Source organism: Pseudomonas sp. PA-1-6B (assembly GCF_021609545.1).
Lineage (GTDB): Bacteria > Pseudomonadota > Gammaproteobacteria > Pseudomonadales > Pseudomonadaceae > Aquipseudomonas > Aquipseudomonas fluorescens_BV.
Genome location: NZ_WJZM01000031.1, coordinates 1 through 57,671, shown reverse-complemented (window position 1 = coordinate 57,671; position 57,671 = coordinate 1). Strand labels below are relative to the sequence as shown.

49 protein-coding genes and 1 tRNA gene (1 of these 50 running past the window's edge) are annotated in these 57,671 nt (G+C 59.8%); 18 read left to right on the top strand and 32 right to left on the bottom strand.

Going from position 1 to position 57,671, the window contains the following annotated elements; genetic code table 11:
• From arcA to GIV35_RS16100, 11 genes are all read left to right on the top strand, one after another.
• Positions 1-1,049 carry the 3' portion of an arginine deiminase gene (gene arcA, locus GIV35_RS16150; RefSeq protein WP_200648693.1) on the top strand. It extends 208 nt beyond the left edge of the window, so the window shows 1,049 of its 1,257 coding nt (coding positions 209-1,257); its start codon lies beyond the left edge, outside the window; it ends in the stop codon at positions 1,047-1,049.
• Between the two features lie 12 nt (positions 1,050-1,061).
• Complete coding sequence (locus GIV35_RS16145; protein ID WP_005790837.1) at positions 1,062-2,072, top strand: ornithine carbamoyltransferase; 1,011 nt, start codon at positions 1,062-1,064, stop codon at positions 2,070-2,072.
• A gap of 154 nt (positions 2,073-2,226) precedes the next feature.
• Positions 2,227-3,156 carry a carbamate kinase gene (arcC, locus tag GIV35_RS16140; protein ID WP_236264284.1) on the top strand — a complete coding sequence of 310 codons (930 nt, stop codon included), beginning with the start codon at positions 2,227-2,229 and terminating at the stop codon, positions 3,154-3,156.
• 18 nt (positions 3,157-3,174) lie between these two features.
• The gene (locus GIV35_RS16135) at positions 3,175-3,537 is read left to right on the top strand and encodes a DUF5064 family protein (protein ID WP_202692346.1); all 363 of its coding nucleotides are present in this window, start codon (positions 3,175-3,177) and stop codon (positions 3,535-3,537) included.
• A gap of 173 nt (positions 3,538-3,710) precedes the next feature.
• Positions 3,711-5,219: a sigma-54-dependent transcriptional regulator gene (locus GIV35_RS16130; RefSeq protein ID WP_003193823.1), complete on the top strand. Its 1,509-nt coding sequence runs from the start codon at positions 3,711-3,713 to the stop codon at positions 5,217-5,219.
• A gap of 345 nt (positions 5,220-5,564) precedes the next feature.
• Positions 5,565-5,948: a glycine cleavage system protein GcvH gene (gcvH, locus tag GIV35_RS16125; RefSeq protein WP_014719698.1), complete on the top strand. Its 384-nt coding sequence runs from the start codon at positions 5,565-5,567 to the stop codon at positions 5,946-5,948.
• A gap of 10 nt (positions 5,949-5,958) precedes the next feature.
• Positions 5,959-8,796, top strand: a complete 2,838-nt coding sequence (gene gcvP / locus GIV35_RS16120; RefSeq protein ID WP_236264285.1) for an aminomethyl-transferring glycine dehydrogenase — start codon at positions 5,959-5,961, stop codon at positions 8,794-8,796.
• A 161-nt stretch (positions 8,797-8,957) separates the two neighbouring features.
• A complete protein-coding gene (locus GIV35_RS16115) occupies positions 8,958-10,334 on the top strand; it encodes an L-serine ammonia-lyase (protein ID WP_073522961.1) in 1,377 nt (458 codons plus the stop codon).
• 39 nt (positions 10,335-10,373) lie between these two features.
• Entirely contained in the window at positions 10,374-11,498 is a 1,125-nt protein-coding gene (gene gcvT / locus GIV35_RS16110; protein ID WP_202692349.1) for a glycine cleavage system aminomethyltransferase GcvT, read from the top strand.
• A gap of 392 nt (positions 11,499-11,890) precedes the next feature.
• Positions 11,891-12,103, top strand: coding sequence for a cold-shock protein (locus GIV35_RS16105; RefSeq protein WP_105228165.1), 213 nt, complete (start codon positions 11,891-11,893; stop codon positions 12,101-12,103).
• 95 nt (positions 12,104-12,198) lie between these two features.
• Positions 12,199-12,687, top strand: coding sequence for an RDD family protein (locus tag GIV35_RS16100; RefSeq protein ID WP_105228167.1), 489 nt, complete (start codon positions 12,199-12,201; stop codon positions 12,685-12,687).
• 47 nt (positions 12,688-12,734) lie between these two features.
• Here the strand turns inward: GIV35_RS16100 and nadA are convergent, their stop codons facing one another.
• Positions 12,735-13,793 carry a quinolinate synthase NadA gene (gene nadA / locus GIV35_RS16095; RefSeq protein WP_003193840.1) on the bottom strand — a complete coding sequence of 353 codons (1,059 nt, stop codon included), beginning with the start codon at positions 13,791-13,793 and terminating at the stop codon, positions 12,735-12,737.
• Between the two features lie 474 nt (positions 13,794-14,267).
• Here nadA and GIV35_RS16090 point away from each other — a divergent pair, with 474 nt between their 5' ends.
• Positions 14,268-15,983: a ShlB/FhaC/HecB family hemolysin secretion/activation protein gene (locus tag GIV35_RS16090; protein WP_419789550.1), complete on the top strand. Its 1,716-nt coding sequence runs from the start codon at positions 14,268-14,270 to the stop codon at positions 15,981-15,983.
• Between the two features lie 120 nt (positions 15,984-16,103).
• The gene (locus GIV35_RS16085; RefSeq protein WP_236264286.1) at positions 16,104-21,059 is read left to right on the top strand and encodes a hemagglutinin repeat-containing protein; all 4,956 of its coding nucleotides are present in this window, start codon (positions 16,104-16,106) and stop codon (positions 21,057-21,059) included.
• A gap of 143 nt (positions 21,060-21,202) precedes the next feature.
• On the opposite strand, the gene GIV35_RS16080 is transcribed toward GIV35_RS16085, so the two are convergent.
• The 27 genes from GIV35_RS16080 to GIV35_RS15950 all read right to left on the bottom strand — a co-directional run bounded on the left by GIV35_RS16080 (position 21,203) and on the right by GIV35_RS15950 (position 48,342).
• Positions 21,203-21,670: an SRPBCC family protein gene (locus GIV35_RS16080; RefSeq protein ID WP_034128559.1), complete on the bottom strand. Its 468-nt coding sequence runs from the start codon at positions 21,668-21,670 to the stop codon at positions 21,203-21,205.
• A gap of 19 nt (positions 21,671-21,689) precedes the next feature.
• Positions 21,690-25,166 (bottom strand): amino acid adenylation domain-containing protein, encoded by a 3,477-nt coding sequence (locus tag GIV35_RS16075; protein ID WP_236264287.1) that lies wholly within the window; start codon positions 25,164-25,166, stop codon positions 21,690-21,692.
• Between the two features lie 12 nt (positions 25,167-25,178).
• Positions 25,179-26,108 carry a diiron oxygenase gene (locus GIV35_RS16070; RefSeq protein ID WP_105228178.1) on the bottom strand — a complete coding sequence of 310 codons (930 nt, stop codon included), beginning with the start codon at positions 26,106-26,108 and terminating at the stop codon, positions 25,179-25,181.
• Positions 26,109-26,132: 24 nt separating this feature from the next.
• Entirely contained in the window at positions 26,133-26,480 is a 348-nt protein-coding gene (locus GIV35_RS16065; RefSeq protein ID WP_034128561.1) for a DUF4437 domain-containing protein, read from the bottom strand.
• On the bottom strand, positions 26,477-27,253 hold the full coding sequence (locus GIV35_RS16060) for a DUF3050 domain-containing protein (RefSeq protein ID WP_054898387.1): 777 nt from the start codon (positions 27,251-27,253) through the stop codon (positions 26,477-26,479). The genes GIV35_RS16065 and GIV35_RS16060 overlap by 4 nt, the downstream gene beginning before the upstream one ends.
• A 461-nt stretch (positions 27,254-27,714) precedes the next feature.
• On the bottom strand, positions 27,715-29,259 hold the full coding sequence (locus GIV35_RS16055; RefSeq protein WP_034128563.1) for an MDR family MFS transporter: 1,545 nt from the start codon (positions 29,257-29,259) through the stop codon (positions 27,715-27,717).
• Positions 29,252-30,424, bottom strand: a complete 1,173-nt coding sequence (locus GIV35_RS16050; RefSeq protein ID WP_236264288.1) for an HlyD family secretion protein — start codon at positions 30,422-30,424, stop codon at positions 29,252-29,254. Before GIV35_RS16050 ends, GIV35_RS16055 begins: the two co-directional genes overlap by 8 nt.
• Entirely contained in the window at positions 30,421-31,923 is a 1,503-nt protein-coding gene (locus GIV35_RS16045; RefSeq protein WP_198715645.1) for an efflux transporter outer membrane subunit, read from the bottom strand. Before GIV35_RS16045 ends, GIV35_RS16050 begins: the two co-directional genes overlap by 4 nt.
• A gap of 210 nt (positions 31,924-32,133) precedes the next feature.
• Positions 32,134-32,874, bottom strand: a complete 741-nt coding sequence (locus tag GIV35_RS16040; RefSeq protein WP_054899116.1) for an AraC family transcriptional regulator — start codon at positions 32,872-32,874, stop codon at positions 32,134-32,136.
• A 1-nt stretch (position 32,875) separates the two neighbouring features.
• On the bottom strand, positions 32,876-34,570 hold the full coding sequence (gene leuA / locus GIV35_RS16035; protein WP_200648704.1) for a 2-isopropylmalate synthase: 1,695 nt from the start codon (positions 34,568-34,570) through the stop codon (positions 32,876-32,878).
• A 634-nt stretch (positions 34,571-35,204) separates the two neighbouring features.
• Positions 35,205-35,280 (bottom strand) — tRNA-Lys (locus GIV35_RS16030).
• 123 nt (positions 35,281-35,403) lie between these two features.
• Positions 35,404-36,051: a 7-carboxy-7-deazaguanine synthase QueE gene (gene queE, locus GIV35_RS16025; RefSeq protein WP_034128580.1), complete on the bottom strand. Its 648-nt coding sequence runs from the start codon at positions 36,049-36,051 to the stop codon at positions 35,404-35,406.
• Positions 36,052-36,215: 164 nt separating this feature from the next.
• Positions 36,216-37,046, bottom strand: coding sequence for a tol-pal system protein YbgF (gene ybgF / locus GIV35_RS16020; RefSeq protein ID WP_105228194.1), 831 nt, complete (start codon positions 37,044-37,046; stop codon positions 36,216-36,218).
• Between the two features lie 6 nt (positions 37,047-37,052).
• A complete protein-coding gene (pal, locus tag GIV35_RS16015; protein ID WP_003193861.1) occupies positions 37,053-37,553 on the bottom strand; it encodes a peptidoglycan-associated lipoprotein Pal in 501 nt (166 codons plus the stop codon).
• A 55-nt stretch (positions 37,554-37,608) separates the two neighbouring features.
• Positions 37,609-38,889, bottom strand: coding sequence for a Tol-Pal system beta propeller repeat protein TolB (tolB, locus tag GIV35_RS16010; protein WP_177430941.1), 1,281 nt, complete (start codon positions 38,887-38,889; stop codon positions 37,609-37,611).
• Between the two features lie 17 nt (positions 38,890-38,906).
• Entirely contained in the window at positions 38,907-39,980 is a 1,074-nt protein-coding gene (gene tolA / locus GIV35_RS16005) for a cell envelope integrity protein TolA (protein WP_003193863.1), read from the bottom strand.
• Positions 39,980-40,432 (bottom strand): protein TolR, encoded by a 453-nt coding sequence (gene tolR, locus GIV35_RS16000; RefSeq protein WP_161793227.1) that lies wholly within the window; start codon positions 40,430-40,432, stop codon positions 39,980-39,982. The genes tolA and tolR overlap by 1 nt, the downstream gene beginning before the upstream one ends.
• Positions 40,433-40,455: 23 nt before the next feature.
• Positions 40,456-41,151, bottom strand: coding sequence for a protein TolQ (tolQ, locus tag GIV35_RS15995; RefSeq protein ID WP_003193865.1), 696 nt, complete (start codon positions 41,149-41,151; stop codon positions 40,456-40,458).
• Position 41,152: 1 nt separating this feature from the next.
• Positions 41,153-41,608, bottom strand: a complete 456-nt coding sequence (ybgC, locus tag GIV35_RS15990; RefSeq protein ID WP_014719714.1) for a tol-pal system-associated acyl-CoA thioesterase — start codon at positions 41,606-41,608, stop codon at positions 41,153-41,155.
• Positions 41,609-41,747: 139 nt separating this feature from the next.
• Positions 41,748-42,806, bottom strand: coding sequence for a Holliday junction branch migration DNA helicase RuvB (gene ruvB, locus GIV35_RS15985; protein WP_003193867.1), 1,059 nt, complete (start codon positions 42,804-42,806; stop codon positions 41,748-41,750).
• Positions 42,807-43,418: a Holliday junction branch migration protein RuvA gene (gene ruvA / locus GIV35_RS15980; protein ID WP_003193868.1), complete on the bottom strand. Its 612-nt coding sequence runs from the start codon at positions 43,416-43,418 to the stop codon at positions 42,807-42,809.
• Between the two features lie 70 nt (positions 43,419-43,488).
• Positions 43,489-44,013, bottom strand: a complete 525-nt coding sequence (gene ruvC, locus GIV35_RS15975; RefSeq protein WP_019821257.1) for a crossover junction endodeoxyribonuclease RuvC — start codon at positions 44,011-44,013, stop codon at positions 43,489-43,491.
• Positions 44,014-44,184: 171 nt separating this feature from the next.
• Complete coding sequence (locus GIV35_RS15970; protein ID WP_105228200.1) at positions 44,185-44,931, bottom strand: YebC/PmpR family DNA-binding transcriptional regulator; 747 nt, start codon at positions 44,929-44,931, stop codon at positions 44,185-44,187.
• A 135-nt stretch (positions 44,932-45,066) separates the two neighbouring features.
• Positions 45,067-46,842 carry an aspartate--tRNA ligase gene (gene aspS / locus GIV35_RS15965; RefSeq protein WP_005790914.1) on the bottom strand — a complete coding sequence of 592 codons (1,776 nt, stop codon included), beginning with the start codon at positions 46,840-46,842 and terminating at the stop codon, positions 45,067-45,069.
• A 108-nt stretch (positions 46,843-46,950) separates the two neighbouring features.
• Positions 46,951-47,172 (bottom strand): FmdB family zinc ribbon protein, encoded by a 222-nt coding sequence (locus GIV35_RS15960; protein ID WP_003193872.1) that lies wholly within the window; start codon positions 47,170-47,172, stop codon positions 46,951-46,953.
• 162 nt (positions 47,173-47,334) lie between these two features.
• Positions 47,335-47,688 carry a ribbon-helix-helix domain-containing protein gene (locus tag GIV35_RS15955; protein ID WP_034128584.1) on the bottom strand — a complete coding sequence of 118 codons (354 nt, stop codon included), beginning with the start codon at positions 47,686-47,688 and terminating at the stop codon, positions 47,335-47,337.
• A 180-nt stretch (positions 47,689-47,868) separates the two neighbouring features.
• Entirely contained in the window at positions 47,869-48,342 is a 474-nt protein-coding gene (locus tag GIV35_RS15950) for a Dps family protein (RefSeq protein WP_003193874.1), read from the bottom strand.
• 427 nt (positions 48,343-48,769) lie between these two features.
• Between GIV35_RS15950 and GIV35_RS27345 the strand changes: the two genes are divergently transcribed.
• A complete protein-coding gene (locus tag GIV35_RS27345; protein WP_003193875.1) occupies positions 48,770-49,372 on the top strand; it encodes a cold-shock protein in 603 nt (200 codons plus the stop codon).
• A gap of 72 nt (positions 49,373-49,444) precedes the next feature.
• On the opposite strand, the gene GIV35_RS15940 is transcribed toward GIV35_RS27345, so the two are convergent.
• Positions 49,445-49,651: a SlyX family protein gene (locus GIV35_RS15940; protein ID WP_005790924.1), complete on the bottom strand. Its 207-nt coding sequence runs from the start codon at positions 49,649-49,651 to the stop codon at positions 49,445-49,447.
• Between the two features lie 3 nt (positions 49,652-49,654).
• Positions 49,655-50,080, bottom strand: a complete 426-nt coding sequence (locus tag GIV35_RS15935) for an HIT domain-containing protein (RefSeq protein ID WP_198715641.1) — start codon at positions 50,078-50,080, stop codon at positions 49,655-49,657.
• Positions 50,081-50,820: 740 nt separating this feature from the next.
• On the opposite strand from GIV35_RS15935, the gene GIV35_RS15930 reads away from it, so the two are divergent.
• Positions 50,821-52,101 carry an OprD family porin gene (locus GIV35_RS15930; protein WP_034128586.1) on the top strand — a complete coding sequence of 427 codons (1,281 nt, stop codon included), beginning with the start codon at positions 50,821-50,823 and terminating at the stop codon, positions 52,099-52,101.
• Between the two features lie 182 nt (positions 52,102-52,283).
• Here GIV35_RS15930 and GIV35_RS15925 read toward each other — a convergent pair whose 3' ends face one another.
• Both GIV35_RS15925 and GIV35_RS15920 read right to left on the bottom strand, forming a co-directional pair.
• Complete coding sequence (locus GIV35_RS15925) at positions 52,284-53,126, bottom strand: mechanosensitive ion channel family protein (protein ID WP_223022874.1); 843 nt, start codon at positions 53,124-53,126, stop codon at positions 52,284-52,286.
• Between the two features lie 137 nt (positions 53,127-53,263).
• Positions 53,264-53,749, bottom strand: coding sequence for a YajQ family cyclic di-GMP-binding protein (locus GIV35_RS15920; RefSeq protein ID WP_003193880.1), 486 nt, complete (start codon positions 53,747-53,749; stop codon positions 53,264-53,266).
• Between the two features lie 123 nt (positions 53,750-53,872).
• Here GIV35_RS15920 and GIV35_RS15915 point away from each other — a divergent pair, with 123 nt between their 5' ends.
• The 3 genes from GIV35_RS15915 to GIV35_RS15905 are packed head-to-tail and all read left to right on the top strand — an operon-like array spanning position 53,873 to position 57,454.
• Entirely contained in the window at positions 53,873-54,790 is a 918-nt protein-coding gene (locus tag GIV35_RS15915) for a putative 2-dehydropantoate 2-reductase (RefSeq protein ID WP_223022873.1), read from the top strand.
• 46 nt (positions 54,791-54,836) lie between these two features.
• Positions 54,837-56,873 (top strand): sensor histidine kinase, encoded by a 2,037-nt coding sequence (locus GIV35_RS15910; protein WP_105228204.1) that lies wholly within the window; start codon positions 54,837-54,839, stop codon positions 56,871-56,873.
• A gap of 2 nt (positions 56,874-56,875) precedes the next feature.
• Positions 56,876-57,454: a cob(I)yrinic acid a,c-diamide adenosyltransferase gene (locus GIV35_RS15905; protein WP_032895497.1), complete on the top strand. Its 579-nt coding sequence runs from the start codon at positions 56,876-56,878 to the stop codon at positions 57,452-57,454.
• The last annotated feature ends 217 nt before the right edge of the window (positions 57,455-57,671 follow it).

The window sequence follows — 57,671 nt, the reverse complement described above, 5'->3', positions numbered from 1 at the left end:
TGGAAATGCACAACCTGCTCACCGACATCGTCGCCAACCCAGAAGCGCTGGACTGGATTCTGGAACGCAAGATCACCGCCAACACCGTTGGCCTGGGCCTGGTCGATGAAGTCGGCTCGTGGCTGCGCAGCCTGGAGCCGCGCAAAATCAGCGAATACCTGATTGGCGGCGTATCGGCCGACGACCTGCCGAGCAGCTTCGGTGGCAAGACCATCGAGATGTTCCGCGATTTTCTCGGCCACGCCAGTTTCATCTTGCCGCCACTGCCCAACACCCAGTTCACCCGCGACACCACCTGCTGGATCTACGGCGGCGTGACGCTTAACCCGATGTACTGGCCGGCACGACGCCAGGAAACCCTGCTGGCCAGCGCCATCTATAAATTCCACCCCGAGTTCACCAACGCCGACTTCCAGATCTGGTACGGCGACCCCGACCAGGAACACGGCGCTGCCACGCTGGAAGGCGGCGACGTGATGCCGATTGGCAACGGCGTAGTGTTGATCGGCATGGGTGAGCGCTCGTCCCACCAGGCCATCGGCCAACTGGCGCGCAACCTGTTCAAGAACAAAGCCGTGGAAAAGGTCATCGTTGCCGGCCTGCCCAAATCCCGCGCCGCGATGCACCTGGACACCGTGTTCAGCTTCTGCGACCGCGACCTGGTCACCGTCTTCCCGGAAGTGGTCAACCAGATCGTGCCTTTCACCCTGCGCCCTGACGAGAGCAAGCCCCACGGCATCGACATCCAGCGCGAGAAAACTAACTTCCTCGAAACCGTGGCTGCAGCGCTCAATCTCAAGGCCCTGCGCGTGGTCGAGACCGGCGGCAACAGCTTCGCCGCCGAACGCGAGCAATGGGATGACGGCAACAACGTGGTGGCCGTGGAACCGGGCGTGGTGATTGGCTACGACCGCAACACCTACACCAACACCCTGCTGCGCAAGGCCGGTGTGGAAGTCATCACCATCAGCGCCGGTGAACTCGGCCGTGGCCGTGGCGGCGGCCACTGCATGACCTGCCCGATCATCCGCGACCCTATCGACTATTAAGGAGATTCCATCATGGCTTTCAATATGCGCAACCGCAGCCTGCTGTCGCTGATGCACCACACCACTCGCGAACTGAATTACCTGCTGGACCTGTCCCGCGACCTCAAACGCGCCAAATACACCGGCACCGAGCGTCCGCACCTGCAAGGCAAAAACATCGCGTTGATCTTCGAAAAAACCTCGACCCGCACCCGTTGCGCTTTCGAAGTTGCGGCCCATGATCAGGGCGCCCACGTCACCTATATCGACCCGGTGTCGTCGCAGATCGGCCACAAAGAAAGCATGAAAGACACCGCCCGCGTACTGGGCCGGATGTTCGATGCCATCGAGTACCGTGGTTTTGAGCAGGAAATCGTCGAAGAGCTGGCCAAGTTCGCCGGTGTGCCGGTGTTCAACGGCCTCACCGCCGAATTCCACCCGACCCAGATGATCGCCGACACCCTCACCATGCGCGAACACAGCGACAAGCCGCTGCATGACATCAGCTACGCCTACCTCGGGGACGCCCGCTACAACATGGGCAACTCGCTGCTGATGATCGGCGCCAAGCTCGGTATGGACGTGCGCATCGGCGCGCCGAAAGCGCTGTGGCCTCATGAAGACTTCATCAAACAGTGCCAGGCCTTTGCCGAGGAAAGCGGCGCGCGCATCACCATCACCGAAGACCCGAAAGAAGCCGTGAAGGGCGTGGACTTCATCCACACCGATATCTGGGTGTCCATGGGCGAACCGGTGGAAGCGTGGGACGAGCGCATCGAGCAACTGCTGCCGTACCAGGTCAACGCCAAGATGATGAAAGCCTCGGGCAACCCTCGGGTGAAATTCATGCATTGCCTGCCGGCGTTCCACAACAGTGAAACCAAGGTCGGCAAGGACATCGCGGCGCGCTATCCGCACCTGGCCAATGGCGTGGAAGTGACCGAAGAGGTGTTCGAGTCGCCGGCCAATATTGCCTTCGAGCAAGCGGAAAACCGCATGCATACCATCAAGGCGATTCTGGTGTCGGCGTTGGCGGACATTTAATTTCCACGGTGTGAACACCGTCAGTGTGGGAGCTGGCTTGCCTGCGATAGCGGTGGGTCTGGCAACAGCAGGTCGCCTGCCAGGCCCTCATCGCAGGCAAGCCAGCGCCCACATTGACCGAGGTGTTCATGCGTTCCCTGAAAGGATTTTCTTTATGCGCATCGTCGTAGCCCTGGGCGGCAACGCCCTCCTGCGTCGTGGTGAACCCATGACCGCAGACAATCAACGGGCCAACATCCGTATCGCCACCGAACAGATCGCCAAGATCCACCCCGGCAACGAGTTGGTGATCGCCCACGGCAATGGCCCGCAAGTCGGCCTGCTGTCATTGCAGGCGGCGGCCTACACCAGCGTCTCGCCTTACCCACTGGACGTGCTGGGCGCCGAGACCGAGGGCATGATCGGCTACATCATCGAACAGGAACTGGGCAACCTGCTGGACTTCGAAGTACCGTTCGCCACCCTGCTCACCCAGGTCGAAGTCGACGCCCAGGACCCTGCCTTCCAGAACCCCACCAAGCCCATCGGCCCGGTGTATGCCAAAGCCGAAGCCGAGAAACTCGCCGCTGAGAAAGGTTGGGCCATCGCGCCCGACGGCGACAAATACCGCCGTGTGGTCGCCAGCCCGCGCCCCAAACGCGTCTTTGAAATTCGCCCGATCAAGTGGCTGCTGGAAAAAAGCGCCATCGTGATCTGTGCTGGTGGTGGCGGCATACCGACCATGTATGGCGAAGATGGCAAGCTGCGCGGCATTGAAGCGGTGATCGACAAAGACCTGTGTTCCTCCTTGCTGGCCACGCAACTGGAGGCCGATTTGCTGGTGATCGCCACCGACGTCAACGCCGCCTTTATCGACTTCGGCAAGCCCACCCAGAAGGCCATCGGCCAGGCCCACCCCGACGATATGGAAAAACTCGGCTTCGCCGCCGGCTCCATGGGCCCCAAGGTCCAGGCCGCCTGCGAGTTCGCCCGTCAGACTGGCAAAACCGCGGTGATCGGTTCACTCTCGGACATCGAAGCCATCGTCCAGGGCAGCGCCGGCACCCGCATCAGCACGGCAAAACCTGGCATCACCTACCTGTGAAGTTGAGGAGAAACGCCTATGGCTATCTTTGAACCCGGCCACTTGCATATCGAGCGACACGCGCTGAACAAGGACGATGTCAGCTACGACCTGTGCCTGGACTACGAAGTCGTCACGGATGACCGCGAAGGCAAAGGCATGCAGTTCACCCTGCACGGCAGCATCCAGGGCAAGGACATGAAGGAAACGTTTTTCCTGCCCAAGGACCAGGCCTACAACTTCGCCAGCAATGTGACCAAGATTGTCGAAAAATACGGCATTCCCAAGACCCATAGCAGCATCGGCTCGCAACACACGCATTACGATCGGATGTTCGAAGATGTGCGCCAGCAGTTGGATATGAAATCCGGCGACCCGGTCAAACCCGAACACCTGGAATAACCTTCCCCCCAATCGAATGTGGGAGCTGGCTTGCCTGCGATAGCGACGTGTCAGACGATATTTTCGGTAACTGACCCACCGCCATCGCAGGCAAGCCAGCTCCCACATTTTGATCTCCACCGGCTCCAAGGCATACTGGCCACCCTCAGCACTCCAGAATCAAGATCCGCCCCATGCGTATCCACGTCAGCTTCATCGACCGCGTCGGCATCACCCAGGAAGTCCTGGCCTTGCTCGGTGGGCGCAATCTCAATCTGGATGCGGTGGAGATGGTGCCGCCCAATGTCTATATCGATGCGCCGACCCTCAGCGCCGAAGTGCTCGAAGAACTGCGCGACGCGTTGTTCAGCGTGCACGGCGTGCAAGCGGTAAAGGTCGTCGACATCCTTCCGGGCCAGCGTCGCCACTTGCAACTCGACGCCCTGCTGGCGGCCATGACCGACCCGGTGCTGGCCCTGGACAGTGCAGGCAAGATCCTGCTGGCCAATCCGGCGCTGATCGCCTTGTACGGGCGTGAACCGGCTGGTGAGAGCATCGCCGAGCTGTTCGATGATCCGGCATTGCTGGAAACCTTGCTGGACCAGGGCTTTCGATTGCCGTTGCGCGAGATCAGCGTGAACGGCCAGACCTTGCTGCTGGGCGCCACGCCGATCACCGACGCCGGCGCCCTGCTCACCCTCTACCAGCCCAACCGCATCGGCGAACAACTGTCAGCGCTGCACCATGACCATGCCGAAGGATTTGATGCGCTGCTGGGCGAATCCCCGGCGATCCGCACGCTCAAGGCGCGGGCGCAACGGGTGGCGGCGCTGGATGCACCGCTGCTGATCCAGGGCGAAACCGGTACCGGCAAAGAGCTGGTGGCACGCGCCTGCCACGCCATCAGTGCGCGTCACAGTGCGCCGTTTCTGGCATTGAACTGCGCGGCACTGCCGGAAAATCTCGCCGAAAGTGAATTGTTTGGCTATGCCCCTGGCGCCTTTACCGGCGCGCAACGCGGTGGCAAACCAGGGCTGATGGAGCTGGCCAACCAGGGCACGGTGTTCCTTGATGAGATCGGTGAGATGTCGCCGTACCTGCAAGCCAAACTGCTGCGTTTTCTCAATGACGGCAGCTTTCGCCGCGTGGGCGGTGACCGCGAGGTGAAGGTCAATGTGCGCATCCTCAGCGCCACCCACCGCGACCTGGAAAAGATGGTCAGCGAAGGCACCTTTCGCGAAGACTTGTTCTACCGCCTCAACGTGCTCAATGTCGCCGTACCGCCCTTGCGTGAACGCGGCCAGGACATCCTGCTACTGGCGCGCTACTTCATGCAGCAAGCCTGCGCGCAGATCCAGCGCCCGGTCTGCCGCCTGGCGCCGGGTACCTATCCAGCCCTGCTGGGCAACCACTGGCCGGGCAACGTGCGGCAGTTGCAAAACGTGATCTTCCGCGCTGCCGCCATCTGCGAAAGCAGCCTGGTGGACATCGGCGACCTGGACATCGCCGGCACCTCCGTGGCGCGCCAGAGCGATGGTGAAGTCGACAGCCTGGAACAGGCCGTGGAAGATTTCGAGCGCAGCCTGCTGGAAAGCCTCTACAGCCGCTACCCCTCGACCCGCCAACTGGCCAGCCGGCTACAAACCTCCCACACGGCTATCGCCCATCGCCTGCGCAAATACGGCATTCCCAACAAACCCTGACGGAATAAACGCGGTTCAACTGTGGGAGCTGGCTTGCCTGCTCCCACAGAGACCGCATTACAGATTTGGTCTGAGAACGACATCCAGTGTACTGAAAGCGCTACAGCGTAACGATATCGCTACAACCCTGTTTTTTGCGCGCCATGCAAGGCTTTGATCCACATAGGCTTTTTTTCACGCACCGGACTGTAGCGAAATCGCTACAGCTCACCCCTCGAACTTTATAGCTGAATTTATTAACTCTTTGATCTATAACGATTTAACAACGTTGGCCGCGATATTGCTAAGCAACTCCTCATTATTCCAATCCCGTCCACCAGACGATTCTGGCCCTGAGGAGTTTCCATGAGCGAGTTGCGTTTCACTGAAGATCACGAATGGCTGCGCGCCGAAGCCGATGGCAGCGTCACCGTGGGTATCACCGCTTTTGCGCAGAATGCGCTGGGTGATGTGGTTTTCGTGCAACTGCCAGAGTTGCAGGCTTACACCAAGGGCGCCGAAGCCTCCACCGTGGAGTCGGTCAAGGCCGCCAGTGGTGTGTACATGCCGTTGGACGGTGAAGTCCTCGAAGTCAACGATAAGCTCGATGGCAGCCCGGAACTGGTCAACGAAGACCCGATGGGCGAAGGCTGGTTCTTCCGTTTTAAACCCGCCGATGCCGATGCAGTGGCTAAGCTGTTGGATCAGGATGCGTACGACCGCCTGATCAAAGCCAACGCTGAAGCTTGAGGAGCGCGCCATGACCGTTAATCTGACCACCGCCAACGAATTCATCGCCCGCCACATCGGCCCGCGCCAGGAAGATGAGCAGCAAATGCTCGCCAGCCTGGGGTTTGATTCCCTCGAAGCCCTGAGCGCCAGCGTGATCCCGGAAAGCATCAAGGGCACCAGCGTGCTCGGCCTGGAAGACGGCCTGAGCGAAGCCCAGGCCCTGGCCAAGATCAAGGCCATTGCCGGCCAGAACCAACTGTTCAAGACCTACATCGGCCAGGGCTACTACAACTGCCATACGCCGTCGCCGATCCTGCGCAACCTGCTGGAAAACCCGGCCTGGTACACCGCCTACACGCCGTATCAACCCGAGATTTCCCAAGGCCGCCTGGAAGCCCTGCTGAATTTCCAGACCCTGATCAGCGACCTCACCGGCCTGCCGATTGCCAACGCCTCCCTGCTCGACGAAGCCACGGCCGCCGCCGAAGCCATGACCTTCTGCAAGCGCCTGAGCAAGAACAAAAGCAGCAACGCGTTCTTCGCTTCGGTGCACAGCCACCCACAAACCCTCGACGTCCTGCGTACCCGTGCCGAGCCACTGGGCATCGATGTAGTGGTGGGCGATGAGCGCGAACTGACCGACGTCAGCCCGTTCTTCGGCGCCCTGCTGCAATACCCGGCCAGCAACGGCGATGTGTTCGACTATCGCGAACTGACCGAACGTTTCCACGCCGCCAACGCACTGGTCGCCGTGGCCGCCGACTTGCTGGCCCTGACCCTGCTGACGCCGCCGGGTGAATTCGGCGCCGACGTCGCCATTGGCAGCGCACAACGCTTTGGCGTACCACTGGGCTTCGGTGGCCCGCACGCGGCGTACTTCTCCACCAAGGATGCGTTCAAGCGCGACATGCCAGGCCGTCTGGTCGGCGTTTCCGTCGACCGCTTCGGCAAGCCGGCCCTGCGCCTGGCCATGCAAACCCGCGAGCAACATATCCGCCGCGAGAAAGCCACCAGCAACATCTGCACCGCGCAAGTGCTGCTGGCCAATATCGCCAGCATGTACGCCGTTTACCACGGCCCCAAGGGCCTGACGCAGATCGCCCAGCGCATTCACCAACTGACCGCGATCCTGGCCAAGGGTTTGACTGCCCTGGGCCAGAAAGTCGAGCAGGCACACTTCTTCGACACCCTGACAATCCACACCGGCGCCCACACCGCAGCCCTGCACGACAAGGCCCGCGCCCAGCGCATCAACTTGCGCGTGGTGGATGGCGAACGCGTTGGCCTGTCGGTCGACGAAACCACCACCCAGGCCGATATCCAAGCCTTGTGGGCCATCTTCGCCGACGGCAAAACCCTGCCAGCCTTTGCTGCAACCGAAAGCACCCTGCCAAGCGCATTGCTGCGTCAGTCGCCGATCCTCAGCCACCCGGTGTTCAACCGTTATCACTCGGAAACCGAGCTGATGCGCTACCTGCGCAAGCTGGCCGACAAGGACCTGGCCCTGGACCGCACCATGATCCCGCTGGGCTCGTGCACCATGAAGCTCAACGCCGCCAGCGAAATGATCCCGGTGACCTGGGCCGAATTCGGTGCCCTGCACCCGTTCGCCCCCGCCGCGCAAAGCGCCGGCTACCTGCAACTGACCACCGAACTGGAAGCCATGCTCTGCGCGGCCACCGGTTACGACGCGATCTCCCTGCAACCCAACGCCGGCTCCCAAGGTGAGTACGCCGGCCTCTTGGCCATCCGTGCCTATCACCAGAGCCGTGGCGAAGAACGTCGCGACATCTGCCTGATCCCGTCGTCAGCCCATGGTACCAACCCTGCGACCGCCAACATGGCCGGCATGCGCGTGGTGGTGACCGCTTGCGATGCACGCGGCAACGTCGACATCGAAGACCTGCGCGCCAAGGCCATCGAGCACCGCGAGCACCTCGCAGCACTGATGATCACCTACCCCTCTACCCACGGCGTGTTCGAGGAAGGTATTCGCGAAATCTGCGGGATCATTCATGACAACGGCGGCCAGGTGTACATCGACGGCGCCAACATGAACGCCATGGTCGGCCTGTGCGCACCGGGCAAGTTCGGCGGCGATGTGTCCCACCTGAACCTGCACAAAACCTTCTGCATTCCCCACGGCGGTGGCGGCCCGGGCGTTGGCCCGATTGGCGTCAAGTCGCACCTCACGCCATTCCTGCCCGGCCACGCAGCCATGGAACGCAAGGAAGGCGCGGTGTGCGCTGCGCCGTTCGGCAGCGCGAGCATTCTGCCGATCACCTGGATGTACATCAGCATGATGGGCGGCGCCGGCCTCAAGCGTGCGTCGCAGTTGGCGATCCTGAATGCCAATTACATTTCCCGTCGCCTGGAAGAGCACTACCCGGTGCTGTACACCGGCAGCAATGGCCTGGTGGCCCACGAATGCATCCTGGACCTGCGCCCATTGAAAGACAGCAGCGGCATCAGCGTGGACGACGTGGCCAAGCGCCTGATCGATTTTGGTTTCCATGCGCCGACCATGTCGTTCCCAGTGGCCGGCACCTTGATGATCGAGCCCACCGAAAGTGAATCCAAGGAAGAGCTGGACCGCTTCTGCGACGCCATGATCGCCATCCGCGAAGAGATTCGCGCAGTGGAAAACGGCACCCTCGACAAAGACGACAACCCCCTCAAGAACGCGCCGCACACGGCAGCGGAACTGGTAGGCGAATGGAGCCACCCATACACTCGTGAACAAGCGGTGTACCCGGTAGCGTCGTTGATCGAAGGCAAGTACTGGCCGCCGGTTGGCCGGGTCGACAACGTGTTTGGCGATCGCAACCTGGTGTGTGCGTGCCCGTCGATCGAGAGCTACGCCTGATCTGACGGGAGATACGCGGCCAGTGTGGGAGCTGGCTTGCCTGCGATAGCGGTGTATCAGCCGACAGTGATGTTGCCTGACCCACCGTTATCGCGGGCAAGCCCGGCTCCCACATTGACCGAGTCGGCTTTCAGAAAATAATAAGAAACCGGAGAACAACCATGTCCCTTAGCGTGTTCGACCTGTTCAAGATTGGCATCGGCCCCTCCAGCTCCCACACCGTCGGCCCGATGCGTGCCGCCGCTCGATTCGTCGAGGGGCTCAAGCGTGACAACCTGCTGGCGGCCACCACCGGCATCAAGGTGGAACTCTACGGATCGCTGGGTGCCACCGGCAAAGGCCACGGCAGCGACAAGGCTGTGTTGCTGGGCCTGGAAGGCGAACACCCGGACACCGTGAATACCGAAACCGTGGCTGCACGCCTGGCACAGATGCGCAGTGACGGGCGCCTCAACCTGCTCGGCGAACACAGCATTGCGTTCAACGAGAAAGAACACCTGGCGATGATCCGCAAGCCCCTTGCCTATCATCCCAACGGCATGATCTTTCGTGCCTTTGACGCCGCCGGCATCCAGACCCGCAGCCGCGAGTACTACTCGGTCGGTGGCGGTTTCGTGGTGGATGAAGACGCGGCGGGCGCCGACCGTATCGTCGAAGACGCTACACCCCTGACCTTCCCGTTCAAACACGCCAAGGACTTGCTCGGCCACTGCACCACCTATGGCCTGTCTATCAGCCAGGTGATGCTGACCAATGAAAGTGCCTGGCGCCCGGAAGCGGAAACCCGCAGCGGTTTGTTGAAGATCTGGCAGGTCATGCAGGATTGCGTCGATGCCGGCTGTCGCAACGAAGGCATCTTGCCCGGAGGCTTGAAGGTCAAGCGCCGGGCAGCGGCCTTGCACAGGCAGTTGTGCAAGAACCCGGAGTCGGCGCTGCGCGACCCGCTGTCGGTGCTCGATTGGGTCAACCTGTATGCGCTGGCGGTCAACGAAGAAAACGCCAATGGCGGGCGCGTGGTCACCGCGCCCACCAACGGCGCGGCCGGGATCATTCCTGCCGTGCTGCATTACTACATGCGTTTTATCCCCGGTGCGAACGAAGACGGCGTGGTGCGCTTTTTGCTCACAGCCGCCGCCATCGGCATTTTGTACAAGGAAAACGCTTCGATCTCAGGCGCCGAAGTCGGTTGCCAGGGCGAAGTCGGCGTGGCCTGTTCCATGGCCGCAGGCGCACTCTGCGAAGTGCTGGGCGGCAGCGTGTCCCAAGTGGAAAACGCCGCCGAGATCGGCATGGAACACAACCTCGGCCTGACCTGCGACCCAATTGGCGGGCTGGTGCAGGTGCCCTGCATCGAGCGCAATGCCATGGGCTCGGTGAAGGCGATCAATGCGGTGCGCATGGCCCTGCGTGGCGACGGGCAGCACTTTGTGTCCCTCGACAAGGTCATCCGCACCATGCGCCAGACGGGCGCCGACATGAAAAGCAAATACAAGGAAACCGCCCGTGGCGGTTTGGCGGTCAACATTATCGAGTGCTGACGCCCACAAGCGCGTCGGCACGTTTTTCAGGAGCTGAATATGTCCACCGAAACCCTGTTGCAAACCCCATTGCATGCCCTGCACCTGGAACTGGGCGCACGCATGGTGCCCTTCGCCGGCTACGACATGCCGGTGCAGTATCCATTGGGCGTGATGAAGGAACACCTGCATACCCGTGAACAGGCCGGGTTGTTCGACGTCTCCCACATGGGCCAGATTCGTCTCACTGGCGCGAATGCCGCCAAGGCTCTGGAAACCCTGGTGCCTGTCGATATCATCGACCTGCCAGTAGGCATGCAGCGCTATGCGATGTTCACCAATGAGCAAGGCGGCATCCTCGACGACCTGATGGTCGCCAACCTGGGCAACGACGAATTGTTCCTGGTGGTCAACGCCGCCTGCAAGGACCAGGACCTGGCGCACCTGCGCACACATATCGGCGACCAATGCACCATCGAACCGCTGTTCGAAGAACGCGCCCTGCTGGCCCTGCAAGGCCCGGCGGCAGTGAAAGTATTGGCGCGCCTGGCCCCTGAAGTCACCCAGATGACCTTCATGCAATTTGCCACCCTGCGTTTGCTGGGCGTGGACTGCTACGTCAGCCGCTCCGGCTACACCGGTGAAGATGGCTTTGAAATCTCCGTACCGGCGGCCAATGCCGAGAGCCTGGCCCGCAGCCTGCTGGCCGAAACCGAAGTGCAGGCCATCGGCCTCGGTGCCCGCGATTCGCTACGCCTGGAAGCCGGCCTGTGCCTGTACGGCCACGACATGAACACCGACACCACACCAATCGAAGCCAGCCTGCTGTGGGCGATTTCCAAGGCTCGGCGTGCCGATGGCGCACGGGCCGGCGGCTTCCCTGGCGCCGACCGCATCTTCACTCAGCAGCAAACCGGTGTGGCGCGCAAACGCGTAGGCCTGCTGCCGCAGGAGCGTACCCCGGTGCGTGAAGGCGCTGAAATTGTCGATGCACAAGGTACGGTTATCGGCAGCGTCTGCAGCGGGGGCTTTGGTCCAACCTTGGGTGGCCCGCTGGCGATGGGTTACCTGGACAGCGCATTTGTCGCACTGAATACCGAAGTTTGCGCAATGGTACGTGGGAAAAAGGTGCCACTGCGTGTAAGTAAAATGCCATTTGTTCCGCAACGTTACTACCGTGGCTGATTGACTGTTTCTATAAGTAACGCGGTTGCGTTAATGTGCACTAAACTGTAACGCAACCGCCATAAAACAGTGCATTCACGATAGGCTTTTTATAGCTGACGCTTTATAACAAGTGAATAACTCTATCGAATAAGCGGGTATCAGGACATTCAACAAAGTGTCATGAGCCCCAGTAAAATCAGGGCCTGCACAAGGGCTTGTTTTTTTCATATTAGTTGGCGTAGAGTTTGCCCACTGTGTTTGCATGGGTCGCTTGGAACCTGGACCTGGGCAGTAGCTCAAGTAGTTTGCTACAACCCGTTCGACGTCTCTTACTTTCCTGCAACCCAGCCCAGTACTCTTTCGCGTGAAAGGGGCTGTCATTAATTTTTAGCGTCAAAGGAAAGAAGAAAATGGCTGAGCGTCAGAGCGGTACCGTCAAGTGGTTCAACGACGAAAAAGGCTTTGGTTTTATCACTCCTGAAAGCGGTCCGGATCTGTTCGTGCATTTCCGCGCAATTCAGGGCAATGGTTTCAAGAGCCTGAAGGAAGGCCAGAAAGTGACTTTCGTTGCCGTGCAAGGCCAGAAAGGCATGCAGGCTGACGAAGTCCTAGCAGAAGCCTGATCCATACCTGCGACAAAAAGCCCCTGATATGACATCAGGGGCTTTTTTATGGGCGCCATTGCGTAAACTGCGTGCTTTCTCCAGAGAGCCCTGCCATGTCCAAACCCCTGTTGAGCCCCCAGGGCGAATTCCCCGCCGTTGGCCTGGGCCGCCGCCTGGCAGCGATGTTCTACGATTTCCTGTTGTGCACTGCCCTGCTGATCGTCACCGCGTTTATCTACAAGCTGGTGTGGATCGCCTTCGTGGGCGAAGCGAAGATGCGCACGCTCACCGAATCCGGCGCGCTGGACGGTGACCCGTTGCTGTCCACGATCCTGCTGTTCGTGCTGTTCGGGTTCTTCGCCAAGTTCTGGACCCATTCGGGGCAAACCCTGGGCATGCAGGTGTGGGGCGTGCGCGTGCAAAACGCCGACGGGTCGCGGATCAGCCTGTGGCAGGCACTGCTGCGTTTTGTGGTGTCGATTGCGTCATGGCTGTGCGTGGGGTTGGGATTTATCTGGTCGTTGTTCGATAAACACAAACGCAGCTGGCATGACATCTATTCGGATACGCAGTTGGTGCGGATCCCGAAGCAAAATAAGTAACTCGAGTGTGGGAGCTGGCTTGCCTGCTCCCACATTTTGATTTGTGTTCAGGCGTTGCCGGCCAGTTTCAACCGTGCTGCCTGGGTAAAGTCGAGCATACGCTTGAGCGGTCGTACCGCCTGCGGAATCACCGCCGGCTCCACGAAGATCTCATTACTGCCCTCACGCAAACACTGCAACGTACGCTCCAGTGTGTTCATTGCCATCCACGGGCAGTGCGCGCAACTGCGGCAGGCTGCACCGTTACCGGCGGTAGGCGCTTCGACAAAGACTTTGTCCGGGCACAACTGCTGCATCTTGTAGAAGATGCCGCGGTCGGTAGCGACGATAAAGGTCTTGTTCGGCAAGCGTTGCGCCGCAGCGATCAGTTGGCTGGTGGAACCCACCGCGTCCGCCAATTCGATCACCGAAGTCGGTGACTCCGGGTGCACCAGGATTGCCGCATCCGGGTACAGCGCCTTCATGTCTTCGAGCTGCTTGGACTTGAATTCTTCGTGGACGATGCAGGCACCGTCCCACAGCAGCATATCGGCACCGGTCTGGCGCTGGATGTAGGTGCCCAGGTGTTTGTCCGGCCCCCAGATAATGGTCTCGCCGTTATCCATCAGGCTTTCGACGATTTCCAGCGCGCAGCTGGAAGTCACCACCCAATCCGCCCGAGCTTTGACCGCCGCCGAGGTGTTGGCATAGACCACCACGGTGCGCTCGGGGTGCTGATCGCAGAACGCGGAAAACTCATCCACCGGGCAACCCAGGTCCAGGGAGCACGTGGCTTCCAGGGTAGGCATCAGGATGCGTTTTTCAGGCGTAAGGATCTTGGCGGTCTCGCCCATGAAGCGCACGCCAGCCACCAGTACGGTTTTGGCCGGGTGAGCGGCGCCGAAGCGCGCCATCTCCAGGGAATCGGAAACACAGCCACCAGTTTCTTCGGCCAGGGCCTGAATCACCGGGTCGCAATAAAAGTGGGCAACCAGCACCGCGTCCTGAGCCTTGAGCTCGGCGGCGATGGCGGTTCGCAGGCTCGCCTCTTCGGCAGCGCTGAGGACCTTGGGCTGCTTGGCGTCGAGGTGAGCTTGAACCAGTAGGCGTTCGGAAATGTGCGTCATGTTCGCAAGACCTGCAGGCGCAGTAGCGCGAAAGTCGAGTGTACCACCGGCTCAGGAGCCCTTCGGGCGCCGCCGGACGAAGTGTTTTTGTTCATCAAGCACGGGTACAGCTTAAAGCTGCGCAAGGCTACAGAATATCCAATGGATTCAAAAGCCTAATCTGGCAACCGGGCAAGGTGTTCAGTTCCTCGCCGCGGCACGCCGATTAGGTGAAGCCCAAACAACAATCAAAACCGCGCCGCCCCCTCCCGCCTCCTGAAAAATCAGGATTTTTTGGGCTGAGATGCCCATTCGCGCACTGAATTTGTGCATTTGAGCACTGCATCACACGATTTTTCTTACAGAATATGCAATAAATCCTACGGCGATGTAACAAACCGTTCAGCACTCACTCAAGTGGGGCAAGTCTGCGCTGAGTTCAAGGTTTAGCTCGTGCGGTGTGGATCGTGTGTATTTCTACGTTAAGGATGTCGAGTGCCAAATCAGCTCTCAACCGGACACTTGAGTTGTACCCGGAACCTGGGCATCGCCCTGCTCTGCCTGTGGGCGCTGCCCGTGGCTGGCGCCGAGGCGCCGCAGCCAGGCCAGGAAGCCCTGCGCTTGCAGCAGCAACAGCAACGCGACCTGCAGCAATTACAATTGGAGCAACGCCAACGCCAGATGCAACGTGGCAGTTTCGGTACGCCAGCGGCCACACCGGCCTTGCCAACAGACATCGCCAAGGACGAACGCTGCTGGCCCTTGAGCGGTACGCGCCTGGCCGGGGTCACGCTGTTCAGCCGTGCCGAGTTGGATAAACACATCGAGCCCTACGTGGCGCCTTGCATGGGCGTCACCCAGATCAACCGCCTGCTGGCCGAGATTACGCGGCTGTATGTCGAGGCCGGTTATATCGCCAGCCGCCCCTACCTGATCAGCGCGCCCGCCGCCGGGCAACCGCTGGATATTCACGTCGAAGAAGGCTACCTGGAGGCTATCGAACTGGCCGACCAGAGCCTGCCGGTGTCATTGGGCGGGGCATTCCCCGGGATGCTCGGCAAACCACTGAACCTGCGAGACCTGGAGCAGGGCCTGGACCAGCTCAACCGCCTGCGCTCGGTGGACCTCACCGCCGACGTCGCCCCAGGCAGCACAGCGGGCGCGTCGCGCATCATTCTGCGCTCGCGCAGCAGTGCCTCGCGCTGGGCCCTGGGCCTGGGGGTGGATAACCTCGGCAGCGCCGGCACCGGGCGTGATCGCAATGCGATCAACTTGAGCCTGGACAGCCCGCTGCAAATCAACGACTCGCTCAACCTGAGCTTCAGCGACACGCTCAACCATGGGCCGCGCTACAGCCGCAGCCACAGCCTGTTCTACTCGATCCCCTACGGTTACTGGACCTACAGCCTGTTCGCCAGCCATGCCGAATACCGCTCGCCGTTCAAACTCAGCCGCACCACGTTTTACAACAGTGGCCGCACCGATCAGGTCAGCCTGCGTAGCGACCGTGTGTTGTGGCGCGACCAGGGCCACCAACTCAGCGCCAACCTGCAACTGGCCTACAAAGACGTCGACAGCTACCTACAGAAGGTACACCTGGACATCCAGAGCCCGACGCTGACCGTAGCCGAAGCGGGCCTGAACCTGTTCTGGCTCAACAGCGCGGTGTGGAACCTGGACGTCAATTACGCCCAGGGCCTGACCTGGTTCGGCGCCGATCGCGATGCCGACCAGGTGCAGAAAAACCGGCCCAAGGCGCAGTTTCAAAAGTACCGCGCCAACCTCACCCAATGGCGCAACGGCCAATGGGCAGCGCAGCCATGGCAGTGGCAGAGCCAGTTGTCGGTGCAGTACAGCCCGGATGCATTGCCCGCCATCGAACAGCTGCTGATCACCGACGACTCGGCCGTGCGCGGCTACCGCGAAAACAGTAGTTCCGGTGCCATTGGCGCGGTATGGCGCAATACCTTGCGCCTGCCGCTCAACACGGACTTGCCGGTGAAGCTCACCCCGCGCCTGGGCCTGGACAACGGCTGGGTCAAGCACGAACACGGCGCCCAGAGCCAACGCCTGAGCGGCGCCAGCGCGGGGCTCAACCTGAGCTGGAAGAACGTACAGCTCGACATCGACTACCAACGCAACCTCAACACCCCCACAGGTTTTCGCCAGGAGCCGGAGGTCTGGCTGACGCGCCTTAGCTTGCAAATATGAGTGTGCACCGATGAGCCAATACCTGTTTTTAGCCTGAGTCACCGCCGTACCTGACCACCCCAGCAGCGTTGCAACGAACAACGCGCGTCGTGGATCAGCCAACACAGAGCGAGATTATTTATGCCGACTACTTCACCTAGCTTCCACCTTTCACCTCAGGGCAAACTGCGCTGGGCCATCGCCAGCCTGTTCCTGCTGCCGCAGCTCGCGCTCGCCGCAGGCTTGACCGTCGTTGAAGGACCTGGCGGCACGCCGCAACTGCAAAACCAGGGCGGCGTACCCATCGTCAACATCGTCGCGCCGAACGCCGGTGGCCTGTCCCATAACCAGTTCCTGGATTACAACGTCGACCGCCAGGGCCTGGTGTTGAACAACGCCTTGCAGGCCGGCCAGTCCCAACTTGCCGGGCAGCTGGCGGCCAACCCGCAGTTCCAGGGCCAGGCGGCGAGCGTGATCCTCAACGAAGTGATCAGCCGCAACGCCTCGACCCTCAACGGCGCCCAGGAGATTTTTGGCCAGGCGGCCGATTACGTGCTGGCCAACCCTAACGGCATTTCGGTAAATGGCGGCAGCTTCATCAACACGCCCAATGCCAACCTGGTGGTGGGCCGCCCTGAACTCAACGACGGCAAACTGCAAGCCTTGAGCACCCGCGATGCCAACGGCCAACTGACGATCCAGGGCCAAGGCCTGCAAAACCGTGAAGGCTCCATCAACCTGATCGCGCCACGCATCGACAGCGACGGGCGCCTCAGTGCTCGCGATCAATTGAACCTCACCGTCGGCCGCAACCAGGTCGACTTCGCCAGTGGCCAAGTGCGCCAGGTGGACCCGGCCAGCAAGACCCAGGACCAACGCATCGACGCGCGCCTGTTCGGCGCAATGCAGGCCGGGCGCATCAATATCATCAGCACCGCCGAAGGCGCCGGTGTACGCGTGGGCGGCGTAGAGGTGCAAGGCACTGACGGGGTGAAGATCAGTTCGGCCGGCGACCTTGATATCAGCGGCCAGGTGCGCGCCGACAGCCTCGACGCCACTCGCGCTGGCGTGCACAGCCGCCAGGGCGATGTCGACTTGCACAGCGCCAAGGACCTGAACCTGGCCGCCACCGACGTGAGCGGGCGCAACGTCAAACTCGACGCCAGCCGCAACCTGACCCTCAGCAGCCTGGAAAGCCGCAAGCTCCAGGAAAAGCGTGAACAGTGGGACAACAGCAACTTCCTGTTCACCTACGAAACCTACGACCGCATCACCACCGACAAAGACTCGCGCCAGCACGGCAACAAGGTTGTGGCGCAACAGGATGCGGCGCTGTCTTCCGGCGCCAACACCGAGATCAAAGCCAGCCATGTGGAAGCGGGCAACACTCTGCGCATCGACAGCGGTGCCGACCTGCACGTTAACGCCGCCACCGAAACCCATGAAACCCGCGACCAGGGCAACCATCGCAAGCACCTGTGGAAAGCCAACTGGGATAAATCCAGCAGCGAACAACGCAGCATCACCAGCAGCCTCAAGGCCGGAAAGACACTGGAACTGACCAGCCAACAGAAGCTGCAATTGCAAGGCGCCGAGCTGAAAACCCCCGGCGATATTCAACTGGCCGCCCGGCACGTGGAAATCGCCAGCGCCAGCCGTACCCAAAGCAGCCGCGACAATGCCTACTCCGGCGACCTCACCGGTGGCAGCTTCTTCGGCAAGCAAGGTGACGGTAACCAGGGCAAGACGTCGAACACCGGTAGCAAGGTCAACGCCGACGGCAAGCTGATCGTCAAGGCCGACGACGTGCGCATCAGCGGCAGCCAGGCCCGTGGCGGCAAAGAGGCGAGCGTCATCAGCGACAAAGGCTCGCTGGTGATCGACGGCGTCCAGGACACCTCCCACGACAACCGCTACAGCAATGACAGCAAGTTCTTCGGTATCTCCAAGGACGAAAGCCGCAAGAACCTCAAGGACAGCACTGTGGTTGCCAGCAACCTGCGCTCGGATAGCAACCTCAAGCTGCAAAGTGCCAAGGACATCACCGTCAGTGGCTCCCAGGTGTCCGCCGCGGGTGAACTGCAAGCGGATGCCAAGGGCGATATCAAGGTCGTTGCCGCCGAGAACACCACTCACGACACCACCCGCACCCATACCCGTGGCTTCGATAGCTACGCCAAGGAAACCGAGGGTGTCAGCCGCCAGTACCGTGCGGGGTTGAGCTATGAAGACCAGCAGCAAACCCGCCAGACCGACACCACGCAACAACAGGCTTCCAGCCTTAAAGGCGCCAGTGTGGCGGTTAACGCCGCAGGCGATGTCAGCATCACCGGATCCAACCTCCAGGCCACCGAAGGCGATGCCAGCCTGAGCGGCAAAAACGTCGAGCTGTTGGCCGCTCACGACAAGCGCACCGAAGCCGTCGACAAAACCGCCACCGGCGGCAGTTTCTACTACACCGGCGGCATTGATCGGGCAGGCAGTGGCGCTCAGTTCAGCCACCAAAGCAGCCAAGACACCGCTGAAAAAACCACCGCGCAAACCAGCACCGTGGCCGCGGCCGGCAAGCTGACCATCAACGCTGGCAACACCTTCACCAGCGAGGGAGCACAGGCCAAGGCCGGCGCCGGGCTGCAGGTCAACGCTGGCCAGATCGACAACCAGGCTGCCCATTCCACCGAGACCAGCACCCACAAGGAAAACGGCTGGACCGCCGATGTCGGCGCCAATGTGGAATACAAAGGCATTACCCGCCCGATCGAAAAAGCCGTCGAGGGCGTGGCCCAGGCCAAGTTCCATCAACCCGGTTTGCTGGACGCGTTCGAGCAACCCAATGTCGGCCTGGACGTGGAAGTCGGGCATACGAACAAAACCGGCACAACACAGGACAGCACCGCCGTGGTCAGCCAGTTCAGCGGCGCCACGGTGCAGATCAATGCGGCCGGCACCTTGCAGGACGAGGGCACCCAGTACCGCGCCACCGAGGGCGGGCTGAACATCAAGGCGGGCGAGCACGTTGCCACCGCAGCGGCCAACACCCACAGCAGCAGCGAGCAAGGCGTGGACGCCAAGGCTGGCGTACGGGTCTATACCACCACCGGTGAAGACCTGAACGTGCGCGGGAGTGGCCTGGGCGGCAGCAGCGATGTGCGCGAATCCACCAGCACGGCGGTGGTCGGCAGCTATATGGCCAGCCAAGGCGTGAGCATCGAGGCCAAGGGCGATGCCCGTTATGAAGGCAGCCAGTTCGACGGCGGCCAGGCCGGGGTCAACCTCAAGACCGGCGGTGAGCTGGCGCTCAACCAGGCCACCAACACCCAGAGCAAAAACAGCAGCACGCTGCGCGGCAACGGCTCACTGACGGTGGGCACCGCACCCGGCGCCAATGGCAGCAACGTCAACCTCGGTGCCGGCGTGCAGTTGGATAACAAACGCTTGGACACCCAGGACAGCCAGGCCCAGGTCGCGACCATCCAGGGCAGCGGCCCCGTGCAGCTCAGCAGCGGCGCTGACATGACCCTGCAAGGCACGCAGATCGGCAGTACGGGCGCGAAGGCTGGCGATATCAGCCTCAATGCCGGCGGCAAGCTAAACCTGCAAGCCGCCACCGATAGCCACGTCAGCAACGGCAGCAACCTGGGCGGCGGCCTGACCCTCGGTGCCGGCAAGACCAGCAGCGCCGAAAGCAGCAGCAAGACCGGCAGCCTCAGCGCCAACTTCAACATTGGCAAAGTAGCGGAAAACGACCAGAGCGCCGTCGTCGGGCAGTTGCACAGCACGGGCAAGGTCAGCCTCGCCAGCGGCGCTGAGGCAACCGATGCCATCCACTTGCAGGGCACTCAGGTCAGCGCAGCCAGCGTTAGCCTCGATGCGCAAAACGGCGGCATCCTGCAAGAGTCTGCGCAATCGAGCCAGGCCCGTGGCAACTGGGGCGTCACCCTGGGCGCAGGGGGCAGCGTCGGCAAAACCACCTTGGCCGACGCCGGTGAACATGAGACACCCAAGACCCAGCGCGGCATCAATGCGCGGGTCAAGGTCGATGTGGATCACTTGCAAGGCACCACCCAGCACAACAGCGTGATCACGGCGGGCGACGTCACCCTCAACAGTGCCGGCGATACCCATCTGGCCGGAGCGCGTATCGATGCCGACAAGGTGCATGGCACGGTGGGCGGCGACCTCGTCGTCGAAAGCCGCAAGGACCAGGTCAACAGCACCCAGGTGAATGTCGACGCCAGGCTGGATGTCGAGAAAAACCAGCCGGGGGTGGTGGATAAGCTGGCCAAAGCCAGCGGCCCATTGAAGGACAAGGTACAAGCCAAGGCTGAAGGCGCGTTCGACAAGCATCGCGACAAGCTGGAGAACGTCGTCGATAAAGGCACCGGGCAGCTGGCTTCGGCCAAGGACAGCGTGGTCAACAGCGTGGTCAATGCCAAGGAGCGGCTGGGCGAAAAACTCACCCGCAGTGGCAGCTACGACGTGAACCCGCAACCCCGTGGCGCCTTCGGTACTCGCGTGGACAAGGCCAAGGCTTACCTGGCAGACAAGACCGATGCCCTGGGCACGCGCTTGTCTGGCTTCAAGGATAAGGTCTGGCCAAAAACCAGCGACAGCTACACCGTCAGTGGCAAAGACACCACCGGCAGCAAGGTGGCCAATACCGCCGAAAGCGTGTTGTTCGGCGACAAGAGCGGCAACACCAGCTACACCCCGACTCTGTATCTGGATGTCAGCCATGTGGCCAAGGACAGCGTCACCCAGGCGTCAGGCATTCGCGCGAGCCACGGTGTCAACGTGCAGGTGAAGGGGGATACGCAGCTCACGGGCGCGCGGATCAGTGCAACCAATGGCAAGGTTGAGCTGGGTGGCTCCAAGGTGACTGCAACCACACTGGCCGGCAGCGACTACCGCGCCGATGTCGGGCTGAACGTTTCGAAGTCGCCGGTCAACCTGGTCCTGGGTGCCAAGGACGAACTGACCCAGAAACACGACGAAGCCACGCGCAAGGACCAAGCCTTCAACCTGGGCCTGCTGCGAGCGGGTGGGCACAGTAAAAGCCAGGCCTTGCAGGCGGGGATTGATCAGGCCATCAACTAACGCTTAAAACAGCAGAATGCTTCTGTGGCGAGGGAGCTTGCTCCCGCTGGACTGCGCAGCAGTCCTATTCTCAGGGTCGCTTCGCGCCCCAACGGGAGCAAGCTCCCTCGCCACGGAATCAGCCTCCGCCTGCTCTTTCTATGTCAGTTGAAGAGCGCCTGTACGTTCTTCATCGCGTCATCGGCAAAGCCTTGCAGGAAAGCTTCAAACGCCGGTACGTCTTCCTTGCCGCCCGTGTAGGGCTGGCCAATGATGGTCCAGGTCGCCAGGCTCTGGTTCGGGCCTTGTGGCACCACCTCCATCAGCGCCCACAGGTTACCGATGTTCAGCGAGGTGTAGATCAGCGACCAGGTCATGGTCATGGCTTGATCGTCATGGCTGTTGAGTTGCTCAATCACCACATTGCCGTCCTTGAACAGCTTCTTGCGTACCGAACGCACGCCCTCGCCCGTCATCTCGATATGGGACAAGGCCGGAATAAACTTCGCGAAACCGGCGAAATCTCCGACGACATTCCACACACTGCGAGCATCGCCATTCACGCTGACGCTGGCGACGACAGGGTTGCCGACTGGATTACGGACCAGGGTATCGGGTTCAAAATGTTGCATGGGTAAGCTCCTTTTTTGTTCAGATGAAATCGATTTGCTTGAGGTAGTCACAGCCTTTTTGCAGCAACTCACTGTTCTTGGCTGGGTAGTCTTCGCCCATGCTCTGGATGCCTGAGAGTGCATTGCGGTACTCGATCATCGAGATATCGCCAATATCTTCTTCAAACCCATTGAGGTAAAAACCGACCACGCCGAACAACGCGTTATCACTGTCGATGGCCGACAGGCGTTGCTGCCATTGTGTCACCGGGACCATCTGGAAATCGTGACCGGCCGCGCGGAACGCCTCCAGATAGTGAGCCCATGTCAAAGGCAGCGGGTTGTGCAAGTTGAACACCGCTTTGGTGCGGTTATGACGGCTGGCGTGAAACGCAATGAAGCGTGCGAGGAAGTCCACCGGCATCAGGTCGAAGTTGAGCGCCAGTTCGGGCACTTGCTTAAGCTGCAAGGAGCCTTTGAGCATCAGCATCAAACGGTTCTGATGAGGCTGGCACACGCCGGTTCGCGTATTGAACGCGATGTTTCCAGGGCGATAGAGATTGACCCACACCCCCGACTCACTGGCGTTCCACAAGATGCGCTCAGCCACCCATTTGGAGAGGTTGTAACCATTGCGGATGTAGATGGGCGGCGTGAAGGCAGGCGGTTCTTCCAATACCCGGCCCTGCTCGTCCACCGTGCTGGAGGCCGACAGGGTGGAAATGAAGTTGAAAATTTTCTTGCTGCGCCCTTCACACAATTGCAGGCATTCCAGCACCGGCGTGACGTTGTCCTTGACCAGCGACTCGTAGTCGAGCACGTGGTTGACGTTGGCCGCGTTGTAGATCAACACGCCGTATTCACGATCCAGCCATTCATAGTCCTGCTCGGACAACCCCAGGCGCGGCTTACTGATATCCGCCGCCAGGACCTTGACCCGGCTCAGGTCCAGATGTTCGAGGCGGTTCTGGATCAGCGCATCCTCGAAGCGCTGTTGCGCGCTCATGCCGCCGGACTCGCGCACCAGGCACGCCACTTCGGTGCTGCCCAGTTCCAGCAGGGCCTCGACGATATGCACACCCAGGAACCCGTTGGAGCCGGTCACGATGACTTTATGTATGTTGCCCAATCGACTGATGGGCAGTACCTCCAGCTCAGGCCGGATCATGGCGTCTTGCAGCGCCTGCGGACTGACCGTAGCAGTGGCCTCGACGTCCTGGTCAATCAGGTTGGCGAGGTTGACCAAGGTGGGTTGCTCAATAAAGCGGTTGATCGAGACTCCTTTGCCGAACGCCTCGCGAATCCCCATGAGCATCTGCGACAACAGGATCGAATGGCCACCCAGATTGAAGAAACTGTCATCTACGGAAATGTCCGGCCCTGGCAAGTCGAGCAGCCTGGACCACAGCTCCAGCAACTGCGCCTGGGTGGCGTTCTGGGGCGCCAGGCGCGGCCCTTGCGTCTTGTAGTTGACCGGCAGGTCTCTCAGGGCCTTGCGGTCGACCTTGCCATTGGCCGTGGCCGGCAACCGGTCCAGCAGGCAATAGGCGCTGGGGCGCATGTAGTCGGGCAAATGCTTGAGCGCATAGGCCTGCAACTGCTCGCTGGCCGCCTGGCCCTCGCCCTCTTGAGGCTGAGAGAAAAACGCCAGGATGCGGCGCTGGTGATCGATGACCACCGCCAGTTGCCGGAACAACTGGCTCGATTGCAGCAGATGTTCGATCTCTTCCGGCTCCACCCGAAAACCGCGGATCTTCACCTGGTTATCCAGGCGCCCGATGATCTGGATGCCCTCCTCGGTCCAACGCGCCAGGTCACCGGTACGGTAGAGGCGCACCCACTGGCCATCGGGCAACTCGTGCAGCCGATAGCGTTCGGCCGTCATTTGCAAGGCGCCCAGGTAACCGGCGCCCACCCCTGGCCCGGCGATGTGGATTTCACCGCTGTCATTTTCGCCTACCGGTTGGCCGTGCTCATCCAGCAGGTAAATCGCGGTATTGGCAATCGGTACGCCCAGGTTGCGATTGTTGTCCCCCCGTTGGAAGGTACGGCAGGTGGCGAGCACCGTGGTCTCGGTGGGGCCATAGATGTTGTGCAGTGCACAATGGCCAACCAGTTGTTCGATCACGTGGGGTTCGCACACATCGCCGCCCGTCACCAAGTGCTGCATGCCGTACAGCGATTCAAGCTGGATGATGCTGAGCAAAGCCGGCGGCAAAAAGGCGTGGGTGACCTGCTCCTGTTGGATCAATTCAGCAAGCGCCACCGGGTCGCGGCGCTGGTCTTCGGTGGGCACGATCAACTCGCCACCCTGGATCAGCGTCGGGAAGATATCCAGCAGCGATGCATCGAAATTGATGGTCGAGAACTGCAGGGCACGGCTATGGCGGTCCAGTTCCACATAACGGGCATACCACGCACAGAAGTGGCTCAAGTTGTCGACTGTGAGCAACACGCCTTTGGGTTGGCCGGTGGTACCGGACGTGTAGATCGCCACGCAGGGTGCCGAACCGTCCAGCGCTACGCGCAACAGGCTCTGATCCGGGGCCAGGGCGACACGGCTGTAGCCCTTGGCGCCGTGGTGGAAGAAGTCCAGATGGCCAATATCCAGGGTAGCCAGGCCCGGTAGCGGGTTGTCTGCCTCGGTGTCCTGGATCAGCAGGCTGGCACCGGCATGCTTGAGGATGGCCGCACGGCGCTCGACAGGATGGTTCGGGTCCAACGGCAGGTACACCGCACCGCAACCAATCACCGCCAGGATCGCTGCATAGAGCGCAGTGCCTTTGGGCAACGAGATGCCGACCACCGTCAACCCTGGGGTCGGGGTTTCAAGCAAGGGTTGCAAGCGTTCCTGGATCGCAACGCTATAAGCGTGCAGTTGCGCATAGGACATACCCCGCCCTTGCACTTTCAGGGCGTTGCGCTCGGCGTTGGCCAACAGGCTATCGGCCAAGCGCTGCACAAAGGGGCGCCTGGCCTCCTCCAGAATGCCGATATTAGCGCTCGCATTGTGGCGATGGCGCCAGGCCAGGCCATCCAGCAGGGTCAGGCTCGACAAGCGGTCAATCGCCTGCACCGGCTCACGGGGCGCCTCAAGATAGTCAGCACTGCGTGAGAAACGCCCGATGTGCACACTGGCCATCTCTACCACTTGCGCGATCGCTTCACGTGCCCGGTCGGCACCGTTGCCGGCGAGGCAGGCGCTGACTTCACGACGCCCCAGCAGCATCCAGTCGCCATCGCCAGGACGCCACAGGCAGTCCACCCGCAGTGGCGCGAGAACATCACTGTCATCGTCAGCCTGCGCCCGCAAAGACAGGCGATGACACGACGGATAGTGCGGGAGTTGCGCCGTGCTGGCGTCGTCTATCAGCACGTCCGGCGCCGACAACTGGCAAAGCTCAACGGCGTTATCGCTGGTCAACAAGCAGGCGGTGTGCCCCATCTGTTCCAACTCTTGCGTAAGGCAGGCGAGCGCATGGCTGCGCCCGCACAAAACGATATCAAGATGTCTCATCGAAGTTGTCCTCTAGCGCAGATAATCGGCGAGCGCTTCCTGCATGCAGGGAGCGTCGAGCAGGCCGCTGTGTTTGAAGAATCGGACGATGTTGCCTACCAGCGGGTGAGACGGCGTGATCGGAAAACTCATGCCTTCGACCTCTTCACGCAACGCCGCCTTGACGCTGGGGCTCACCGGCAGTTGCTCGATCAGCGCGAAATCAAACCCCTGCTGGATCTCGTTGGTCAGGTACTCACCCAGGAACACCGGCATGATCGAGGCCAGCACACGCTTGTCCTCTTCGCTCGCGGTATTCCAGTAAATGCGCGTCAACTTGGCCCAAAAGCCCGAATGTCGACCCTCATCCGCCAAGTGGTCGGCCATCAACCCCTTGACCGATGCCTTGACCGAGTCGTCGCGGGCGAACGCGGCAACATCGTTGGTCAGGGTGTTTTCCGCAATGGCCACGCAGATCAGCTCGACAGCAGCCTTGAGGTGCGCGGGCGCCATGGCCAATGCCTTGGGGATTGAACGGCTGAGCTCGATTTCCGCTGGCAAGGTGATGGGTTCGATGCCCGTCAACTCGATGGTCTGTTGCATGTAGTCCATCGCCACTAGCGCGTGATAGTCCTCATCGACGACCACGGTCATCGCGTCGTAACGGCACGCAAACGGAAAGCGGATAGCGAAGTTATCTTTCGCAATGCTCCTGGCGGTCTTGTCGACAATTTCGGTTTCGAAAATCACCACATCATTAATGAACTTATACAAGCTCTGAACGAGAACAAAATGCTGTAAGTGACTACACTCCTGCATAAAGGTAGCGCTCATGACCAATGGTTGACGACTGGCCGGAAATATTAACTTTTCGTCATCTTCCAAGCGTCGTCTCGGGCGCGTCCGAATGGTCGCCCTTTCCTCCCACGACTCGGAAAACGATTGATATGCTTCAGCTCTCATGACTACTTCCTTTATTCATGATACTCAGTAGTAGTGCACTTCAAACAACAGGCATCCGTCTTTCGAATTAAACGGCCCGTGCTCCGTGTGTGCGGCCCTGAAGAAGTAACTACCGTCGCGGTAAGTTTTCTCCGGGCGCCCCTCACTGGCCTGCTCTGTCTGGTCGCCTTCAATCAAATACACTTCTTCGTGATAATCATGGGTATAGATTTCACGGGTGCCGCCCCCAGGGTGAAAACGTACCAGACGTGTACGCACTCCGGTTTTCGTAACAGGGTCCAATGTGTCTTTGAAGACGGTCAGCGTGATACCGCGTTCAGAGGTCACCTCAAACCATTGGGCCTGGTCGGCCTCGATCACTTCGAAGTTCATGCCACGCACTCACTGACCGTTTCGCCCATGGCCACGCGCAGGTTGTCCCACAACGCCAGGCGGCTTTGTACCGCCGCGATAGCCGATACGTAGACCTCTTCCTGACGCTGCGCATCGCCATTGACCAGGCGCGCCAACAGGCTTTCTGCCGCCGGGCCGTGGTCTTCCGAGTCGACTTCGATGTGGCGCTGCAGGTAATAGCGAAAGGTTGGCGCGTCGTCTGCGGTGATATCCCAATCGTCCAGAATGCGCTGGAACATCTGCGGGATGACACTTTCACGGCCATGCAAAAACGCAGCAGCCACACTGTGGGTGGAAGCGTTGATGGCGGTTTCGATGGTGTCAGTGACGAAAGCCGACGCTGCCAGGCCTGCACCGCAACGGCTCAAGGCCGTTTTCAGATCGACGCCTTCGCGCATCAATTTGACAAAGTGTTCGATCTTGTCGGTGCTGGCGCCGACTTCGCGCATGGCATGCAGGTAGAGTTCGAAGTGGCTGTAGTGACCGCCTTGCAAGTTCTGGTCGGACTCTTCGCCCAGGATGATTTCGTTGATCAGGTGCGCGGCCGCCGGGTCCACGGGGGGCAGCCAAGGCAGGCGAGTACAGGTGAGGTCCTGTTGCAGGCGCTTGGCCAGGGACATGAAATCCCACACCGCAAACACATGGGTTTCCATAAAGGCGCGCAGGACCGGCAGCGAATTGATTTCAGCAAAGATCCGATGATTGCCCAGCTCTACTTTCTTGGCGTTCAACAGCGTCTTTTTATCTTCCATGTTGCGCTCCTTATCAGGCTTTAGTTAACGCTGACCACTCGAGAGATACCCGCTTACCTTTTTTTAAGGCATAAGCAGGCCTGCCTCGCCGTTCTTGGCCAGTGCTAGAGTCTTATTCAATTAAGTTGTACGGTTATGCTTCCGTGACCCGAAGGTCAGCCGTCGAAGCAAGACGAAACTTAGAGGAAGTTCATGATGATCAGCAAGTGTTTTTTGGAAAATTAATACAATTTATTTCCAAGTTATAAAACCTACAACAACAGAAGCCCGACCGAAGTTAATAAGATCAACTTCGCCAGGCAATAGTTGGCTAACACCCCTCAAGGGAGTGCAAACAAACTGTACGGAATTGCTAAGTTAGCAATTAACTAGTCTATGAACGCGGCCATTCGCCTTTTTACCATTCAAGTTCCCTCTAGCGCTGATAAGCGCCCGCGTATTACCTGCGGGCAGTAACGAGTTCAGTTCTTTGCTGATTGGCGCAATGCCAGGGCCGCCACACCGCACAAGATCAAAGCAATACAGGACACATAGAACGCATCGCTGTAGGCCATCAGGTACGCCTCACGACGCACGGTGTGGATCAAGCCCTCAAGGACCTGCTGTTGAGCGGGTAATAGCTGGTTGAAGATAAAAGCCTCGCTGTCGGCCATGCTGGCGCGCAGGCGCTCCTGAAAGGACGGGGAAAACAGGGTGATCGACTCCCCTACCCGCTCAGAGTGAAAGCGCTCGCGCATGGCCACGATCTGCGTCAGGCCCGCAGTGCCCACGGCACCACCCAGGTTGCGCAGCATGGAGAACAAGGCCGAGGCCGAGCCGGCTTCATCTTTGGCCAGGCCAGACACCGCCAGCACGGAAAGCGCCACCATGATCAGCGGCTGCCCGATGCCCCGTACCACGGTGGACGGAATAATCACGTTGGCGGCGCTGTCCACGTCCAGGTGCGCGCCGAGATAGCACCCCAGGGCCATGATGAAAAAGCCACTGGCGACCATCAGTTTCGGGTTGAGCCACTTCATCAGGCGCGGCATGAACGGCGCCAGTACCAGTTGCACCATGCCGTAGGCGATCAGGCTGATGCCAATCTCCCGGGCGTTGTAGCCCTGCAACTGAGACAGGTAATTAGGCACCAGGAACACCAGGCCGAAGGTGGCCGCGCCAAAGATGAACATCGCTGCGCTGGCCACGCCGAAGTTGTAGCTCTTGAGCAGGCGCAGGTTGATGAAGGAGCGACTGCCATACAACTGCGACAGCACGAAGTACACCAAGGCAACGCCGGCAATCAATGACATCCATACAATGAAATCGGAGCCGAACCAGTCCTTGCGGCCACCTTCTTCGAGCACGATCTGCAAGCCACCCAGGCCGACGATCATGGCGATGATCCCGCCCCAGTCGCCGCGCTTGAGCAGGCTTAGCTGCATGGGCTTGGCATCGATCGACCATGCTACCGCCAGCAGCAAGAGAATGCCGGGGGCCAGTTGCAGGTAGAAGATCCAGCGCCAGGAATAGGCATCGGTCAGCCAGCCGCCAATGGACGGCCCGGCGGCCTGGGCGACGCTGTTAGACAACGCGAACAGGGCCATGCCCATCGCGATCTTGCTGGGCGGCAGTTCAGTGATGATCAGCTGGAATGACAAGGGAATCAGCACTGCGCCGGCAGCGCCCTGGATTACCCGAATGATGATCATCACTTCCAGGTTGGGCGCCCAGGAGCAGGCAATGGACGCCACCAAAAATACAAACGAGCCCACGAGCATCACACGTCGCAGAGAGAACACCTGCACCAACCAGGCGGTCAGCGGGATCATCACGATTTCCGCGACCAGGTAGGCGGTGGAAATCCACGAGCCTTCTTCGAACGTCGCCCCCAGGGAGCCTTCGATCTCCGGCAGCGCGGCGCTGGTCACGTGCACGTTCATGCCGGCCATGAAACAGCCGAACAGCCCCCCGATCACCGCCACCCAGGCGCGAAAGGAGACGCTCTTTTCAGCCGCTTCAGTCATGTGCAGCGCCCTGCTCAGCCGGGCGGGTGTCCACCGTGGTGATCACCGACATGCCCGGCAGGATGGGCCCGCCTTCGTCATGCTCATCAATGACGATCTTGACTGGAAAGCGTTGCACGATCTTGGTGAAGTTGCCGGTGGCGTTGTCCGACGGCAACAGTGCGAACACCGCCCCGGAGCCTGGCGAGAAGCTCACCACATGGCCTTTGAGCTTGCGCCCCGAATAACTGTCGACGCTGATATCCACCGGTTGGCCGGCACGCATATCGCGCAATTGGGTTTCTTTGTAGTTGGCCACGACGTAAGCCTGCTGCAAAGGCACCACCGCCAGCAGTGGCAACCCTGGCGCGACGTATTGGCGGGTACGGACTTTGCGCTGCCCCACCACGCCGTCGATGGGTGAGCGGATCAAGGTGTCCTCCAACGCATGCGTCGCCAGGTTCAACTGCGCCTCGGCCTGGCTGCGCCGGGCTATCTGCTGCTGGAGCGAAGCCTGGGCCAGTTGACGGCGGGTGACGGCCACGGTCAAGCGGGTTTCCTGCTGGCGTTGCATCGCCTTGGCAATTTCCACCGCAGCATTGGCCTGGGTGTAACTGGCGGCGGCCGTTTCCAGACGCTGCGCGCTGGCAGCATGTTCGCGCACCAAGCCTTCGTAGCGACGCTGGTCGAGGCTTGCGCGGCGTAACTCAGCGGCCACACTGCGAGCATGGGCCTCAGCCTGGGCAACCCCGGCCTTTTGCTGGGCGATCAGGCTGTCAGTGACTGTCAAGTTGGCCTCTTGCGCTGCCACCGAGGCCTGGGTCTCGGCCAGTTCTGCGCGGGCTTGTGCCAAGCGGGCCTGGTAGTCACGGTCCTCGATGCGTACCAGCACGTCCCCCGCCTTGACCGGCTGATCGTCCTCTACCATCACCTGGGCCACGTAGCCTGAGACTTTCGGGCTGATGGGGATCCAGTCGGCCCGCACATACGCATCATCGGTCTGCTCCAGATAGCGGCCGACGGTCATCCAGTACACGCCGAACACCACCGCCGCGATCAACAACCCGGCGCCGCCCAGCAGGATCAGGTTTCTTTTGCGCCGTTGCTTACGCGCATGCATAAGTTGCTCGAGCACATTCTCCTGCTCGTCCTGGACAACAGTTTTTTCATCAACGGCGATATTCATGGCTGGGTACCGGAAGAAGGGATAGACGCGTGGGTGGGCGCAGCGGCCGGGGTATCGACGGCGCCGGACTGCCAACCGCCGCCAAGGGCACGGAATAGGCCGATCTGGCGTTGCAGTAACTGGCCATCGGCGTCGGCGCGCGTGGCCTGCAAGCGGATCAGTTCACGCTCACTGTCCAGCACGTCGAGAAAGTCGATAGAACCGGCGTCGTAGTTGAATTGGGCCAACTTGTAGGCTTGGCGGCTGCTGTCCAGCGCCCGGCTCAAGGCCGCGTGGCGCTGCCGTTCGCCGTCGTACAACGCCAGGGCCTGGCGCACCTCCTTGAGGGCCTTGAGGACGCTGGCCTCGAACTGCGCGACCTCCACCTGCTCGAGTGCCCGTGCCTGCTTGACCCGCGCGCGGTTGGCCTGCCAATTAGGGAACTGCCAGGTAATCAGTGGGCCGATGCCGAACATCACCGCACTGCTGTCCCCCAGCTCATGAGGTTTGTTGGCCGAGGAGGACACTGAAGCGCCGAAGGTCACCTTGGGGTACAGGTCGGCCTGGACGATATCCACTTGCAGCGTGGCCGCCTGCAACGCGCGCTCGGCCTGACGTATGTCGGGGCGGCGCGCCAATAGTTGCCAGCCATCACCCACCGGCAACTCGGCATTGAGTTGGGGCACCACTTCACAGGTTGCGGCGCCAGAGCCTTGGTCCAGTTCAGCGACGCCGGTCAGCATGGCCAATTCGTAGAGCGCGGCTTGTCGACGCGCCTCCAACATCGGCAGCAACGCCTGGGTTTCGCCTTGCAGGGCTTGCATGCGGCTGTATTCAAGGTCTGTCACCACACCGGCCTGGCGCTGGCGATCGGTCAACGCCAGGCTATGCCCGACCACGTCCAACGAATGGCGCTGTACCTTGGCACGCGCCCCCAGGGCGCAGGCATTCACATAGGCGCGAGTGGTTTGCGCCACGACCGTGATGCGCAGCAAGTCCTCGGCATCCTGCGCCGCTGCGGTTTGCACTTGGGCACGTTCAATGGTGCGCTGAACCTGGCCCCACACATCCACTTGATAAGCCAGCTCGAAGCCTGGGTTGAATGCCCACTCTGACGGCGCATGGCTATCGGTGGCCTTGGCCAGCGTCTGGTCATCGGCGGTCTTGCCATAAGCGGCCCCCAGCGACGCCTGGGTGGACGGCCAGCGCTCGGCATCGGCCTGCTGGATCCCGGCCAGCATCGCTTGCACATGGGCCTGGGCCGCCGCCAGGTCGCGGTTGTGCAGCAACGCCTGTTGCACCAGCGCATCGAGTTGCGGATCGTTATACAACTGCCACCAGCGCTCAGGTAACGCTTGGTCCGAGACACCTTGGGGCAGGTGGCTCAGGGCATTGATGCGTTCCGGATGTGGCTGTGCCGGTGTATGGGCGACCCAGGACGAACAACCCGCCAACAACGCCACCGCCATGCCAAGCAGCGAAAGACGGCAATGCCGTGGGAAAAGAGAAGGCGAACCCATCGAAGAAATCCAGAATGCCAAGTAGAGACGCAGGGTAAGAGAGCAACGGGTTGCGCATCTCCCGCGTTCCAGACAACCATCGTTTCGATTGGGACAATGTGCCGGCGCGCCCTCTGCGCCGCAGGCTCCATACACCAGGCACAGGTAAACATGGCCCTGCCTGAAGGCGGGGCCATGTTCAAAAGGAGGTGGTGCTATCGCCAGTCAGATTCAGACCAAGCGACAGTTACTCGGGGTGTAGCCCATGGTGCGTTTGAACATCGCGGTAAATGCACTCGGACTCTGATAACCATGCTCCAATGCCACTTCAAGGATGGAGGCACCACTGGCCAGCCGCTGCATGCTGAGCAGCAGCCGCGTGCGCTTGCGCCACTCGCCGTAACTCATGCCCAACTCTTTCTGGAACAGCCGAGCCAGGGTGCGTGAACTCATATTGAGTTGCACCGCCCAACTCTCCAGTTTCGACTCCTGAGAAGGGTTGTCGATAAAGTCCGCACACAGTGACTTGAGCCTCGGCTCGTCCGGTATCGGCACGTGAGCCAGCACCCTTTGCGCACGGTCAAGTTCCGAGAAAATCAGCTCGACAATCTGTACATGACGCAACGACGCCGGGTGGCTGTCAGGCTCATCGCCGGCCGCCACAATCAGCTCGCGCAGCAAGGGTGAAACCCTGATGACCTCGCACTCCTCGGTCAAACGACGGTGCGCTCCCGGCGAGATCAACAAAGTGCGCATGCGCACTTCGCCGGTCATGCGGATCTGATGTTCCAAACCTGAAGGCACCCACAGGGCATGCCCGGAAGGTACCACCCAGGTGGTCTCCTCCACCGACACAAGCATCACACCGTTGATGGCGTAGACCAGTTGGCCTTCGTCATGTCGATGCGAGGCCACGATGTCACCGTGGCCATAATTACCGGCAAGTGCCGCCAATGCGGTATGCGCGTTCATCTCAGGACGGCACCGCAGCATTCACCACGCTGAGCAGGCCCAGGCGCGATGCACGATTGACCGCACTGGTGACCGCTTTGAGGGAAGCGAGCAGGCTACTGCCATCGCGAGCGGCGCCGAACAGCAACTGGTTACCCACGCGAATTTCCACATAGGCCAACGCCTCAGCCTGGGCACCGTCACGGGTGGCATGTTCGTGGTAATCGGCGATATCAAAATGAATGCCACGCTGGGCAAACGCATCGACCAGCGCCGCCAGCGGGCCGTTGCCCTCGCCACTCAAGTCGATGCGCTGTGTACCTTGTTCAAGGGTGGCCTCCAGGTAAGTCACATCGCCCTCGCTCACCAGTTTGGGGGCTCGTAACGCGTAAGGCTTGCCCTGCTCCAGGTAATGCCGGGTGAAGCAGGCAAGGATCATCTCGCCACTGATTTCCTGGCCGGAGCCATCTGCTTCCTGTTGTACCAGGCTGCTGAACTCCATCTGCAAGCGACGCGGCATCACAATGCCGTGCTGCTCCAACAGATAGGCCACGCCCCCCTTGCCCGACTGGCTGTTCACGCGAATCACCGCTTCATAGCTACGGCCCATATCGGCAGGATCGATAGGCAGGTACGGCACTTCCCACATGCCCTGCGGATTGGCCTGGCGCGCCGCAAAGCCTTTTTTGATCGCGTCCTGGTGCGAGCCGGAGAACGCGGTAAACACCAACTCACCGGCGTAAGGGTGACGAGGATGGGTCGGCAACTGATTGCAGAACTCCACCTCACGCTGGACGTGCAGGATGTCGGAGAAATCCAACTGCGGATCGATGCCGCTGGTGTAGAGGTTCATCGCCAACGTGAGGATATCGACGTTGCCGGTACGCTCACCGTTACCGAACAACGTGCCCTCGACACGCTCGGCACCGGCCAGGCACGCCTGCTCCGCGGTGGAAACTCCAGTGCCCCGATCATTGTGCGGATGCACGCTGATGACCACACTGTCACGGCGACTGAAGTGCCGGCAGAACCATTCGATCTGGTCGGCGAAGACATTGGCGGTAGACACCTCCACGGTGGTGGGCAGATTCAGGATCATCTTGTTGCTCGGGGTCGGCCCGAACGTATCCGTCACCGCTTCACACACCTGCAATGCAAAATCCAGCTCGGTGAAGCAAAAGGTTTCCGGGGAATACTGGAACGTCCACTGCGTATCGGGGTTCGCGTCCATGTGCTGCTTGATCTCTCGTGTTGCCTGGGTAGCAATCTCGATGCAGCCCGCCTTGTCCACATTGAAGACAACGTCCCGAAACACCGGCGCCGTCGCATTGTAAACATGCACGATGGCGCGAGGCGCGCCCTTCAACGCCTCAAACGTGCGCGCGATGAGGTGGCTGCGCGCCTGGGTCATGACCTGAATCGTCACATCATCAGGAATCGAACCGCTTTCAATCAGCTCACGGACATAGTCAAAGTCGGTCTGCGAAGCGGCAGGAAAGCCCACCTCGATCTGCTTGAAACCGACCTTCACCAGCAAATCGAAGAAACGCCGCTTGCGCTCGGCATTCATCGGCTCGATCAAAGCCTGGTTGCCATCACGCATATCCACACTGCACCAGGTGGGAGCGGCAGCCTGGACAGTGCTGGGCCAGGTGCGATCCGGCAGGTTGACCGTGGTGAAGTGGCGATATTTGCGGGAAGGGTCCTTGAGCATCATGGCGTTTCTCCTTTTTCAGCAGTTTGTTTGTGTCAGACACACCACCGGCAATGCCGACTGATTGGATCCAATACTAAACGAACATAGTTTGATACAAATTGCGTTGTTGAGTTTTCGGAATGAAAAAAACCAAAGAAAAATCCAAAATGTTCAAAAAAATCGAAAAAATATTGCGCAAAGGAATAAAAACCAACAATCAAAGACCGTAAGCCAGGATTTACCGGCAAAATCAGTAAAAAAGAACCTATTGCTTGGATGAACGGGCTGAGGGAGCCAGGGAAAACATTTCTGACGGGCAAAAAAAACCCGAGAACCTTACCTGTGTAAGGCTCTCGGGTTTTCTGAACACACTTGATTCGATGCCTGTAGGTTACGTTCAGGACGGGACAGGATTAGCAACTATCACCGTGGATCAAGACGTTCTTTTTTATTTTTCTTTATTCGTATCAGCGGATTAGCTCCGCCTCTTTTCTCTTGTTCTCTCTTTCAAAGGTACTGACAGGACTTTTTTTCGAGAGCGGGATCTGAGCAAGGGACGTCTCAGCGTCAAGTCGGTGATGCCAAATCACAGGCAAAAAAAAACCCGGAAATCCTCACTTGCGTGGGCCTTCCGGATTTTCTAAACCGCCAAAAATGGTGGGTCGTGTGGGATTCGAACCTACGACCAATTGGTTAAAAGCCAACTGCTCTACCAACTGAGCTAACGACCCGCTGTGTGGTGGCGCGTATAATACTGATTTCTAAGGATTATTCAACACCTTATTTTAAATAAATCAGAAAAAACGCATTTGAACGGTAATTCGGTGGGTAGAACGCCTATCGCAGCCGCCGGATTAGCGCCCCGGCTCGTCGTTCCACAGGTACTTATGCAGCTGCAATTGCAGGCGTACCGGCAGGTTGTCCGCCACGACCCAATCCGCCAGGTCACGGGCATTCAGGTCGTGATGGCTTGGCGAGAACAGCACCTCACCCGCTCGACGCTCCAGGCCATACTGGATCAGCTTGGAGGTGGCCCAGTCATAATCGTCACGGGAACAGATGACGAACTTGACCTGATCGTTGGCCGTCAGCAAGTCCATGTTCTCGTAGCGGTTGCGGTGGGCTTCCTTGGAGTCCGGGGTCTTGAGGTCAACCACTCGGCTGACGCGCGGGTCGACCGCAGAGATGTCCAGGGCGCCGCTGGTTTCCAGTGAGACCTCGTAGCCGGCATCACACAGCTGTTTGAGCAACGGAATGGCGTTGGGTTGCGCCAGAGGCTCACCGCCCGTCACGCAGACGTAGCGCGGCCGGTAACCGGCAACCTGTTCCAGGATGTCGTCGAGGGTGCGCACGGTGCCGCCGCTGAAGGCGTAGGCGCTGTCACAGTATTGGCAGCGCAACGGGCAGCCGGTGAGCCGTACAAATACGGTGGGCAGGCCAGCAGTGCGCGTTTCACCCTGCAACGAGTAAAAGACTTCGGTAATACGTAATGTGTCTTGCATAGTCGCCACGGGCGTAACAGCTAAACAGGCTGTCCGCCTCCGTCAGGCACTTCAAGGGATTGCGCCAACGCGTCAACCCCAGAAAGCGTGTTTCATAAAAGGGCGTGGATTCTAACGAAAAAACCCGCGACAAGCGCGGGTTTCTTCTAAACGGGCTGCACTGCTTACAAGCGTTGCAGGTCCCGCTGGGCCAACTGCGCCGCGGAGGTACCCGGATACTGGGCGACCACCTGTTGCAGAATGCCTTTGACCTTGTCGGTATGACCCAGGCGGCGTTCTACGTCAGCGAGTTTATAAAGCGAATCCGGCACCTTGGCGTGCTTGGGATACAGCTGGCTGACCTTGGCAAAAGCCTGGCCCGCCCCCTGCAAATCACCCTTTGCCAGGTTGACCTCACCCAACCAGTACTGGGCATTGCCCGCGTACTGGCTGTTGGGGTATTTACGCAGGAAAGCGGTAAACGCCTGGCTGGCTTTATCGAAATCCTTGGCCTTGATCAGGTCGAAGGCTGCATCGTAATACAGTTTTTCCTTCGCAGGATCGCCCGGTTCGCTGCTGGCGGCAGGAGCTGCAGCGGCGGCCCCCGCTGCTGCGCCACCGGCAGCGGCACTGGGTGCGCCACCGGTAGAAGAATTATCAGGAGTAGCGGCAGGTGCAACACCGGCTCCAATACGACGGTCAAGATCCTGGTAACGCTCCAGGCCTTCTTGCTTCAGCTGGTTCACTTGGTTCTGCAGAACTTCAATGGCGCCTTGTTGCTGGGACAATTGATCCTGCATGCGTTGCAGCTGGTTGAACAGTTCGCCCTGTGCCGAGGGAGCGGACGTAGCCGCTCCCCCCGCATAGGCGCCGTTCGTGCCATAACCCGCTGGCGGATAACTGCTCCCGCTATTGTTATAGCCTGAGTTGCTATCCGTTACAGGAACCGCAGCCCACACCGCAAGCGGTGCGAAGCTGAGAGCCAATACAGTTAGAGCACGACGGCACGTTCGCATGACGAATTACTTACGCAGTTCGACGCGACGGTTCTGAGCCCACGACTGTTCGTCGTTGCCAGTTGCAACTGGACGCTCTTTACCGTAGGAAACCAGTTCCAGTTGGCCTGGAGCAACACCTTGCAGTACCAGGTAGCGCTGAACGGCTTTCGCACGACGCTCGCCCAGTGCCATGTTGTACTCACGAGTACCACGGGCGTCAGTGTTACCTTCCAGAACAACGCGAGCGCCGTTAGCTTTCAGGTCCTTGGCGTGAACGTCCAGAGCGCGCATGGCTTCTGGCTTCAGGTCCGAACTGTCGTATTCGAAGTAGAAAGTGGTGATAGCGCGCAGAGCAGCTTCTTCGCTCAGGGAGCCGTCAACCGCACCAGTGTTGGCGCCGTAACCAGCGTTTGGATCAACAGCTGCGCCTTCACCGGCATTGTCGCCGCCTTTAGAGGAGCAACCAACGGCTACGGACAGAGCCAGAGCCAGAGCAGCAAACTTACCAAACTTCAGCATTTCCATCGTGAAACTCCTAATGAACCCCAGTGTGTTAAGTACTTCTTTTTGTAGCGCCGCGTCAGTTCAGGTAAGGGGACCAGGATGGTTCTCTGACTTCGCCTTGTGCGGTAGGAAGTGGGAGCCTTACGCGTCCATTGATGGACACGAGCATCAAGACTCCCCGGCCCTGCTGGCGGGTGGCGTAGATTACCATGGTGCCGTTGGGCGCAACAGTGGCTGACTCATCAAGGTTGGTATCTGTAAGGATTTTTACGGTTCCGCGCTGCAAATCCTGGGCCGCAACCCGGAAATTAGTGAAACCATCCTGACGGTGAATCATCACCAACGTCTTTTCATCGGCCGAAAGCTTGGGGTTGGCGTTGTAGTTACCAATAAAGGTCACACGTTCCGCACCGCCACCGTTCACATTTGCCTTGTAGACCTGAGGCTTGCCGCCACGGTCGGAGGTGAAGTAGATGGTCGAGCCATCCTTGCCCCAGAACGGTTCGGTGTTGATGCCCGGGCCGCTGGTCACACGCGAGAGCTGACGCGAGGCCATGTTCATCACGTAGATATCCGGGTTGCCGTCCTTGGACAGCACGAAAGCCAGGCGCGAACCGTCCGGCGACCAGGCTGGCGCACCGTTGAGGCCTTCGAAGTTGGTGATCTGCTCACGACGGCCAGTATCGATGTGCTGCACAAAGATACGCGGGCGACGCTGTTCGAACGATACGTAGGCAATACGCTTGCCGTCCGGCGCGAAGCGCGGCGACAGGATTGGCTCACGGGACTGCAGCAAGGTCACTGCACGAGCACCGTCGTAGTCCGAACGCTGCAGGGTGTAGCGGGTATTGTCTACAGAGAAACGCTCGGCCGTGACATACAGCAGGCGCGTCGAGAACGCCCCCTTGATACCGGTGAGTTTTTCAAACGACTGGTCCGAGATGTAGTGAGCCATGTCACGCAGCTGTTCGGCGGTACCCGATACGCTGCCGGTCAGGACCTGCTGCTCGGTGGCCACGTTGAACAACGCGTACTGGATCTGCAGGCGACCGCCGGCCGGCGTGATGCTGCCGACCATCAGGTACTGGGCACCGACCGCCTTCCAGTCACGGAAGATGACTTCGCTGGCCTGGGTTGGCTGGCTGATCATGTTGCCTTTCGGAATCGGCGCGTAGTAACCGGAGTTACGCAGGTCGTCACTGACGATCTGGGCCATGTCGTCCGGCAGCACGCTGCCGCCCTGCCAACCGAACGGCACGACTGCAATCGGGGTGGCCCGATCACTGCCGCTGGTTACCAGGATGTTCTTTTCATCCGCCGCCGCTATCCCTGCCATACAGCAAATAACGACAAGCATTCCTCGAAGAAGGTTTCTCACAAGGCTAGATCCTCAGGTGTGAATGTCATCTTGAATGAACGATAGGGAGCGAAGTCACTTGGTTTCATTCCCTGCATCTCGGTCAACCGGCCAATATTCTTGACCGCGGCAACCGCCGAACTGTCGAACGAACCGTCACCACTGGACTTGGCCACGCTGACCGAAGTCACCGTACCGTCCGGCAACATGCCGATCTGCAGCACTACTGTCATGCCTTTACGCGCCGAAGGTGGACGTGTCCAACCTTCCGCTGCCCGCGCCCGAATCAGGTCGTCGAAACTGCCCGCGACTTCATCGCCACGCTCATCGGCCAAGGCTTGCTGACGCTGCGGCGTGTCGGAAAGCAAATCTGCCAGGGCCTGGGCCTTTTTCTCTTCGGCGGACTTGCGTGCTGCTTCCTGGGCCTTTTTCTTGGAGGCGTCGGCGGCAGCTTTCTTCTTCGCTTCGTCGGCGACTTTCTTCTTCGCCTCGTCTGCTTCAGCTTTTTTCTTGGCGTCTTCGGCGGCTTTCTTCTTCGCGTCTTCGACTATCTTTTTCTTGGCTTCTTCAGCGGCCTTTTTCTTGGCCTCTTCTTCGGCAGCCTTCTTGGCTTCTTCTTCCGATTTCTTCTTGGCTATATCAGCCAATTGTTTCTCTTCGGCCTTTTTCGCTTCGGCAGCTTTCTCGGCTTTCTTGGCTTCATCAGCCTTTTTAGCCTCGTCGGCCTTCTTGGCTTCGTCAGCCTTTTTCGATTCCTCGGCCTTTTGAGCCGCCTCTTCTTTCTTTTGTTCCGCAGCAGCCTTCACCGCTTCCTGCTCGACCTTCTTCTGTTCCATCTGCTCGACTTCAGTCTGGCGCGCGGCCGACTTCTGGGCCTCACCCGCAATCTTCTGATTGGTCTGGGTGGTGGCCTGACTTTTCGATTTCAGCTGATACAGGGTCGCCTGCACGATCGGCTTGGCTGGCGGCAGGTCCGGGGTCATGGCAAAGCTGACGAACAGCATGCCGAACACCAGGACGTGCAGGGCAATTGCCCACACGCCAGGCCAGAAGTAGCTTTCCGAGGCGGACGGCTCTCGCTGTTGCTGCATCAGGGCGCCTCGGTAATCAAGCCAACGTTACCGACGCCGGCCTTCTGCAGCCCGCCCATGGCGCCCATGACGGAGCCGTAGTCGACCGATTTGTCACCCCGGATAAACACCTGGGTGTGCTTGCCGCCTTCGTTGCCGGAGCGAATGATCTTGGTCACCGCATCGGTCATGGCAGGCAAGGTCAGGGCCTTGTCCTGCTGCTTTTGCGTATCGACTTCGCTGCCAAGGTTCCAGTAATAGGTCTTGTCAGCCTTGATCGAAATGGTCAGGACCTGAGTGTTGTTGTCCTGCGGCAAGGCTTCACTGGAAACCTTGGGCAGATCAACTTTCACGCCCTGGTTGAGCATCGGCGCGGTCACCATGAAGATCACCAGCAGCACCAGCATCACGTCGATGTAGGGCACTACGTTCATCTCGGCGACCGGCTTGCGCTTTTTGCGAGCTCGAGCGATTAAAGCCATTGGGAATTACCTGCTTATTCTTCGCTGGTGTGCACTTTACGGTGCAGGATCGCCTGGAATTCATCGGCGAAGGTGTAGTAACGGCCGATCAAGGTTTCGCTGGTTGCGGCAAAACGGTTGTAGGCGATTACTGCGGGGATAGCGGCGAACAGGCCGATCGCGGTGGCGATCAGGGCTTCGGCAATACCCGGGGCCACGGTGGCCAGTGTGGCTTGTTGCGCCTGGGCCAGGCCGCGGAAGGAGTTCATGATGCCCCATACGGTACCGAACAGGCCGATGTACGGGCTGACAGAACCCACGGTGGCAAGGAACGGCAGGCCCTGCTCGAGTTTCTCTTCTTCGCGAGAGATGGCCACGCGCATGGCACGGGCCACACCTTCCATCACCGCTTCAGGATCGACACCCGGCTGCTGGCGCAGGCGCGAGAACTCCTTGAAACCGGCACGGAAGATCTGCTCGACGCCTGAGTCCGGGTCCGGGTTGCTACCGGCCTGGCGGTACAGTTTGGACAGGTCGATACCCGACCAGAAGCGCTCTTCAAAGCTCTCCAGGGCACGTCGACCGGCGCGCAACATGTTGCTGCGCTGAAAAATCATGACCCAAGAGGTAACCGATGCGGCTACCAGGGTCAGCATGACCAGTTGAACCACGACACTGGCATTGCTGACCAGGCTCCACATGGAGGAATGGTCGACGACGGTAGGTTCCACGCTAAATCTCCTGCTTTGATTGTTGACCCGCGCCGCTCACGGCGGCAAAGGCCGCGCGTAGAGTTTCGGGAATGGCCCGAGGTTTCAAGCTGTTGGTGCGCACACACGCCACCAGGAACTGCCCCTCACAGAGCAGCGTTGCATCCGTGGCCCGCCTGACCTGCTGTTTGAAACGCAGGCTGGCACGGTTCAATTCGATGACTTCAGCACTGACCAGCAACTCATCGTCCAGTCGCGCCGGCGCGTAATACCGCGCCTCGCTGGAGTGCACGACGAATAACAGGTCCTCGCCTACCAGCTCGGACTGGGCAAAACCCAACTCCCGCAGCCGCTCGGTTCGAGCCCGTTCCATGAATTTCAGGTAATTGACGTAATAAACGATGCCGCCGGCATCGGTGTCCTCGTAATAAACGCGACAGCGATGTGCGAACGACTGATCCCCGTTTTGCGCGCGCATACTCTAGTGCTTACTCCTCAGGTTGCCAATTGGCTGGGCAACTGTTTTTTCATTCCTGAACGCTTTTGCAGTGACTCAAATGACGACGCCAGACACTGGGACAGCACAAAGCTCAGATAAATCGTCCGGCGTAAGCTTTTTAATCGTCTACCGCATCGAGGAATTCGTCTACCACGGGCATCTCTCCCAATCGTGACGGAATGTTTAGCCCGAAGTGCAAATAGGCATGACGCGTCACCACCCTGCCCCGCGGGGTACGCATGATGTAGCCCTGCTGGATCAGGTACGGTTCCAGTACATCCTCAATGGTATGGCGCTCTTCACTGATGGCTGCGGCCAGGCTGTCCACGCCGACCGGGCCACCGTCGAATTTCTCGATCATGGTCAAGAGCAGACGTCGATCCTGATGATCAAAGCCATGCTCGTCCACATCCAGCAGGTTCAAGGCCAGGTCCGCGACCGCCTTGGTGATGTGGCCCTTGGCACGCACCTCGGCAAAGTCGCGCACGCGGCGCAGCAGGCGGTTGGCGATTCGCGGCGTGCCACGAGCACGTCGAGCGATTTCAAAGGCGCCTTCCGGGTCCAGGGGCAAGCCGAGGATACTCGCCGACCGGCTGACAATGGTCGCCAGATCGGCGGTGCTATAGAACTCTAGACGTTGAACAATGCCGAAACGGTCTCGCAGCGGGTTGGTCAACATGCCCGCGCGGGTGGTCGCGCCCACCAGGGTGAAGGGCGGCAAGTCGAGCTTGATCGAACGGGCCGCCGGGCCTTCACCGATCATGATGTCGAGCTGGAAGTCTTCCATGGCTGGGTACAGCACTTCTTCGACAATCGGCGACAAGCGATGGATTTCGTCGATAAACAGCACGTCATGCGGTTCAAGATTGGTCAGCAGCGCGGCCAAGTCGCCAGGACGCTCAAGCACCGGGCCGGAGGTGGACTTGATCGACACGCCCATTTCCTGGGCGATGATATTGGCCAGGGTGGTCTTGCCCAAACCCGGCGGGCCGAAGATCAGGGTGTGGTCCAGGGACTCACTGCGCCCGCGAGCGGCCTGGATAAACAGCTCCATCTGCTCGCGCACGGTGGGCTGGCCGATGTATTCGGCCAGGCTCAACGGGCGGATGGCCCGGTCCTGGACTTCTTCACGGTCACGCGGGCCGGTGGCCGCGATCAGACGATCGGCTTCAATCACTTAAATCATTCCCTTCAGGGCACGGCGAATCATGTCTTCAGCGCTCAGGTTCTTGTCCTTGATGGCCGATACGGCCTTGCTGGCTTCCTGGGGCTTGTAGCCCAGGGAGATCAGCGCATTGACGGCATCGCTCTCGGCGCTGGCGACCTGGGCCGCCGGCATATCCGGCTGGTTCGGTACCAGGGCGAACATGCTCGGCACCACCTCCCAGGCTTTGAAGCGGTCCTTGAGCTCGACCAACAAGCGCTCGGCGGTCTTCTTGCCCACCCCCGGCACCTTGGTCAGGGCTGAGGTATCCTGGGCCGATACAGCACGTACCAATTCATCCACTTCCAGGCTCGACATCAAGGCCAGGGCCAATTTGGGCCCCACGCCATTGAGACGAATCAGCTCGCGGAAGAAATCGCGGTCACGCTTGCCGATGAAACCATAGAGTAGTTGCGCGTCTTCGCGCACCACTAAATGAGTGTGCAAGGTTATCGGCTCGCCGACCGACGGCAGGCGATACAGGGTGGTCATGGGCACTTCCAGCTCATAACCCAACCCATTCACATCCAGAATCAGGTGCGGCGGCTGTTTCTCAGCCAGGGTGCCGCGCAAGCGTCCAATCACGGTTCAGATCCTTAAAGCTTGGGGGTCAGATCGGAGCCTGACCGCAAAAATAACGATTGCGCTGATGCTATCAGAGACGCAGGCGCCCGCCACGACTACGTGCTGCGCCCAAGCCGTGAGGCAACAGGCTGGAGCGGGTATGGGCATGGCAAATGGCGATGGCCAGGGCATCCGAGGCGTCGATCTGCGGCTTTGAAGTGAGCTTGAGCATGTGCATGACCATCATTTGCACCTGCTCCTTGTTGGCGCCCCCGGTGCCGACCACGGCCTGCTTGACCTGGGTCGCGGTGTATTCAGCGATCTCCATGCCCTCCTCGGCACCTGCCACGATGGCAGCGCCACGGGCCTGGCCGAGCTTCAACGCCGAGTCGGCATTCTTGGCCATGAAGACTTTCTCTATGCCCATGGTGACCGGGCCGTAGGTCTGGATGACTTCACGTACGCCGCGATAGACGATCTGCAGCCGCTCGGCCAATTCCCCTGCGCCAGTGCGGATGCAGCCCGAGGCGACGTACACACAGCCGCGTGGGGTCTGCTGCACCACGCCAAAACCGGTGATGCGCGAACCGGGGTCGATACCTAGGATTAAAGTCATAACGCCTGCGGGTTGGATTTACAACGGTATGTGCCAGGCACACATTTGTGTAACAGCATAGAACCCCTGTGGGCGCTGGCTTGCCTGCGATGCGGGCACCTCGGTGCTTCTGTCAAATCGAGGTGATGCTATCGCAGGCAAGCCAGCTCCCACAGTGAATACTCATCGTTCTTAAGCGAGCTGTTCGGCCACAGACTCAGGGATGTCGGCATTCGAATACACATTCTGCACATCATCCAGGTCTTCAAGCATGTCCAGCAGCTTCAGCACCTTCTGCGCACCGTCCAGGTCCAGTTCGGCACTGGTGGTCGGCAGCATCACGATCTCCGCATCGGTGCCGTTGAAACCGGCGGCTTCCAGGGCATTACGCACGGCATAGAAGCTGGCGAACGAGGTGAACACATCGATGGAGCCGTCTTCGTTGGTGACCACGTCATCGGCATCCGCTTCCATCGCGGCTTCCATCAGCGCGTCTTCATCGGTGCCCGGTGCGAAGGTGATCTGCCCCTTGCGCTCGAACAGGTAGGCCACCGAACCATCCGTGCCGAGGTTACCACCGCACTTGCTGAACGCATGACGCACGGCTGCCGCGGTACGGTTGCGGTTGTCGGTCATGCATTCGACCATCACCGCGACGCCGCCCGGGCCGTAGCCTTCATAGGTCAGCTCGACCATGTCGTCGGTATCGGCCGCACCGGCGCCACGGGCCACGGCGCGGTCAATGATGTCGCGGCTCATGTTGGCGCCCAGCGCCTTGTCCAGCGCCAGGCGCAGACGCGGGTTGGAGCCCGGGTCACCGCCCCCCTGCCGGGCCGCGACGGTCAGTTCGCGAATCCACTTGGTGAAGATCTTGCCTTTCTTGGCATCCTGACGCTCTTTGCGGTGCTTGATGTTCGCCCACTTGGAATGGCCAGCCATAACACAACTCCGAATTCTCTAGAAACCTTATCAATCCCGCACCCGGCGAGATTTCCCTCTTTTAAACGCAAAGGCGCATCCGAAGATGCGCCTTTTTGACTGCCTGCTACCTTATCGCGCTTTCACGCAGCAGCCTTACTCAGCCTTCGGCGTCTCGCGCAGGCGGATGTGCAGCTCGCGCAGTGCCTTGGCATCCACCACACCCGGAGCCTGGGTCATGACGTCCGCAGCGCTCTGGGTTTTCGGGAAGGCGATCACTTCACGGATCGACTGGGCGCCGGTCATCAGCATCACCAGACGGTCCAGGCCGAACGCCAGGCCACCGTGCGGCGGCGCGCCGTACTTCAGGGCGTCGAGCAGGAAGCCGAATTTCTCTTCCTGTTCCGCTTCGTTGATGCCCAGCAGGCGGAATACCGCTTGTTGCATCTCTTTGCGGTGGATACGGATCGAACCGCCACCCAGTTCAGTACCGTTCAACACCATGTCGTAGGCACGGGACAGCGCGCCTGCAGGGTTGGCTTCCAGCTCTTGCGGGGAGCACTTCGGTGCGGTGAACGGGTGGTGCAAGGCGCTGAAGCTGCCGTCGTCGTTCTCTTCGAACATCGGGAAGTCCACAACCCACATCGGCGCCCATTCGCAGGTCAGCAGGTTCAGGTCGTGACCGAGCTTGATACGCAGCGCGCCCAGGGCCTCGCTGACGATCTTGGCCTTGTCGGCACCGAAGAACACGATGTCGCCGTCAACCGCACCGACGCGATCGAGGATCGTGTTCAGGTTGGCTTCAGGGATGTTTTTCACGATCGGCGATTGCAGGCCGTCGACACCGTTGGCGCGCTCGTTGACCTTGATGTACGCCAGGCCCTTGGCACCGTAGATGCCGACGAACTTGGTGTAGTCGTCGATCTGCTTGCGCGGCATGCTCGCGCCGCCAGGCACGCGCAGGGCGGCGATGCGGCACTTAGGATCGTTGGCCGGGCCGCTGAACACCTTGAAGTCGACGTCCTTGAGCTGGTCGGCCACATCCACCAGTTCCAGCGGGTTACGCAGGTCTGGCTTGTCGGAACCGTAGCGGCGCATGGCTTCTTCGAAGGTCATGTGCGGGAATTCGCCGAACTCCAGGTCCAGCACTTCCTTGAACAGGTTGCGGATCATCTGCTCGGTCAGGCCCATGATCTCTTTTTCATCGAGGAAGCTGGTCTCGATGTCGATCTGGGTGAATTCCGGCTGGCGGTCAGCGCGCAGGTCTTCGTCACGGAAGCACTTGGCGATCTGATAGTAGCGGTCGAAACCGGCCACCATCAGCAGTTGCTTGAACAGCTGCGGCGATTGCGGCAAGGCGAAGAAGCTGCCGGCATGGGTACGGCTCGGTACCAGGTAGTCGCGCGCGCCTTCCGGGGTGGCCCGGGTGAGGATCGGCGTTTCGACGTCGAGGAAGCCGTTTTCATCCAGGAAGCGGCGGATGCTGGTGGTCATGCGCGAGCGCAGGCGCAGCTTCTCGGCCATTTCCGGACGACGCAAGTCCAGGAAGCGGTAGCGCAGGCGGGTTTCTTCGCCCACGTCGGAGTATTCATTGAGTGGGAACGGCGGGGTTTCCGACTCGTTCAGCACTTCCAGCTCATAGCCCAGCACTTCGATGCCGCCGGACGCCATGTTCTTGTTCACGGCACCGGCCGGACGCAGGCGTACCTTGCCGGTGATCTTCACTACGTATTCGCTGCGCACGCGGTCGGCGGCGGCGAAGCTTTCGGCGCGGTCCGGGTCGAACACTACCTGGGCCAGACCATCACGGTCACGGATATCGAGGAAGATCACCCCGCCGTGGTCTCGGCGACGGTGAACCCATCCGCAAAGGGTGATTTCCTGACCTTCCAGGGTCTCGTTCAGTTGGCCGCAATAGTGGCTGCGCATCATGGTCGTGGTTTCACTTCTCGTAATTCGAAATTCGGTGGCAGGCCCGCCTCGTCACCGCACATTAAAGCAGGGGACGGATAATGCAGGAGCCTGCGCGTAGAGTTCAACTCAGTCTGCTTTGTCGCCGCCGGCCAGGTTCTTCTTGGCACCGGTCTTGAAATCAGTCTCGTACCAGCCGCTGCCGCTCAGGCGGAAGCCCGGCATGGACAACATCTTCTTCAACTCAGGTGCCTGGCAGGCAGGGCAATCGACCAGCGGCGCGGCGCTGATCTTCTGAATGGCTTCCAACTGATGACCACAGGAAGCGCATTGATAGTCGTACATGGGCATGGAGATGTCTCGGCGATCAGATCGTTACAGCGCCACGCCCTGCCCTGTGCATAAAGCCCGGCATGCGCAGCAAAGCGCGGGATTATATCTGGTAAATCAACACAGCGCAGCCGGCTTTGTGCCCAGGACCGGGCCCGTCGGGCTGAAGGGCCGGCCATCGGACTACTGCGCGAGCGTATCCCCGGACGTGAGAGCGCCCCGGCCTTTGAGGACGTGAACCACGCACACCACCCTCACCAGCCCACTGAAGTTCTTCACGCCTCCGTAACGCAAATGCACTTCCCGATCGACATAGGACAACAGCGCACTGACCGAACAGGTATTGAGCCTGGCGATTTCCGTCAGGATATTCCAATAGATCTGTTCAAGCCGCAGGCAGGTAGAAAACCCATTGAGCCTGACCGAACGGGACAGTGGCTTGGCCAGCCCCATATCAAAACCCTTGGTAAAAGGGTCGACCTTTATCTTGTGAAAACCACAGGCTTCCATCATTCCCTTACCCACTCCACGTGACATACACCTGACACTCCATTGCCAAACAGCAGCCAATGGGCTTCTCCCATTGGACGATGGCCTATAAAACAGCAGCCAGCGCAGCGCAGCCAGAAGACGGGGAGTTGTTAGTTGTAGGACAACGCCAGGAAGCGCAGGGAAACCAGCAGGCGGCGCCGAAAAGGCGCCGCCTGGGTTCGACAATTACTGGTTTTCGAGCAGGGAGCGCAGCATCCACGCGGTTTTCTCATGAACCTGCATACGCTGGGTCAACAGGTCCGCCGTCGGCTCATCACTGACTTTGTCGAGCAATGGGAAGATGCCTCGCGCGGTACGCGTGACCGCTTCCTGGCCGGCCACCAACTGCTTGATCATCTCTTCGGCGCTCGGCACACCCTCTTCTTCCTTGATGGAAGACAGGCGGGCGTAAATCGAATAGGCACCCGGCGCCGGGAAGCCCAGGGCACGGATACGCTCGGCAATGGAGTCCACTGCCAGCGCAAGCTCGTTGTACTGCTCTTCGAACATCAGATGCAGCGTACGAAACATGGGGCCTGTGACGTTCCAATGGAAATTGTGGGTCTTCAGATACAGAACATAGGTATCGGAGAGCAGGCGGGAAAGTCCGTCGACGATGGATTTACGGTCTTCTTCACTGATACCAATATCGATTGCCATGTGTTTCCCCTTCAATTGACGAGCATTCATTGATCAGGTGCAGCTCCACTCTAGCAAGAGAGTGCGCCACGTGCAGCCCGACACACTCGGGCGGCATGCGGCAAATCGCCCCGCACCGCCTGCGGGATCTGACTTGGCAAGCCTGTTTACCTGTAGGAAGGGTCTAGGCCACCACTTAAAAAATCCCGCACCTGTCTAGGACAAGCGTTTGACGCAGAAATGCCGTGGCCGTGGCAACACCCCGAAATGCTTGATTTGAGTAGGCACAGCCTTTGCTGTTAAATAGACGCGGTGTGGCTGCCGTTTATTCCTGCGGCACGTCACATAGGCTGATACCCGCGCACGTGCTCAACGCCTCCCATTGTTCAGAAGCGAACCGTGCCAGTCAGCTCTTCCTTGTGATCCGTCTTAACGTGAGTTAACCAAAATGTTGAAAATCGTCCACCTGCTAACGGGCGTTGCAGCCTTGCTGCTGTCCTTTATTCCGAGCCTGCAGCCTGAAAGCCTGCCCTACCTGGAACAACACGACGCCCTGTACCTGGCCTTGTTCGGCCTTCTTAACCTGACGCTCGCACCGGTAATCCCTTACTGGAACAAAGGCACGCGTCATCAACTGCAAAACCTGGTCAGTGCGCTGCTGGTGCTGACTGTTGTCGTACAAACCCTCACCCTCCTGGCGCCCATGCCTGAAGTCGGGGGCCATCCGGCCATCCTGCTCAGCCTGGTGATCGCTGTGGTCGCCATCGTTCTTCACCTGGCCATCAGCTTCTACCGCTCGTCTCCAGCGGCCGCGTCGCAAAACTATGACATGACCAACCGGGATACCGGGACCGTCAAGTGGTTCAACACCTCCAAGGGCTTCGGCTTCATTTCCCGCGACTCGGGCGACGATATCTTCGTCCACTTCCGAGCCATTCGTGGCGAAGGCCATCGCGTCCTGGTCGAAGGCCAGCGCGTAGAGTTCTCGGTAATGAACCGTGACAAGGGCCTGCAAGCCGAAGATGTCATCGCTGCCCTGCCGCGTCGCTGATCCCAGCCCTCGCAGCAAAAAAAACCGCGATCCAGCCTTGGCTGGGTCGCGGTTTTTTTATTGCTTGCGCACTCAATAGTGTGGCGGCGGCGCTTCCTCTTCGGATGACTCGAACTGCCCGCCCATTTCTTCCTGGCGCTTGAGCAATGCAGTCATTTGCAATTGCAGACGTTCGACGGCCCGCTGCTGGGTGACCAGGATGTCGTTGAGGGTCTCAATGGTGTCGTCCTGGAAGGCCAGGCGGCTTTCCAGGTCGGTGACGCGTTCTTGCAGGTCCATGGTTCAGTCCTGGGTAAAGATGAAGTCGGCAGGCAATAGCTCACGCAATCGGCTGCGAATCGCGGCCACCTGCTCTTCGGTGTAGGGCCGGGCTGGATGCTTGCCCCAAACGGGGGCTGGCCAGGCGGCGTCGTCGCGCTTGCGCACAATCACATGCACATGCAACTGGCTGACCACGTTACCCAGCGCGCCGATGTTCATCTTGTCGGCCGCCAGCCCGTCGTTAAGCAGCTGCGCCAGGGCCGTCGTTTCTTGCCACAAGGTTTGTTGATCTGCGACATCCAGTTGAAACACTTCGCTGATACCTTCGATGCGCGGCACCAGGATGAACCAGGGGTAATTGGCGTCATTGGACAGCAGCAGGCGACAGAGCGGGAAGTCCCCAATGGCCAAGGTATCTTGTTGCAGGCGTTGATCTAAGGCGAACACGTGGCACTCCGTTCGGCAGTTCGGTAACAGGTGCCCAGCATACCTTCGAATGCCCAAGGCTTCACGGGCAATGCTGGCGGCCTTGAGGCAACCAGGCAAAAAAATGCACCCTTTAGAGGCAATAGCCCAGGTGAGCAACGCTAGGCCGGGCCTCAACGGGATGCACCAAAATGACCCACCTGTGCCTCAAAGGGATCCGCCGATTACCCACTGATAAGGGTCAACCGGTAACGTTTTACCCAGGTACAGGATTCAGGTACCACCGAACCGGGGTAACACCCTGGCGTCAAGCCCAACCGAAATGGCGTAAACCCCCCGTGCTTATGCGGTTTTTACAGGTTCATCACACTTTTCACGAAAAAATGACATTCGGTAAGTGGTTTGAGCACGCTTGTTGCATTCACCCCCATATCGTCGGCAACGACACCCGTTTGGACACAGGTGTTTCGCGATAAAAATAGTGGCGTTTCAATGTGTATCAGGGATGCGTTCAAACTTTGAAAGAAGTCTGAAAACAGCATTGAAGTTGTCAGCCTGGATACATTTCTGGCTGTGAATTTGCGACATGGATCTAGCGATTTACGACAGCCTCGTAAAGAAGCTGAAAGGATAATTGAGTAAGTATCGTCAATAGGGTCTGCGTGAGATAACTTTGCGCCGACACAAAAAGAAAGAGCCGCCCAGATAAAAATACAGGTGGGACGGCAGTACTCTTCCTAAAACCAAAGGAGCAAATCACGATGCGCGTGATGAAGTGGAGCATGATCGCCCTGGCTGTTTCAGCAGGCACCTCGCAGTTCGCAATGGCGTCCGCCCAGGACGATTCCAAGGGCTTTGTTGAAGACAGCACGTTCAGCATCAATACTCGCGCGCTGTACTTCAGCCGTGACTTCCGTAACAACCCGTCGGGCCCAGGCTCCAAGAGCCGTGCTGAAGAAACCGGCCTGGGCTTCAATGCCCTGTACGAATCGGGCTTCACCCAAGGCACCATTGGTGTCGGTGTCGACGTGATCGGCCTGATGGGCGTCAAGCTCGACAGCGGCAAGGGCCGCGCCGGCACCGGCCTGTTCCCAACCGGTTCCGACGGTCGCTCGCAAGATGACTATTCCAAAGGCGGCGGCGCGGTCAAGTTCCGCATCTCCAACACTGTGCTGAAAGTCGGTGACCAATACACCACAGCCCCAGTGTTTGCCTCCGACGACAGCCGCCTGCTGCCGGAGCTGCCACAAGGTATCTCCATCACCAGCAACGAAATCAAAGGCCTGAAGCTTGAAGGCGGTCACTTCACTTCCAGCGTCGCGCAGAACCAGACCTACCACGACAGCCTGGGCCTGACCAAAACCGACTTTGTCGGCGGTGTGTATGCCTTCACTCCAGAAGTCACCGGCAGCCTGTACTACGCGAAAACCGAAGATTACTTCCGCAAGTACTACAGCAACCTGAACTGGACCCACGCCCTGAGCGATGATCAGTCGTTCGCCCTGGACTTCAACATCTACGACACCAAGAGCGACGGCGCCGGCCTGCAACGCGCAGAGAAAGATGGCGTGACCAAGCTCGACAACCGCGCCTTCAGCTTGCAGGGCGCGTACACCATCGGTGCTCACACCTTCACCCTGGCAGCCCAGAAAGTCACCGGTGACGGCGACTACGGTTACGGCGTAGACGGCGGCGGCACGGTGTTCCTGGCCAACTCCATCGCCCGTTCCGACTTCAACGCCGAAGGCGAAAAGTCCTACCAGGCGCGTTATGACATCAACATGGCAACCTTCGGCATTCCGGGCCTGAGCTTCATGACCCGTTATGTAACCGGTAGCGGCGCCAATACGGGCACCACCTCGAATGGCAAAGAGTGGGAACGCGACATCGAAGCCAAGTACGTGATCCAGAGCGGCCCGGCAAAAGACCTGAGCCTGCGCCTGCGTCAAGCGACTTACCGTTCCGGTGATGGCGTGTACTACGGTTCGCCGTCGATCGACGAGCTGCGTCTGATCGCCAACTACCCGCTGAACATCTTGTAATTGCCGGTTCAATTACAACGATGACTTGAGGCCTCGGCCTTAAACAAAAAGCCGCTCCTCTGTTTAAACAGGGAGCGGCTTTTTTATTGCAGTTTTATTTCAATCAACAAAACAACTAGCAAGCTAAGTAACTAGTTTTTCAAAGCTGACCTTTCGGCCAACTTCGATAGCATCACGCCAAGTTACTTCGGCGCACTTTCCTGCATCACCCGAATAACCCGTTGCGGAAACGGAATATCAATCCCGGCTGCTTTCAAACGGTCACGCGCCAGTTCATTGAGCATAAACACCACATCCCAATAATCCGGGGTGTTGGTCCAGCAACGCAGGGAGACAGTGATGGAACTGTCGCCCAAGGTCGACACCACCGCCACGGCGGCAGGGTCCTTCAGTACACGCGGGTCTTCAGCCAAAGCCAGCAGCACTTCACGGGCCTTCTGCAGGTCCGCCTCATAGTCCACACCCACGTCAAACACAACCTTGCGGGTCGGCTGGCGGTTGGTGTTGGTGATAAGGCCGTTGGACAGGCTGCCGTTGGGAATAATCACCGTCTTGTTGTCGCCGGTACGCAGTACCGTGTGGAAGATCTGGATGCTGTCGACGGTACCCGAGGTCCCCTGGGCTTCGATCCAGTCACCGATACGGAACGGTCGGAACAACAGAATCAGCACGCCGCCGGCAAAGTTCGCCAGGCTGCCTTGCAAGGCCAGGCCGATAGCCAGGGTAGCGGCACCGATCGCCGCCACGAACGAGGTGGTAGCCACACCGATCATCGAGGCCACGTTGACCACCAGCATGACTTTGAGCGCGATGTTCGCAAGGTTGGTGATGAAGTGCTGCAGTGCCAAGTCCGCATTACGCATCGCCAGCAGACGGCCCACGCGGTGAGTCAAAACATTGATCAGCCACCAGCCAATGGCCAGGGTGACCAACGCCAGCAATACCCGGCTGCCGTATTCCATGATCATGGGAAGCCAAGACTGGGAGGTCTTGATCAGGTGATCCATTTCAGCGTTCAAATCCATCTACTTTCTCCTATTGTGCGGCGATAAGGCTGTATTGACTGCCTGACAACGCAATTGAGCCCCGAAGGGCTCAATTGTAGGCAATGATGCTTGGGGCGTCGGACGTCAAAAGTGCCCACAGGTTCCCCAAAGTGCCATCAGTCGCGGAAGTTATTGAACTGCAGCGGCATGTCGAAGGTCTTGGCGCGCAGGGCTGCGATAGCCTCTTGCAGGTCATCACGCTTCTTGCCGGTGACGCGAACCTGCTCGCCCTGGATGGCGGCCTGGACCTTGAGCTTGGCGTCCTTGATGTGCGCCACGATCTTCTTGGCCAGCTCTTTGTCGATGCCTTCCTTGAGCACGGCTTCCTGCTTCATCAGTTTGCCTGAGGCGTAGGCGTCCTTGACCTCCAGGCACTGCACGTCGATCTTGCGCTTGACCAGGGCCAGCTTGAGGATCTCGATCATCGCTTCCAGCTGGAAATCGGCTTCAGCGGTCAGGTTGACGGTCAGTTCCTTTTCCTTGAATTCGAAGCTGCCCTTGCCTTTCAAGTCATAGCGACGGTCCAGTTCCTTGACGGCGTTCTCGACGGCGTTGGTGACTTCGTGTTTGTCCAGTTCAGATACCACGTCGAACGAAGGCATGTGATTTCTCCAATATAAGGGGCGGGCTCAGTAAAGATGGAGCGCGCCCGAGCTAAAATGCCGGGGCATTATAGCGGTTCTTTCGCGCCGTTCACCGCTGGCGACCTTATGGAGTACACACTGATGTCGACCCCCTGGCATATTCTTGGCGCCGGCAGCCTGGGCACCCTCTGGGCCACGCGTCTGGCGCGCGCAGGCGTGCCCGTCAGGCTGATCCTGCGCAATGAGGCGCGCCTGGCCGACTATCGAGCCGGCCAAGGGCTGACCCTGGTCGAGCAGGGTGTGGAACAGACTTACCCGGTAGTCGGTGAAACGCCTGACAGCCCGGAGCCGATTCATCGCCTGCTGGTCGCGTGCAAAGCCTACGATGCTCAAAGCGCTATCGCCCAGTTGCATCATCGACTGGCGCCCGACGCCGAACTGATCCTGCTGCAAAACGGCCTTGGCAGCCAGGACGCAGTGGCTGCACAAGTGCCGTTGGCCCGTTGCATCTATGCCTCAAGTACCGAAGGCGCGTTTCGCGAAGGCGACTGGCGGGTGGTATTTGCCGGCCATGGTTACACCTGGCTGGGGGATGCGGGCCACCCCACGCCACCGCTGTGGCTGGACGACCTGCAAGCGGCCGGCATTCCCCACGATTGGGCCAGTGATATCCTGACGCGCCTGTGGCGCAAGCTGGCGCTCAATTGCGCCATCAACCCGCTGACCGTGCTTTACCAGTGCCGCAACGGCGGTTTGCAAGCCCACGCGTGTGAAGTGGCAACCTTGTGCGCTGAATTGGCCGAGCTGCTGGAATGCTGCGGCCAGCCTGCTGCCGCACAGGACCTGCACAGCGAAGTGCAGCGGGTGATCCAGGCCACGGCGGCCAATTACTCGTCCATGCACCAGGACGTGGCCAACCACCGACGTACCGAGATCAGCTACCTGCTGGGCTATGCCTGCCAAGCGGCGGCCCGCCATCAATTGGTGTTGCCGCACCTGCAACAGTTGCAAGCGCGCCTGGTCGAATATCTGCGCGCACGCGGATTGGCCAGCGACTGAGGCACGCGCTACCCTGCCTACCTGTCTATCACCTGGGAAACCCCTGATGCCACTGCGCCAGCGTCTTGAAAATCTACCGGTAGGGCAGAAACTGCTGGCGGCCCTGCTGGTGTTGTTGACCACCGTATTGCTGGTGGCCAACCTGACGTTTATCAGCGCCGCCTACTGGATCTCCCAGGAAAGCATGGCCCCCCAGGCCTTGCAGTCCATTGGTCGACTGGTGTCCAACCCCGCGCTTGCCGCCGAGGCCCTTGAGTCTCCGACCAAGGCCGAGGCGCTGCTCAATGAACTGACCAGCTATTCACCGTTGCGCGCCGCCGCTTTGTACGATGGCGAAGGCAACCGCCTGGCGCAGATGCAGCACGGCGACCGCCTGCACCTGCCGGACCACTACCGGCATATCGAAGCGTGGCGCCTCACTGAATTTCGCAGCAACCAGGTCATCACCCTGCCCCGTGGCACTCAGCCTTCGGGGCATTTGTTGCTGGTGGCCAGCAGTGAGCTGCCGATGGCGTTCTATACCGGCACGCTGACCGCCAGCCTGGGCATCCTGATTTTCAGTGTGTTGTTGTGGCTGGTCATCGCCCGGCAGATCAAACGCCTGATCACACGGCCGATTCATGAACTTGAAGAACTGTCCCGCCAGGTGACCCGCGAGGAGAACTACGCTTTACGCGCCGGGCGTGGCAACCGTGATGAAATCGGCAGCCTGGCCGAAGCGTTCAACACCATGTTGTCGCGCATCGAAGCCCGTGAGCAGCAGCTCAAACGCGCGCGCGACGACTCCCAGGCTGCGTATGACCAGGCTCAGGGCCTAGCCGAAGAAACCCGGCATACCAACCGCAAGCTGGAACTGGAAGTCCAGGTACGCAGCAAGATCGAGAAAAAGCTCACGGGCTTCCAGAACTACCTGAACAGCATTATCGACTCGATGCCCTCGGCGCTGATCGCCCTGGATGAACAACTCTACGTTACCCAGTGGAACCAGGAAGCCACCGCCCTATCCGGCACTCGCCTGGACGAAGCCCTGAACCAGCCGGTTTTCCTGGCCTTCCAGCCGCTCAAGCCGTACCTGCCACAGATCAAGGCCACCGTGGAGCAACACACGGTGGAGCGGATTGAGCGGGTCACCTGGATCAAGGACGACGAGCCCAAGCATTACGCGCTGACGTTCTACCCGTTGATGGGCGGCGCCGGGCGCGGAGTGGTAATCCGAATCGACGACATCACCCAGCGCCTGTCCCTGGAAGAAATGATGGTGCAATCGGAAAAAATGCTCTCCGTGGGCGGCCTGGCTGCAGGTATGGCCCATGAGATCAACAACCCGCTGGGCGCGATCCTGCATAACGTGCAGAACATTCGCCGGCGCCTGTCCCCCGAGCTGCCCAAGAACCTGGAACTTGCCGAACAGGTGGGCATCGAGCTGGAGACGGTCAACCGATACCTGCAAGGCCGCGAAGTCCCGCAATTGCTCGACGGCATTCAGCAGGCCGGGGCGCGTGCCGCGAAAATCGTTACCCACATGCTCAGCTTCAGCCGCCGCAGCAATCGCCAGATGGCGCCCTGCGATTTGCCGGCGCTGATCGACCAGGCCGTGGAAATCGCTGGCAACGACTTCGACCTGACCATTGGTTTCGACTTCAAAGGCCAGGCGATCATCCGCCAGTTCGATCCGCAACTGGGCCCGGTACCCGGCACCGCCAACGAGCTGGAACAAGTGCTGCTCAACCTGTTGAAGAACGCCGCACAAGCCATTCACCTGCGTGAAGACGACAGCGAACCTGGGCGCATTATCCTGCGCACCCGTCTGAACCCGCCGTGGGCAGAAATCCAGGTAGAAGACAACGGCATCGGCATGAGCGAAAACGTGCGCAAGCGCACGTTCGAACCCTTCTTTACCACCAAGGAAATCGGCCAGGGCACCGGGCTAGGCCTGTCGGTGTCGTACTTCATCATCACCAACAACCACAAGGGCCAGATGGAGGTGCATTCCACCCTGGGCCAGGGCACCTGCTTTACCTTGCGCCTGCCTTTGGCCGGCAGCCAATTGCCCCCCACTGAACTTACCCAACTGGAGCACTGACCATGGGCTTTCGCCTGTCGAAGATCTACACCCGTACCGGCGACAAAGGCGAGACCGGCCTCGGCGACGGCCGCCGCGTGCCCAAGGACCATCCACGCGTGGAAGCGATTGGCGAGGTGGATACCCTGAACAGCCAACTGGGCCTGCTGCTGGCCAACCTTGAAGAACAAAGCGGCAAGCACCCGGCGTTGAAGGACGTGATTGAAGTGCTCACGCCTTGCCAGCACCGTCTGTTTGACTTGGGCGGTGAACTGGCGATGCCGGTGTACAAGGCGCTGAATGCGGCGGAAGTGGATCGGCTGGAAGCAGCGATTGATCGCTGGAACGAGGAAGTCGGGCCGCTTGAGAATTTCATCCTGCCCGGCGGCTCAGCCTTGATTGCCCAGGCCCATGTGTGCCGCAGCCTGGCGCGCAGCGCCGAGCGCCGCTGTCAGCACTTGAATGCGGTGGAGCCGCTGGAGGGTGTGGGGTTGGCGTACATCAATCGGTTGTCGGATTTGCTGTTTGTGGCGGCCAGGGTGATTGCCAAACGCCAAGGCGTTGCGGAAGTGTTGTGGCAGGCGGCGGCCAAGCCACACTGACCATTATGTGGCGCTTGATAGTGCCCTATCACAGCATAGGTATCTACATAACTCTGTTAGCTCAACGGTAACCACGATGCGAAGCGAGCAGCTCTTGATCTGCTTTTGATCTTAGGCGCCCCGTTAAACCACGCTGGCCGGAATTCGACAGGGATTTGGGGGGTAAACCGGCAGGGATGCCGGTTTAGCCGCCCCGCGCCATGGATGGCGCGTGGCG

What these genes read in the sequence shown, in the direction of transcription:
- gcvH (WP_014719698.1), top strand. Translation starts at nt 5,565, where the DNA reads ATGAGCGAGTTGCGTTTCACTGAAGATCACGAATGGCTGCGCGCCGAA.
- GIV35_RS15930 (WP_034128586.1), top strand. Translation starts at nt 50,821, where the DNA reads ATGCGCGTGATGAAGTGGAGCATGATCGCCCTGGCTGTTTCAGCAGGC.
- ybgF (WP_105228194.1), bottom strand. Translation starts at nt 37,046, where the DNA reads ATGCGAACGTGCCGTCGTGCTCTAACTGTATTGGCTCTCAGCTTCGCA.
- pal (WP_003193861.1), bottom strand. Translation starts at nt 37,553, where the DNA reads ATGGAAATGCTGAAGTTTGGTAAGTTTGCTGCTCTGGCTCTGGCTCTG.
- GIV35_RS16145 (WP_005790837.1), top strand. Translation starts at nt 1,062, where the DNA reads ATGGCTTTCAATATGCGCAACCGCAGCCTGCTGTCGCTGATGCACCAC.
- leuA (WP_200648704.1), bottom strand. Translation starts at nt 34,570, where the DNA reads ATGATGCTCAAGGACCCTTCCCGCAAATATCGCCACTTCACCACGGTC.
- tolB (WP_177430941.1), bottom strand. Translation starts at nt 38,889, where the DNA reads ATGCTTGTCGTTATTTGCTGTATGGCAGGGATAGCGGCGGCGGATGAA.
- GIV35_RS16055 (WP_034128563.1), bottom strand. Translation starts at nt 29,259, where the DNA reads ATGACTGAAGCGGCTGAAAAGAGCGTCTCCTTTCGCGCCTGGGTGGCG.
- GIV35_RS16135 (WP_202692346.1), top strand. Translation starts at nt 3,175, where the DNA reads ATGGCTATCTTTGAACCCGGCCACTTGCATATCGAGCGACACGCGCTG.
- arcC (WP_236264284.1), top strand. Translation starts at nt 2,227, where the DNA reads ATGCGCATCGTCGTAGCCCTGGGCGGCAACGCCCTCCTGCGTCGTGGT.
- ybgC (WP_014719714.1), bottom strand. Translation starts at nt 41,608, where the DNA reads ATGCGCGCGCAAAACGGGGATCAGTCGTTCGCACATCGCTGTCGCGTT.
- ruvC (WP_019821257.1), bottom strand. Translation starts at nt 44,013, where the DNA reads ATGACTTTAATCCTAGGTATCGACCCCGGTTCGCGCATCACCGGTTTT.
- gcvP (WP_236264285.1), top strand. Translation starts at nt 5,959, where the DNA reads ATGACCGTTAATCTGACCACCGCCAACGAATTCATCGCCCGCCACATC.
- GIV35_RS16060 (WP_054898387.1), bottom strand. Translation starts at nt 27,253, where the DNA reads ATGGAAGATAAAAAGACGCTGTTGAACGCCAAGAAAGTAGAGCTGGGC.
- GIV35_RS16045 (WP_198715645.1), bottom strand. Translation starts at nt 31,923, where the DNA reads ATGGGTTCGCCTTCTCTTTTCCCACGGCATTGCCGTCTTTCGCTGCTT.
- GIV35_RS16105 (WP_105228165.1), top strand. Translation starts at nt 11,891, where the DNA reads ATGGCTGAGCGTCAGAGCGGTACCGTCAAGTGGTTCAACGACGAAAAA.
- GIV35_RS16130 (WP_003193823.1), top strand. Translation starts at nt 3,711, where the DNA reads ATGCGTATCCACGTCAGCTTCATCGACCGCGTCGGCATCACCCAGGAA.
- gcvT (WP_202692349.1), top strand. Translation starts at nt 10,374, where the DNA reads ATGTCCACCGAAACCCTGTTGCAAACCCCATTGCATGCCCTGCACCTG.
- GIV35_RS15940 (WP_005790924.1), bottom strand. Translation starts at nt 49,651, where the DNA reads ATGGACCTGCAAGAACGCGTCACCGACCTGGAAAGCCGCCTGGCCTTC.
- GIV35_RS15960 (WP_003193872.1), bottom strand. Translation starts at nt 47,172, where the DNA reads ATGCCCATGTACGACTATCAATGCGCTTCCTGTGGTCATCAGTTGGAA.
- GIV35_RS15970 (WP_105228200.1), bottom strand. Translation starts at nt 44,931, where the DNA reads ATGGCTGGCCATTCCAAGTGGGCGAACATCAAGCACCGCAAAGAGCGT.
- GIV35_RS15910 (WP_105228204.1), top strand. Translation starts at nt 54,837, where the DNA reads ATGCCACTGCGCCAGCGTCTTGAAAATCTACCGGTAGGGCAGAAACTG.
- nadA (WP_003193840.1), bottom strand. Translation starts at nt 13,793, where the DNA reads ATGACGCACATTTCCGAACGCCTACTGGTTCAAGCTCACCTCGACGCC.
- GIV35_RS16085 (WP_236264286.1), top strand. Translation starts at nt 16,104, where the DNA reads ATGCCGACTACTTCACCTAGCTTCCACCTTTCACCTCAGGGCAAACTG.
- GIV35_RS15950 (WP_003193874.1), bottom strand. Translation starts at nt 48,342, where the DNA reads ATGGCAATCGATATTGGTATCAGTGAAGAAGACCGTAAATCCATCGTC.
- GIV35_RS16050 (WP_236264288.1), bottom strand. Translation starts at nt 30,424, where the DNA reads ATGAATATCGCCGTTGATGAAAAAACTGTTGTCCAGGACGAGCAGGAG.
- GIV35_RS15915 (WP_223022873.1), top strand. Translation starts at nt 53,873, where the DNA reads ATGTCGACCCCCTGGCATATTCTTGGCGCCGGCAGCCTGGGCACCCTC.
- aspS (WP_005790914.1), bottom strand. Translation starts at nt 46,842, where the DNA reads ATGATGCGCAGCCACTATTGCGGCCAACTGAACGAGACCCTGGAAGGT.
- GIV35_RS15920 (WP_003193880.1), bottom strand. Translation starts at nt 53,749, where the DNA reads ATGCCTTCGTTCGACGTGGTATCTGAACTGGACAAACACGAAGTCACC.
- GIV35_RS16075 (WP_236264287.1), bottom strand. Translation starts at nt 25,166, where the DNA reads ATGAGACATCTTGATATCGTTTTGTGCGGGCGCAGCCATGCGCTCGCC.
- GIV35_RS16040 (WP_054899116.1), bottom strand. Translation starts at nt 32,874, where the DNA reads ATGAACGCGCATACCGCATTGGCGGCACTTGCCGGTAATTATGGCCAC.
- GIV35_RS16100 (WP_105228167.1), top strand. Translation starts at nt 12,199, where the DNA reads ATGTCCAAACCCCTGTTGAGCCCCCAGGGCGAATTCCCCGCCGTTGGC.
- GIV35_RS16080 (WP_034128559.1), bottom strand. Translation starts at nt 21,670, where the DNA reads ATGCAACATTTTGAACCCGATACCCTGGTCCGTAATCCAGTCGGCAAC.
- queE (WP_034128580.1), bottom strand. Translation starts at nt 36,051, where the DNA reads ATGCAAGACACATTACGTATTACCGAAGTCTTTTACTCGTTGCAGGGT.
- GIV35_RS27345 (WP_003193875.1), top strand. Translation starts at nt 48,770, where the DNA reads ATGTTGAAAATCGTCCACCTGCTAACGGGCGTTGCAGCCTTGCTGCTG.
- tolA (WP_003193863.1), bottom strand. Translation starts at nt 39,980, where the DNA reads ATGCAGCAACAGCGAGAGCCGTCCGCCTCGGAAAGCTACTTCTGGCCT.
- GIV35_RS16065 (WP_034128561.1), bottom strand. Translation starts at nt 26,480, where the DNA reads ATGAACTTCGAAGTGATCGAGGCCGACCAGGCCCAATGGTTTGAGGTG.
- GIV35_RS16070 (WP_105228178.1), bottom strand. Translation starts at nt 26,108, where the DNA reads ATGAGAGCTGAAGCATATCAATCGTTTTCCGAGTCGTGGGAGGAAAGG.
- GIV35_RS15905 (WP_032895497.1), top strand. Translation starts at nt 56,876, where the DNA reads ATGGGCTTTCGCCTGTCGAAGATCTACACCCGTACCGGCGACAAAGGC.
- GIV35_RS15955 (WP_034128584.1), bottom strand. Translation starts at nt 47,688, where the DNA reads ATGTCACGTGGAGTGGGTAAGGGAATGATGGAAGCCTGTGGTTTTCAC.
- GIV35_RS15925 (WP_223022874.1), bottom strand. Translation starts at nt 53,126, where the DNA reads ATGGATTTGAACGCTGAAATGGATCACCTGATCAAGACCTCCCAGTCT.
- GIV35_RS16115 (WP_073522961.1), top strand. Translation starts at nt 8,958, where the DNA reads ATGTCCCTTAGCGTGTTCGACCTGTTCAAGATTGGCATCGGCCCCTCC.